Raw genomic sequence first — 57,671 nt, forward strand, 5'->3', positions numbered from 1 at the left:
TGATGGAGTATAAGGAATGCTTTGAGATCATGGGGAAAGGCCGCAACAGCTGTTCCAAAACAGACATGGAAGCAACCTTCATGCGGATGAAAGAAGAGTGCGACAAGAAGCGGCTTCTTCTTGAAATATTTCAGTATAGATTAATAACTCTAGTATCCCAGTGATAGGGATATTCCCATCCGAAACTGCGCCACAGGTAACTGTGGGGTGGGTTGCATGAGGAAAAGCCTAATCCCAAACTTAGCATCCATAGAACGGGAGGGCGAGGGAAAGATTTGCATGGTATGTAATTAAATATCGTGACATTCAGCATTGGATGGATGTGAATGCCAATGTAATGCAGATAGGAAAACATTACTTCTTCTTAATGTCAGTTGTCACCCATATATCTGCCGGTATAGTGAACATACCTAAACAAATCGAATCTGAAAGAAGCTGAACTTGGTAAGCCCTGCAGCGTCCAATCCTATAAAGGTTGGTAGACTGACCGCAAGGAAGGCACAATTCCCTGCAGGGTATAGGAGCGTTGGAAAAAGCAAAGGCCATCAAGGTGCAAACCGGCAGGAATAAGAAATAACTGGATGGATACACGATAAAGTGACTCGAAAGAGAGCTGACTTCCAACTGGTATACAACACGAAAGAAAGCGGAAAGCAACCTGTTAAAAGGAGGATGACAGATGAGAAATACTTTATTACAAATAAAGTCCACAACGTCCTTCCCTACGAACTGGAAAGAACTACAATGGAAACAAATCCGTAAGTATGTAAACAGGCTGCAACAACGAATCTATCGTGCCGAAAGCTTGGGGAACAAACGAAAAACAAGACAGTTACAGCGGCTGCTAATGCGAAGCAAGGCGGTATTGCTGCTTTCTATCAGAAGAATTACTCAGGAAAACAAAGGGAGAAAGACGGCTGGAGTAGATGGCATAACGATACAGACAGATATCGAACGTATGAATCTCTACCGAAAAATGTGCAATCGTACTATAGCATATCACAACCCCAAACCCTCTTACCGTACTTATATAAAAAAGAAAAACGGGAAATTACGTCCGTTAAGCATCCCAGTAATCATAGATCGAATCTGGCAGAATGTAATGAAAATGGCACTGGAGCCACAATGGGAATACCGTTTTGAACCAACCTCTTATGGATTCCGACCAGAAAGAGGCTGCCATGATGCGATTGAGCGAATCTATAAATACCTGGTGTTCGGAAAAAGGCGATGGGTATTTGAGGGAGACTTTAAAGGCTGTTTCGACAATCTCAACCATAGTCATATATTAGAACAAATCAAAGGAATTCCAAACAGAAAAGTCATTGAGAAATGGCTGAGAGCAGGATATGTAGACGATGGTTTATTTTATAGTACAAAATCCGGAAGTGGTCAAGGTTCAGTAATATCACCATTATTAGCGAACGTAGCTCTGCACGGAATGGAAAAGGCTCTTGGAATCAAGTATTACGTAAACAAACGCAGTGATGGGTATACATGGGCAGTTAATCCAACAGCCTATGCAATGACACGATATGCGGATGACTTTGTAGTTATGTGTAATACAAAACAGCAGGCCGAAAGCGTATATAATAAACTGAAACCATATCTCGCTCAAAGAGGGCTTGAATTAGAGGAAACAAAACAAAAACAAAAATAGTAGAGGTGACAAAGGGGTTTGATTTTCTGGGTTTTAATATTCGGCGATATAAAACTGCGAAGGGCGAACAGTTATTTATAAAACCTTCCAAGGACAGTATCAAGAAAAGCAAACGTAAAATCTCTGATATTACTTATCAGGTACGAGGACACAAGGTGGATGTGCTTATTCAAAAACTGAATCCAGTCATTCTGGGAATAGCAAACTACTGGAGACCAGAGGTGTCAACTAAGGCATTCGCAGATATGGATAAACACATAGTTAATGTGACGTATCGCTTCTTGAGAAGAACCCACAGAAAGAAAAATAATAAATGGATTAGGGAAAGATATTTTCGAGAAGATTATAGAGGAATAAGTGCCAATCGATGGATTCTCTCATCTCCAAATCAACACAATCTGCAACTTATGAAGATGACCTGGGTGCACATCAAGAGACATGTCCTGATTAAACATGATGCAAGTCCATTCAACGCCGAACTAGCAAAATATTTTAAGGATAGAAAGAGAAAGTCAAGGAACCAAGAGAACGGAAAAAAAGTATGCTTGAGCTGTATGTCATGAAAGTGACACGTACAGTTCTTAGGCGGGAAAGAGGGAGTAATCTCTCCGACCTAGCCGACTCATATGCTGAACGGGCAGTTAAAACCAGCATACAATGTCCGGATTGCGGTGGAGAATTACTTTATCGTCCACGGATATGTAAGCAATGACCGGACAGACTATCATACGCTGATTCCTGTTTTAGAAAAGCACAGGAAAACGTTTGGAAATACGTTGGAGGCAGTGACTGCTGACAGCGGCTGCTGCAGTGAAAAGAACCTTCTGTATCTGAAAGAGAACGGGATCCGGAGTTATATCAAGCTTCAGGAATATGAGAAGCTACAAATACAATGCAGAAAAGAACCCGGACCGCAATAAAGTCATGAAGATCAATGAAAGATGGGAAGAACTGCGGGAAGAGTCCCATACAAAATATGACATTTTGATACTCAAGGAATACCACCTTTTAAGGAATACCAATTTTGGTATTACATTTAAATGTTACACAAAAAATATAAAGCCTCAGAAACAACGTAAATACGGTGCTTCCAAGACTTTACACTTTCCAAAAAACAGTGCCGGCAGTGGGACTTGAACCCACACGATGTCGCCATCAACGGATTTTGAGTCCGCCTCGTCTGCCATTCCGACATGCCGGCCTATCTTTGCAACGTTGATTATTTTATCACAATAAAGAGAGTTTTGCAAGTATTTTTTGCGTTGAAAAAGCAGATGATTTATTGTATGATGTAAGAAGATTTGATTACAATGACAGTTAGGAGGTGCGGCTGTGACCTGCAGGGAAGCGGAACGTCTGGTTATGCCTTATATTAACGGCAGCATTACAGATGAGGAGTTGGAAGAATTTTTAAACCATATTGAGCACTGTGAGAACTGCCGCGAGGAACTGGAGATTTATTTTACGGTGGATGTGGGTATCCGCCAGCTGGATGAGGGAACCGGCAGCTATAATATCCAAGGGGCGCTGGAGACAGCACTGGAGCTTTCACGTCAAAGAATCCACACATTAAAGCTTCTTCAGACAGCCAGGTATGCGGTGAACACCCTTTGTTTCTGGGCGCTGCTCATGGCACTGATACTGCAGTTTCGGTTATGGGGACAGAGCGGATTCCTGGGCCTGTAGAACCGGATATTGTTGAATCCGGGCCTGTAGAACCGGGTATTGCGGAATCTGAGCCTGTAGAAACAAAGACACTGACCGGCAACGGTATTTCAGATAAAGAAAGGACTATCTTAATATGGACAAACTAGTTTTAATCGATGGACACAGTATACTAAACCGGGCATTTTACGGGGTACCGGACCTGACGAATTCTGAGGGTCTTCATACCAACGCAGTGTACGGTTTTTTAAATATCATGTTTAAGATCCTGGAGGAAGAAAAAGCGGATCATCTTGCGGTGGCCTTTGATTTAAAGGAGCCCACCTTCCGCCATGAGATGTATGATGATTACAAGGGCACAAGAAAACCCATGCCCGAGGAGCTCCACCAGCAGGTACAGGTCATGAAGGATGTGCTTACGGCCATGGGAGTGCCGATCATGACCTTGCCTGGTTTTGAGGCGGATGATATCCTGGGAACGGTTGCAAAGAAAAGCCAGGCACGGGGAATCAATGTGTCCGTGGTATCCGGTGACAGGGACTTGTTACAGCTGGCGGACGAGCATATTAAGATCCGCATTCCCAAGACCAGCAGGGCAGGCACCGAGATCAAGGATTATTATCCGGAAGACGTAAAGAGGGAATACCAGGTCACCCCTGTGGAGTTTATTGATGTAAAGGCTTTGATGGGGGATGCCTCTGATAATATACCCGGTGTCCCATCCATCGGTGAAAAGACGGCCACCAGCCTGATCGCTGCTTACGGAAGTATTGAGAATTGTTATTCCCATCTGGATGAGATCAAACCGCCCAGGGCACAGAAAGCGCTGGGGGAGCACTACGATATGGCCCAGATGAGTAAGAAACTGGCCACCATTTGCCTTGACTGTCCGGTGGAGTTCCGGTACGAGGATGCAAAGATCGGAAACCTGTATACCCCGGAGGCATACCAGTATATGAAGCGGCTGGAGTTCAAGTCCCTGCTCACGCGGTTTGACGCATCGGCTGTGGAGGATTCCTCTGAATCCAGCCTGGAGGAACATTTTTTCCTGATCAAGGATGAGAAGGAGGCGGAAAAGGTATTTGCCAGGGCTGATAAATGCCAGGTGGCAGGTCTGCAGCTCATAACCGGCAGGAACACCGCGGCAGCGGAGGCGGCAGAGCAGATGGCCTTTAGTTTTGATGAGAACGGCGAGGTGAAGGCGGGAAAGAAAGCGAAATCCGGGCTTAATCCGGTAACCGGCCTGGCTCTGTGTTTTGGGGAAGATGAGATCTACTGCATGGCTGCAGGTGAAAAACTGTCAGGAGACTTCCTGGTCAGCCGGGCGCGGGTGCTGTGCACTAAAAGAGCAGGCAAAGCAGCAGATAAAAGAGCGGACAAAGCAGAGGACAAAGCAGAGGGCACATGGGTCCTGAACCTGAAGGAAATGCTTCCCTATCTGGAGATAGAGGACACGGAACCTGTTTATGACAGCGGAGTGGCAGGTTATCTGCTGAATCCGCTAAAGGACACCTATGCCTATGATGACCTGGCCAGAGATTATCTGGGGCTTACCGTGCCCTCCAGGGCGGATCTGCTGGCCAAGGCGGATCTAGGCGATGCGCTTTGGGATGAGGATGCCAAGGCGGTAACCTGTGCCTGCTACATGGGATATGTGGCATGGAAGGCGGCCGGTCCCTTAAAGCAGCAGCTGGAAGCAACGGGCATGTATGATCTTTTTAAGGATATTGAGATGCCCTTGATCTACAGTCTTTACCACATGGAAAAGGAAGGGGTTAAGGTAGAACGGGAGAACCTTACGGAATATGGGAACCGCCTGAAGGTGCAGATCGATGAACTGGAGCAGGAGATCTACAAGGATACGGGCAAGGAGTTTAATATCAATTCACCAAAACAGCTGGGCGAGATCCTGTTTGGGGATATGCAGCTTCCCGGCGGAAAAAAGACCAAGACAGGCTATTCCACGGCGGCGGATGTGCTGGATAAGCTGGCCCCGGATTATCCCGTGGTGCAGAAGATATTGGATTACCGCCAGCTTACAAAGCTGAATTCCACCTATGCCCAAGGGCTGGCTGCCTATATAGGTGAGGATGGCAGAATCCATGGGAAATTTAACCAGACCATCACGGCCACGGGAAGGATCAGCAGCACGGAGCCTAACCTCCAGAATATCCCTATCCGTATGGCCCTGGGACGTGAGATACGCAAGGTATTTGTTCCCAAGGAAGGATATGTGTTCGTGGATGCGGATTATTCCCAGATCGAGCTGCGTATCCTGGCCCACATGTCCGGGGATGAACGTCTCATCGAGGCATACCGTTCCGCACAGGATATCCATGCCATCACGGCCTCCGAGGTGTTCCATGTGCCCCTGGCAGAGGTGACGCCGCTGCAGAGGCGCAATGCCAAGGCGGTTAATTTCGGTATTGTTTATGGCATCAGTGCATTTGGGCTCAGTGAGGACCTGAGCATTTCCAGGAAGGAAGCGGTGGAGTATATTGACAAGTATTTTGAGACCTATCCGGGAGTAAAGGTGTTTTTGGATAACCTTGTAAACCAGGGAAAGGAACAGGGATATGTGACCACACTCTATGGAAGAATACGCCCTATTCCCGAGCTTAAGTCCGCCAACTTCATGCAGCGCCAGTTCGGTGAGCGCGTGGCCATGAATTCCCCCATCCAGGGATCGGCGGCGGACATTATGAAAATTGCCATGATCGCAGTGGACCGGGAACTCCGTTCCAGAAACTTAAAGTCCAGGATCGTGCTCCAGATCCATGATGAACTGCTGATCGAGACTGCTAGGGATGAGGTGGAGATTGTCAGGGAACTGCTGGTGGATAAGATGAAACACGCCGCCAGTCTGAAGGTTTCACTGGAAGTGGAAGCGGAAGTGGGGGATTCCTGGTTTGATGCAAAATAGTGAGAAGAATGCGGAGGGCAGGGTGACGGATCAATGTAGGGCAGGCAAATTCATGCTGGGCATAACCGGCGGGGTGGGTTCAGGCAAGAGCAGGATCCTTGCCATCCTAAAAGAAGATTACGGATTCCATGTGATCCAGGCGGATCAGGTGGCCAAAGACCTGATGCAGCCTGGAATGGAGAGTTACCTGGCAGTGGTGGGGTATCTGGGACCTTCTGTGCTTTTGGAGGACAAAAGCCTGGACCGGGCCGCCATGGCGGAGATCATTTTCCATGATCCGGAGAAACGAAGGGGTGTGGACGAACGGACACACCCTCTGGTGTGGAAGGCAGCCATGGAGGAAGCCATGGCTGCAAAGGAGGAACGGGTGGTCATAGAGGCCGCCATTCCCTCAAAAGAATTTCGTGACAAGTGCAGTGAAATGTGGTATGTTTATACATCAAGGGAGAACCGTATCAAGCGCCTTGGGGAGAACCGGGGTTATACGGTGGAGAAAACCCTGGCTATTATGGAAAATCAGGTGTCGGAGGAAACATTCCGCGCATTTTCCGATGCTGTCATAGACAATAACGGAACGCTGGAAGAGACCAGAGCACAGATTCAGGCGCTCTTAGAACATATATTTTAGGCAAAGGATTGTAAAAACATGAGAATGGTAAGCATTGCAAGCGGAAGCAGCGGGAACTGCATCTATATAGGTTCCGATGACACACATATCCTGGTGGATGCAGGGATCAGCAATAAGCGGATCCAGCAGGGGCTCAATGAGATTGGCCTTAGCGGGAATGATGTGAATGGAATCCTGATTACCCATGAGCATTCGGACCACATTAAAGGGCTGGGAGTACTATCCAGGAAATACCACGTGCCGGTATACGGTACAAGGGAGACATTGGACGAGATCGCCTCATCCGGAAGTCTGGGAGAGTTTGACAGGGATCTGCTTACTCCCATCTGCCCTGATGTGGATTTTACACTGGGGGACCTGAATGTGAGGCCCTTTAAAATCGACCATGATGCGGCTAATCCCGTTGCATACAGAGTGAACTGCGGTGACAAATCAGTGGCGGTTGCCACGGATATGGGGCATTTTGACCAGTACATAATCGATAACCTCCAGGGACTGGACGCCCTTTTACTGGAATCCAACCATGATGTCCGCATGTTGGAGACAGGCCCCTATCCCTATTACCTGAAACGAAGGATCTTAGGGGACCACGGCCATCTGTCCAACGAAAATGCGGGCAGGCTGTTGAACTGCGTTCTCCACGATAAGCTGAAAAAGGTCTTTTTGGGACATCTGAGCAAGGAGAACAACTATGAGGAACTGGCATATGAGACGGTCCGTCTGGAGATTGACGAGGGAGACTGCCCGTATGGTGCTTCCGATTTTTCCATCTCGGTGGCGGGCAGGGATCATATGAGCGAGATCGTGTACTTGTAAGTAAAAGGGAAGGCGCCTGCCTTCCCTTTTTAATTGCCGGGCCATGGCAGCGAACAAAAAAATCTGAAAACCAGGCAGACAATTTTAAAAACATATGCTACAATGTCAAAAGATAAATATATCCCCTATGGATTACAGGGAAAAAATGGTATGAGGAGAATGAAAATGAACAAAGCAATTATCACTGTAGTAGGAAAAGACACAGTAGGGATCATCGCAAAAGTATGTACCTATCTGGCAGACAATCAGATTAACATTCTTGACATTTCCCAGACCATCGTGCAGGGTTACTTTAACATGATGATGATCGTGGATGTGGGCGCCATGACCAAGTCCTTTGGACTGGTATCAGAGGAGCTGGAACGCGCAGGTGAGGAAATCGGCGTTAAGGTTAAGATCCAGAGGGAAGACATTTTTACAAAGATGCACAGGATCTGATTCAGGTTCAGACGCAAGCCTGCAATCCGGCGCTCACAGGACAGCGCTGAGTCATTCATAAGAAAGGGTCAACAGGACATGATTAATATATATGAAGTAAATGAAACCAACAATATGATCGAGCACGAGAAACTGGACGTGCGTACCATTACTCTGGGCATCAGCCTTCTGGACTGCGTGGACAGCAATCTGGATCGGGTAAATGAGAACATTTACCGCAAGATCACCACCCTGGCAAAGGATCTGGTGGCCACGGGCCGGGATATTGAACGTGATTTTGGTATCCCCATTGTTAATAAACGTATTTCCGTCACTCCGATCTCACTGGTGGGAGGGGCGGCCTGTAAATGCCCGGAGGATTTTGTCACCATTGCAAGAACTCTGGACAAGGCTGCAAAAGAAGTGGGGGTAAACTTTATCGGCGGTTATTCCGCCCTTGTAAGCAAGGGCATGACCACAGCGGAGCGAAACCTGATCCTTTCCATTCCACAGGCGCTTGCCGAGACCGAGCGCATCTGCAGCTCCATCAATGTGGGTTCCACCAAGACAGGGCTTAACATGGATGCAGTGGAGCTTATGGGCAGGATCGTGAAGGAGACGGCAGAGGCCACCAGGGACAATGATTCCCTGGGCTGTGCAAAGCTGGTGGTATTCTGTAATGCGCCGGATGACAACCCCTTTATGGCAGGGGCATTCCATGGCGTCACAGAGGCGGATGCCATCATTAACGTAGGGGTCAGCGGCCCGGGAGTTGTGAAGGTGGCTCTTGAAAAGGCCAGAGGAGAGAATTTCGAGGTCCTGTGCGAGACGATCAAGAAGACTGCATTTAAGATCACGCGTGTGGGACAGCTGGTGGCCCAGGAAGCCTCCAGGCGTATGGGGATCCCATTTGGCATTATTGACCTTTCCCTGGCTCCCACACCATCTGTGGGCGACAGCGTGGCTGAAATCCTGGAGGAGATCGGTCTGGAGCGCGTAGGGGCGCCGGGAACCACGGCAGCCCTTGCCATGCTCAATGACCAGGTAAAAAAGGGCGGCGTAATGGCCTCCTCCTACGTGGGCGGCTTAAGCGGCGCATTCATTCCTGTCAGCGAGGACCAGGGAATGATCGATGCCGTAAGTCTGGGCGCCCTTACCCTTGAAAAATTGGAAGCCATGACCTGCGTATGCTCTGTGGGACTGGATATGATCGCCATACCGGGTGACACTCCATCCACCACCATTGCAGGTATCATAGCGGATGAGGCGGCCATCGGCATGATCAACCAGAAGACCACCGCAGTGCGCCTGATCCCGGTGATCGGCAAGAAGGTGGGAGATACAGCTGAGTTTGGCGGGCTTTTAGGCTATGCGCCGATTATCCCGGTCAACACGTTTTCCTGTGAGAAGTTCGTTACCAGGGGAGGAAGGATTCCGGCCCCCATCCACAGCTTTAAGAACTGATCAGGGGGAATCCATATGAAGCTTTATTTGATCCGGCATGGACGGCAGTGCAGCAAGCTGTGCAATGTGGATGTTGATTTAAGTGAAGAAGGTTACAGGCAGGCGTCTCTCTTAGGAGAGCGCCTGTTTCATGAAAACATACAGGTTGTATATTCCAGCAATCTGCTGCGTGCCGTGGAAACGGCCCAGGCAGCCAACCTGTACTGGAATGTGGAGCATATCATACGTCCGGAACTCAGGGAGATAAGCTTTGGGGACATGGAAGGCATGACGGATGAAGCCATTGCAGTAAAATATCAGGCATTTAAGGAGCGGCAGAACCGTATGGAGGAGGATATTCCTTATCCTGGTGGAGAATGTGCATCTGATGTGGTGCGCAGGGCGGAACCGGTGTTTATGGAAATGGTCCGAAGCGGCTATGAGCGGATCGCGGTGGTGACCCATGGCGGGGTCATCCGGTCCATGACTGCCCATTATTTGGGAATCCCCATGGCCAAGTGGCGGCTTTTGGGATCCAGTCTTGAAAACTGCAGCATTACAGAACTGTGCTGGAACAGGGAAACAGGCCGTTTCCTTATGGAGAGATTCAATGATTACGCACATTTGCAGACGCATCCGGAGCTGTTGAGGAATGCCTGGGTGGATGCAGAGAATTAAAGCGCGGACGCAGACTGTGGGAGCGGCGCGCAAAAAGGAGCCGGTATGAAAAAAGGAATTATATTTGATGTGGACGGAACTTTGTGGGATGCGGCCGTACAGGTGGCGGATTCCTGGAATGAGGTGCTTTCAAAGCATCCTGATCTGGATGTGAAGATCACGGCACAGGACATGTATGACAATATGGGAAAAACCATGGATGAACTGGGAAAGACATTTTTTCCATCCCTCACCCATGAGGCATGCATGAAACTGATGACTGAGTGCATGGAATATGAGAACCATTATCTCTTAAGCCATCCCGGTCCCCTGTATCCCGATGTGAAGGAGACTCTGATCCGGCTTGCCAGGCAATATGAGCTGTTTATTGTCAGCAACTGCCAGCGCGGGTACATTGAAGTACTGCTGAAAAGCTGGGGGCTGGAGGAATATATCAGGGACAGGGAATGCTTTGGAAACACCGGACTTCCCAAGGGCGATAATATCAGGATGGTGGTCAGAAGAAATCATCTGGACCAGTGCTTCTACGTGGGCGATACGGCCATGGACCAGGCAGCGGCGGCAGCGGCAGGAGTCCCTTTTGTCCATGCAGCCTATGGGTATGGAAGAACAGATGGGGCGGCAGCCAGTTTGGAATATATGGCACAGCTGCCGGGAATCGCAAAACAGCTTTTGGGTTAGGGGTCTGCACCGAAAGCAGTGGGAGTCTCAATGGGAGGAAAACATGAATCAGGAAGAGTTAAGGGATGTGGAGCGGGCGCTGAATCTGTTTATGGACGGATCACTGGAACGGATTTTGCTGAGTAATCCCGTGGACAAAGATGTAATGGCAAAATCGCGTCTGCGTCCCCTTTTGTTAAAGGGGGAGCTGGTATTCCAGGCCGAGGAACAGGTGGGAAAGCAGGCATTTCACCGCAATATGAATAAGGAAGAGGCAGTGGATTATGTAAGGGAGTTGCTGGACGGGAGTTTCCGGCAGGCGGAGATCGCCTCAGCCAATGGAAGCGCCCTGATCCTTGTGAGTAAAAAGGGAAAGGTGACCGTGAAGGTGAAGCGGTCTTCAGGCCGGCCCGCGCGGATCCAGGCAGGAACCGCCGCCCTTTCCCACAATCGGAAAAAACAGTATATCCTGGAGGAAGGAAAGCCGGTCCCCTTTTTAGTGGACCTGGGCGTTATGACAAAAGAGGGGAAGATCGTCAGCAACCGTTATGACAAGTACCGTCAGATCAACCGTTTCCTGGAGTTTATAGAAGATATCCTTCCCAATCTGGACCAGGCGGAAGAGACCACGATCATTGATTTCGGGTGCGGGAAATCATATCTCACCTTTGCCATGTATTACTACCTGAAGGTGCTCAAGGAATATCCCGTGCACATCATCGGCCTGGACTTAAAGCAGGACGTGATCGACCACTGCAGCAGTCTTGGCAGGCAGTACGGATATGACAGGCTGGATTTCTTCCACGGAGACATTGCCTCCTACCAGGGCGTGGACCATGCGGATATGGTGGTAACGCTCCACGCGTGTGATACGGCCACGGATTATGCCCTGGAAAAGGCCGTGGACTGGGGGGCGAAGGTGATTCTCTCCGTGCCCTGCTGCCAGCATGAGCTGGCAAAACAGATGGAGAACGACCTGATGAAGCCGGTGCTTCAATACGGCCTGATCAGGGAGCGGATGGCCGCTCTCTACACAGATGCCATTAGGGGACAGGTACTGGAATACAGGGGATATAGAACCCAGATACTGGAATTTATTGACATGGAGCACACGCCTAAGAATATCCTGATTCGTGCCATTCTTCAGGGAAAGAAAAAGGACAATGGAAGCCGGATCAGGAAACTGACAGGATTTATGGGAGTAGAGCCCACAATTGTAAAACTGCTGGCCCCGGAGCTCTTAGACCCTGAACTGCTGCCTCCTAAACCTCTGGTCCCCTGACACCGGAATTGCTGTACCCGGAACGTCCGGCCTCCAAATCTCCTGTACACGGGATCACAGGATGCACACCGGCTGGGTGTACTCATTCCTGGCCCTGTATCCATAGGTATGTGCCAGAATGCTCTGGCGCACATGAGAAGCGTAGATATCCCGGTTCAGCATGGACATGGATGGCCCTGAAAGGATGCGTGATGCATCAGCCGTCTTTGTGACCAGCGGAACGGCGGACTGCTTTTTCAGGACGGAGAGCAGTTCCTTTGATTCCTTTTTAAAACCAAGAATACGGGCGTAGGGTGCATACCCTGCGCTTTTATATTCCTCCATATCACGGTCCGTAATGCCAAGGAGGAGATGGAGAAGGGCGCGGCTGACACGGGTGTAAGTGTACTGCCTGGTTTTCAGCTGCCGGATGCGTCCCTCCCATGACTCCTGTTCCAGAAGGCGTGTGTCCAGGCGGGAGGCCATTTCCCTGGACAGATCCGCGTAAACGGACAGGTCTCGGTTCTCTAGGGATAAGGAGAGCAGGGCATAATCCAGCAGACCGGAGAGGTCCTGGGCTGTGACAGGGGGTTCCTCCCGGTACAGGGGAAGGATCGCGGCAGGCACATGGGAAGTGAGCAGGCGCATTGCTGTGTCCTGCTCTTTTTTTGTCAAAAGGCTGCGCAGGGCGGAGGCGGAAGCCTGTCCGTGTTCCAGCTCCTGGTCGTGATAGCCCTGTCCGCTGCGCTTAACGGTCACTGGTTTCAGGGAACTGCGGCTGCGGATAATGGCTTTGCAGTATTCTATACCCAGCAGATTGTTGGGAGAGCCCAGCAGGCTGTTCAGGCTGTCCCGGCTTAAGGGAATGTCTTTGTGTTCCCCTGCCATTTCCAAAAGGGCGTGGTTTCTGGCCTGGGGCCAGCTGAGGCCGCGGCGCAGGCCCTGGGACAGGGCGGCGGAAAATACCGGACTTTCATCTGCCAGCAGTGCGGCCGCGGTCTGGATATCCTGAATGGAACCGTCCTCGCTGCCAAAACAAATGGTATCCACTGCGCCCAGCGCGGTAAGAAGCGCCACGCCGCAGGCAGCAAAGTCCTCGGCGCTGCTGACAGCAAACACAGAGGGCATTTCCACCACCAGATCGGCGCCGCAGGCCAGGGCCATCCTGGTGCGCAGATATTTGCTGTATACAGCCGGTTCTCCCCGCTGTACAAAATCCCCGCTCATGACCACCACGCAGAAATCCGAGCCTGTCAGTTCTTTGGATTTGTTTATATGAAATTCGTGACCACTGTGAAAGGGATTGTATTCGGCAATGATTCCGGTCAGTTTCATAATTTGTCACCTCATATCATGTATCATTTTGATCATTTTCCTGTTTTTTATCATGTCCATTATATCTGTAATCCACACCCGCGTCCAGTATTCCTTGGTCTGGATTGGAATTAGTTTATATTCAGTTTATAAATCTATAATAAATAGAACACAGATTCTCCACAATCACTTCACAATTCCACCATAAATCCTGAGTATATTTATAACTATCAAAAGGGTAACATCAAAAAAATAAAATAGAGAAATGTATGAAAGGAGACTTTTTTATGTACGAGAACGAAAACAGAAACTTAAATGAAAATACAAACCCCGAAGGAAATATGCCGGAGACAACCGTGAACTGGACCACTCCAAAGCCGGAGGATTCCCGGAACCAGGGAAATAACGGTTATGGCCCGTCATATGGAAACAGCCGCCAGCCGGGATATGATCCCATATATTCCCAGCAGACCGTGAATGGAGGCGGTCATCATGGAAACGGATCAAGCAATCCTCACCGTGGCCCAAAGAAAGGAACTTGGGTGAAACGGGCGGCAGGGATCACAGCTGCAGCCGTCCTGTTCGGTGCGGTATCAGGCGGTGTGATGACAGGTGTCAGCTATCTGGGAGCCAGGATGACCGGCCTTTACGGCACAACCACGGCCCAGGTTCAGACCCAGGCTCAGATCCCGCAGGTGGCGCCCGCGGTTACCACACAAAACAGTGACAATGCGGCAACCGTGGCGGCAGTGACCGATGTGTCAGGGATCGTGGAGAACGTAATGCCCTCCATTGTGGCCATCAATGATACCATGACAGTGCAGCAAAGGGATTTCTTTGGAATGCCACAGACCTATCAGGCACAGAGCAGCGGCTCGGGAATTATTGTCAACCAGACGGATACCGAGCTTCTCATTGCCACCAATAACCATGTGGTGGACGGCGCCCAGGACCTTAAAGTCACATTTGTGGACAACAATGATGTGAGCGCGGCGGTAAAGGGTACGGATTCAGCTTCCGACCTGGCGATCATCGCAGTGCAGTTACAGGATATACCTTCTGATACCATGAGCAAGATAAAGGTTGCATCCCTTGGGGATTCGGACAATATTAAGGTAGGCCAGCAGGTAGTTGCCATAGGAAACGCCCTTGGATACGGCCAGTCCGTTACGGTTGGCTATGTCAGCGCCCTTGACCGGGAGATCACGGACAGCAGCGGGATTACCAGGACATTTATCCAGACCGATGCTGCAATCAACCCAGGCAACAGCGGCGGTGCGCTGATCGACCTTAATGGAAATGTGATCGGGATCAATGCTGCCAAGACGGCTTCCACCGAGGTGGAGGGCATGGGGTTTGCCATTCCGATCTCAAAGGCACAGGAAATTTTAAATAACCTGATGACAAAGAAAACACGTGTTGCAGTTACCGAGAGCGCACAGGGCTACCTGGGAATCCAGGGAACCAATATTGATGCATCGGCAGCCCAGGAATTTGGTATGCCGGTGGGAATCTACGTGTACAAGATCGTGGAAGGCGGAGCGGCAGCATCCTCCGAATTAAAGGAAAAAGATATCATAACCAAGTTTGACGGCCAGTCCGTGACCAATATGGAGGAGCTAAAGCAGATGCTCACCTATTATGAGGGCGGTTCCACCGTTACACTCACCGTCCAGTCCCTGGTGAACGGGGCTTATGTGGAGCATGATGTGCAGGTTACACTGGGCACAAAGCCGGCAGCTGATTCATAAAATACCGCAACGGTTCAGGCCGGTCAGGAAGATAAGCTGCCCTGAACTGTTACAAAATACCAATAAATATTTATACCTATTTTATGGAAAATATGATATACTGAACCTAATAGACATTAAAGGAGGTTCAGCTTATGAAATTAGTTTATGCAATCGTAAGGAACGACAACGAAGATGATGTAGTAAGCCAGTTAACCCAACACCACTACAGCGTAACAAGGTTATCGACCACAGGCGGATTTTTAAAAAAGGGCAATACCACACTTATGATCGGTGCGGAAGACGATAAGGTGCAGGAAGTTATTGATATCATCAAGCAGGAGTGCGGACAGCACCAGAAGCTTACAGTGAACATGCCATACATTTCCGGTACCACCATGGTGAATTACGCCACCATGCCCATGACCGTGGAAGTGGGCGGAGCCACCATCTTTGTGATCAATGTAGACCGTTACGAGAAAATTTAATACACATTGCAGGCAGCAAAGGCGCCTGTGCACGGCTGGGACCAACAGCATCTGCACAGACGCCTTTTAAATATGTAAATGATTGGATATTCTTCAAGAATCTGGATACCCTAAAGTCTATATAGGACAGAATAAGGCCCGGTGCCTTTGCTATTCCGTAAAAACATATATATGCAGAGTACTTAAAAAAATGCAAGAATTTGTTAAATTCAACTTGTTTCCCCCATTCACTGCGTATATAATAAGTCTATATGCATTATTTACAATAAGGAAAGGGGTATACCATGGGATTTATTGATGTTATTAAAGAAAAAGCAAGAGCAGATAAGAAGACCATTGTTCTTCCAGAGTCTATGGACCGCAGGACATGGGTGGCTGCTGAGAAGATTTTAAAAGAGGATTTGGCAAATCTTGTTATTATCGGAACACCGGAGGATATCGGTGAGCACAGCAACGGACTGGACGTGTCCGGCGCAACCATTATCAACCCACAGACATATGAGAAAACTCAGGAGTATATAGATTTATTCGTAGAACTGAGAAAAGCCAAAGGCATGACCGAGGAAAAGGCCAGGGAAACCATTTTGAATGATTATGCATACTACGGCTGCCTGATGATCAAGAAGGGCGATGCGGACGGTATGGTATCCGGCGCCTGCCATTCCACTGCCAACACATTGCGTCCATGCCTGCAGGTGATCAAGACCAAGCCAGGCACAAAGCTGGTATCCGCATTTTTCCTCATGGAAGTTCCGGACTGCCAGTTTGGCGATAATGGAACCTTTGTATTTGCCGACTGCGGCCTGAACCAGAATCCGAATCCGGAAGAACTGGCGGCAATTGCAGTATCCTCTGCTGAGAGCTTTAAGCTGCTCACAGGAAGGGATGCCAAGGTTGCGATGCTTTCCCATTCCTCCAAAGGCAGTGCAAGCCACGCAGATGTGGACAAGGTGGTAGAGGCAACCAGACTGGCTAAGGAGATGGCTCCTGAACTGGAACTGGACGGCGAGCTTCAGCTGGATGCAGCCATTGTTCCTGAGATCGGCGAGTCCAAGGCTCCGGGCAGCAAGGTGGCCGGACATGCGAACGTACTGGTATTCCCGGACCTGGATGCAGGCAATATCGGATACAAGCTGGTGCAGAGACTTGGCAAGGCAGAAGCCTATGGCCCAATGTGCCAGGGTATTGCAAAGCCTGTTAACGATTTATCCAGAGGCTGCTCTGCAGATGACATTGTAGGTGTTGTGGCTATTACCGCTGTACAGTGCCAGAATAATTAATAAGATTAAGGAGAATATTACAATATGAAGATTTTAGTAATCAATTGCGGCAGCTCCTCTTTAAAATATCAGTTAATTGATATGGAGAATGAAAGTGTAGTGGCAAAGGGACTTTGCGAGAGGATCGGAATCGAAGGCTCAAAGCTGACCCATCAGCCTTCCGGCAAGGACAAGTTCGTGATCGAGAAGCCGATGCCAACCCACAAGACGGCCATTGAGATGGTAATGGAAGCACTGCAGGATGCAGACCACGGAGTGATCAAGGATACCAGCGAGATTTCCGCCATCGGACATCGCGTACTGCACGGCGGCACTGTGTACAGCGATTCCATTGTTGTGAACGAGGATGTAAAGAGAGTGATCCGTGAATGCTTTGACCTTGGACCTCTGCATAACCCGGCAAACCTGATGGGAATCGAGGCATGTGAGGCTGCTATGCCAGGAACGCCCAATGTTGCTGTATTTGATACTGCGTTTGGCATGTCCATGCCTGAGAAAGCATATATGTATGCGATCCCTCATGAGTACTTTGAGAAATACGGCATCCGCCGCTACGGCTTCCACGGAACAAGCCACAAGTTCGTATCTGCTGAGGCTATCAAGTTCGGCGGCCTGGATCCCAAGACCGCAAAGGTGATCGTGTGCCACCTGGGGAACGGCTCCAGCGTGTCTGCTTCCATCGGCGGCAAGTGCGTGGATACCAGCATGGGATTAACGCCTCTTGAAGGACTGATCATGGGAACCAGAAGCGGTGACGTGGATCCTGCCGTGCTTCAGTTCATCATGAACAAGGAGGGCCTTGATATCAACGAGATGCTGAATATTCTGAATAAGAAGTCCGGTGTTTACGGTATGACAAACGGTATCTCCAGTGACTTCCGCGATATTGAGAATGCTAAGGCAGAGGGCAACCATCTGGCAGAAGTTGCACTGGATGCGTTCATCTACCGCGTGACCAAGTATGTGGGTGCTTACGCAGCAGCCATGAACGGCGTAGATGCGATCGCGTTTACCGCAGGCGTTGGTGAGAATGACAAGGCCGGAAGAAAGGCTATTTGTGAGAATCTGGCTTACATGGGTGTGAAGATCGATGACGAGCTTAACAATATACGCGGCGAGGAGAGAGTGATCTCTTCTGCTGATTCCAAGGTAAAGGTTATGCTGATCCCAACCAATGAGGAGCTGGCGATCGCAAGAGAGACTCTTGACCTGGTTCAGTAAATTTCCATAAGAAATTGCGTATTTCTGGAAACTTTTTATTGACAAACCCCTTGCACCTATGTATAATAGCATAGGTGCATATCAAGGAGTATATGGTATGCTGATTAATTTATCGGAACTGTTTCCCGTGGAGGGAAAGTCTAAAACTTATACCCAGGAGCTGGATATGACACAGTTTCAGGCGCCGGACGGCACCTATGAGATTGTGGAAAAACAGCCGGTGACCCTGGTGATAACAAACCGGGGCGATAAGATACTTACTGTGACAGGAGAGGCTGACCTAAGCCTTGAGATGCCGTGCGGCAGGTGCTTGGAACCGGTGAAAGTTCCCTTTCATCTGGAGATTGACCAGGAACTGGACATGAACCGGACAGAGGAGGAGCGGGTAGAGGCTTTGGATGAGCAGTTCTATATTAATGGTTATAATCTGGATGTCGACCAGCTGGTTGGTAATGAGTTAACCTTGAACCTGCCTATGAAGGTTCTCTGCAGTGAAGACTGTCAGGGGATTTCTAATAGATATGGTACAAATCCGGGCTCTGGAGAAGGTGACTGTGATGACAGCCCACTGGATCCAAGAATGTCAGTTATCCAGGATATTTTTAAACAGTTGAAGGAGGTGTAAACCATGTCTATCTGTCCAAAGAATAAATCTTCAAAAGCAAGAAGAGACAGCCGCAGGGCAAACTGGAAGATGAGCGCTCCAAATCTGGTAAAGTGCAGCAAGTGTGGCGCTTTGATGATGCCTCACAGAGTTTGCAAGGCTTGTGGTTCTTATAACAAGAGAGAGATTGTAAGCGTTGAGGATTAATTTTTAGCGTCTCTGTGACAAGGAAAATGAAGTTGGATCAAGGCCTCCGGGGTATTGCCCTGGAGGCCTTGCTTGCGTTAAAAAGGTGTTTTCCAAAAAGCAGTTCGGTATTCAGCAGGTGTCAGGCCTGTACTTTGGCGGAATAATTCTGAAAGACGGCTGGAGGTGGAATATCCCACACTTTTAGCTATTTGGCCGATCGTCAGATCACTGGTGGTCAAAAGGCACTCTGCATGGCTCACTCTTCTTTGCTGAATATAACTTGTAACAGAGCAGTGATAAACGCTCTGAAATAGAAGTTTGAATTTGGAAAGACTCATGCAGGCAAAACCGGCCAGCTTCTCCAGGGGTATTTCACCGGCATAATGGTCGTTGATATAAGCTGCGGCCAATTCGATGTGCTTTAAATCCTGCATGCTGATTTCTGCCGGTTTGGAATGTTTTGGATTGTTTTTCAGACGGGAGAGAAGCGTGGAAACCACTTCTGCAACCTTCCCCTCATAAAACAATTTTGCTGCCATTCCCTCACCACGATAATGTTCCACCTGTTTTAGAAGTATGACTAATTCCGGGAAATTCGCCTCCTGATCCAATTGGGAAAAAGCGGTAGAGGGGTTAAAATATTCTTCCGGATAATTTTCCTTCATATAATCCTTATAATAAGCCGGTGCAATACCTATCCCAACACTGCGGATCGGTATTTTTTTGTGTACCCAGATTTTATACGGTTCCTCATTGCCCGCTATGCTTTGGATGCAGCCTGCATGGATCCGTCTGTAGGGGGTAAGCTGTTCACCTGAGATGGAGTCGTAATATATGACACTTAAATATCCTGAAACATTGCTTTCTACCAGTGTATCTTTATGAAAATAAAAATCATGAATCTTGATATCGAATAAATCCTTTTCTCCATAGGCCCAAAAGCAGCCGGCCCCCATTTCAGGTGCCATTTTCCAGCATGTTCCTAATAGGCCGTAGGGGTGTTCTTCACATGAAGTAAATCCATAGAACTCCATGAGACGGGCATTCCAGTATTCCATTGTATGCTGCATTTAAGTCCTCCATTGAAACGATCAGCCATTTCTTTGAAACGATTAGCCATAAAATCGCGCAGATGATTGTATCATTTCAAATAAAGTGCTATCTTGATCATGAGGTTAGCGAATTCTAACCGCATTATATCATTATCACACAAAACCGTCAATAAGTGAAATCTTTAGACGGTGTGTGGAATGCACTACAAAACTCTCAACTATAAGAATGGAGGCGTGCTGATGTCTGAAAAAATGAATACACGGGCTATGCTGCTGAGTGACAGCCCGTGGAAGCTGGTAGCAAAACTTAGTGTTCCCGCAATTGTTGGAATGGTGGTGGTAGGGCTTTATAATTTCATGGATGGTGTTTATGTCGGGCAAATGATAGGAGATCGTGCAATGGCCGCAGTATCGGTGTCTTATCCCTTTACTTTAGCCAATACCGGGATTTCCACCCTGATCGGCGTTGGCTCTGCCTCGGTCCTGTCCAGGGCGATCGGGAAGAAGGACCAGGCTGTAATCGATAAGATCATGGGGAATTTAATTGCTCTAAACCTCATATTTTCACTTATCATTATGGCGGGTGGTATGATTTTTACAAAGCAGATTTTGATGCTTTCCGGTGCAAAAGGTGAAATCCTATCGCTTGCAACACGATACCTGCGTATTATTTTTGCCGGCAGTCTGTTTGTCAACTTTGCACAGTCGGCAAACATGATCATGCGCGGTGAAGGACTGCTTAAACGGGCCATGATGTTCAGCGCCGGTTCCGCGGTCATGAATATTATCCTTGATCCGGTTTTCATTCTCCTTCTTAATCCCTATGGGCGGGGAATTGATGGGGCCGCCTACGCAACAATTCTTTCCCAGGTCGCATATGCAGCTGCCACACTGTGGTACTTTAAAAAGAAAAGCAGGGCAGTGCGGATCCATGCTATACGTATTGAGAAAGATCTATTTCATGAAATTATCGGCGTGGGTGTATCTGCTATGCTCATGCAGGTTATGATGCTCGTACAGCAGACCGTGCTTTATAACCTTGCTGCTCAGCATGGAGGCGATACATGGCAGATTATTCTGGGGGCAACTTATCGTGTGGTTTCCTTTGCCTTCATTCCTTTGTGGGGGCTTTCACAGGGATATCAGCCGGCCGTGGGTACCAACTATGGGGCAAAGCAATATGACCGTGTAAAATACATAACCAAAATTTTTTCCATAGCAGCAACCTTGCTGGCACTCATTTTCTATTTGCCGATTATGACTGCACCCAAAGTGATCCTATCCATGTTTATAACAACTCTTTCTGTGGCAGAACAGGGAGCGGGGGCATTTCGCCTGTTTTTTATATCCTTTATCCTGTTAGGCTTCTGGATTGTGGTCCTGACTCTGATGCAGTCCCTGGGCAGGGCCACGAAGGCAAGTGTATTGGTGATCCTGCGCCAGATTGTCCTCTATATTCCTGCTGCAATTATTATGCCGCATGTGGCTGGACTGGGGGTACATGGTATATTCACAGCACCGGTGATCACGGATATGATTGTATTGATCGTAGCAATCAGGATGGCGGTAAGCGAATTTAAGAGGATGGATGGAAAACCATAGGGGAACAGATATTCGGAAGTCCTGGATTACGGAATTGCGTTTTACAAAAAGCAAGTGCAGGGTCAAAGCTCATAGCAGCACTCCGGGACAGTCCGATACTGGTCAGCCGTAGGATCAGCTGACTTATTACGCCCACGGTAACCATCATGTATATGCCCACGCCCAGACTGACAAACCAGAATTTTCTGGTGCGCAGAAAACAGCGGTAGGTCTGTGTCCCCTGCTCCGGCGGTTCACTTTCTGCCGCCAGGGCTGCCTCCTCATCCGTCAGATTATCCGGATTCTCCCCAGCCTCCTGGGGAGTGTCAGGTATAAGCATTGCTCCGATGTATAGCAGGATCATCATACAGCCAATGATTGTGATTGCCCATTCGATTCCTCCGCACACCAGGGTCAGCATGGTGATTACAATTACAATGGAAGCCGAGGCCGGATTATTTCCCATCGCCGCCCAGCCTACAACAAGCTCCTGGGATTTCTTTTTGAGCAGAGCTACAAACTGATCGGCAATGCTCTCCTGAACACAGATGACAGGCAAAGCCATGCAGTGCATACCCCCACAGCCAAAGGAGGAGTTGATGACCGCATTGACACTGTTCTCCAAATCAGCGTCTTCCAGAACCAGGGCATGGTTCTTTGCCCCACACTGGGCCTGGACACGCTTGCCGTTAGCAGCCGCCTTGGAATAGATCTCCTTGCCAACGCCGGTGGTGCCGACAAAGGTTACGGCCTTGACCCTGGGGTCGGTGAGAAGAATATCCGCTTCGTGGTGGCTGCATGTGACCAGATTCACAACGCCCTTGGGAAATCCTGCTTCAGTGTAGAATAACTCCAGGATCCGGATGGCGGTTAAGGGGGTGGGAGAAGCCTCTTGCGCCGAGGTGATCGCTATTTCTACTTCCTCCTGGGTGCAGCGCGGCACTTCGGCGATCACTTCGCCGGTGTTGGAATCGGTTACAGACATATAAATATCGGTTTTGGACTCGCGTCATTCACCATATACGCAATACTTTTTTTTTCAATAGACATTGTGATTTCCTCCTGGAATTGTTAGTTTATTTCACGCGGTATACCTGAGCGTAGTCGCAGGGGTCATTGTAGAAGGTGTGCTGTGCTCCCAGATACCGCTTGATCTTCAAATCGGCCAGATACTGTGCAATGGGCTAGTAGGTAGGCATATCGTCTGGATCAGGACGGATAAACCTGATACTGCCGGAGCAAAACGTGGTTTCCGGTTCGCGGATGGGGAAGGGATAATCCGCTGGTCTTTCCCATGCTTTGGGGTTGAATGTGACATAACTGGCATCGGCTCCGCCGCCGCTGCCAACGGCCCGGATCCCGATGACAGAGGAGAGATTGATGATTTTGCCGTGAATGTCATGTACCTTCATGTACCGGCCAAAATGCTTGCAGGTAAGCATGACTGATTTTACATTGGCATCAAACATGGCATCCCACGTATCTGCCGGGAACTCGGTTCCGGGAAATTTCTTGTTGAACCCCTGGGAGTTAACAAGAATATCAACCGTTCCCATTTTTTCCAGGGCATCTGACAGGAGAACTGTCACATCCTCCTCTTTGGAAGCATCCCCTGCATGGTATAGGATATCCGCGCCGCAGCCTGCCTTAATTTCATCCTGGGCACGCTTGAGGGAATCTTCCCTGCGGCTGGATATCATCACCTGGGCACCGGCTTCGGGAAATTGATGTTAGAAAGGGGCCGATTTCTTATCACATTTAATAATTCTCAAACAATTCTCAATCATTCCAATAACAATCATGGGATACAATGCAATCATCCAGTGAGAAATCACTAAAAAATGTACGCTGGCGTACACAAAACAAAAATGGAGGATCATTTCATGGAAAAGAAAAACTTTGTATCACTGATCATGGGAACTGTTGGAGGGATTTTATTCGGGATCGGCATGTGCATGTGCCTGTTACCTGAGTGGAACGCATTTAGGCAGGGGATTCTGGTATCGGCCGTTGGCGCGGTTGTGCTGCTGGCAATGCTGTCCGTGCGCCGCAAAATGGAGGGAAAACCTGCGATACAGCTGAATGCCAAAGCGGTGGGATCTGTGGTACTCGGCATTGCAGGCGCCCTGGTGCTTGGCAGCGGTATGTGCTTGACAATGGTATGGAACATGCTGGTACCTGGTATTGTCATAGGAATTGTGGGTATTGTTTTGCTGCTGTGTTTAATCCCAATCTGTAAAGGTTTGAAATAATACGCTAAAGTCAAAAACGGAAGCAAAAAACATCTGGCAGAGGAGAGGAAGACTCATTAGAAAGAGGTACATGTCAGGCCAAGAATGAATTTTAACAATTCTCAAACAAAAGGTATGGTATACTCTATATAAAAGTAATATTGTCATACGGAATGGAAGGAGATGTTACTATGGTCCATATCTTAATCGTGGAGGATGATTCTGAACTGAATCGGTTTGTATGTTCTTATTTGAATAACAGCGGTTTTATAACTAAGGGATGTTTAAATGCCCGGGATGCGTATGATGAAATGTATAACACGTTATATGACCTGATCATATCGGATATTATGATGCCGGAAATTGACGGGTTTGAATTTGCCAGAACCGTCCGGCAGGTAAATAAGACAATCCCCATCCTGTTTATGTCTGCAAAGGATGACTTGAATTCCAAGCAAAAAGGATTTCAGTTTGGGATTGACGATTATATGGTAAAACCCATCGAGGTGGAGGAACTGCTTTTGCGTGTGCGTGCCCTGCTCCGCCGGGCCAATATAGAGGTGGAGAGAAAGATAACCATCGGCAACCTGACATTGGATGCGGATGCGGTGACCGCTGTTGTAGATGGAACAGAGCTTCCGGTTACAACCAGAGAGTTTAATATTCTGTATAAACTGCTGTCTTATCCCAATAAGACATTTTCCAGAGGGCAGCTGATGGATGAATTCTGGGGATTGGAGAGCGATATCGGGCTGCGGGCAGTTGATGTATATATCACGGGAATCCGAAAGAAATTTTCCGCATGTGATGGCTTTTCACTGAAAACAGTCCGCGGACTTGGATATAAGGCGGTGCTGCAATGAAAGACAAGCCTGCCGAGCTAAGCTATAAAAGAAGCCTGTTTTCCATCAAGTCATATTTTTTTTATTTTCTGATCATTACATTTGCCATCACCTGCTGTCTGCTGCTATTTTTGAGCCATCTTGAACCGGACTATGGAAGTGTCCGTGAAAGCGCTAAACTGACAGCCATGAATGTTGTGCTGATCAGCCTGATCTTAACGGTTTTAGATGGGATCTACCGTAAGATAACGCTGGAGTATCCGATGAAACGGATTTTAAAAGCCTCCCAGAAATTGATAGGAGGCGATTACTCTGTCCGGATCCCTCTTGCCCATGATTTTGACAATACCAATGAACTTGATGTGTTAATTGAAAATTTTAACCGGATAGCAGAGGAACTGTCCGGGGTGGAAACGTTGCGCACCGACTTTGTTTCCAATGTATCCCATGAAATAAAAACTCCGCTGTCAGTCATTCAAAACTATGCTTCTTTATTGCAAAATGCAGAGCTTTCGGAAGAAAAAAAGAAAGAGTATGCAGGGGCGATAGTGGATGCATGCCGCAGACTGACAGGGCTCATCACCAATATCTTAAAGCTGAACAAGCTGGAAAACCAGCAGATTTTTCCGGAAACAAAGGAGTTTGATTTAGATACCCAGCTGTCTGAGTGTATCATACGTCTTGATAATGTGCTGGAACGGAAAGATCTGGAGGTAGAGGCGGATATAGAGGAACGGGTAAAAGTAAAGTCTGATGAGGAATTGCTTGACCTGGTCTGGAATAATCTTTTGTCCAATGCCATAAAATTCACACCGCCGGGAGGAAAAATCACAGTCAGTTTAAAATCAGATAACACAATGGCAGTGATAAAAATATCAGATACAGGCTGCGGAATCAGCAATGAGGTGGGAAAACGCATGTTTGAAAAGTTTTATCAGGGGGACAGCTCCCATGCCACCCAGGGAAACGGCCTGGGGCTTGCTCTGGTAAAACGGGTGGTGGATATTGTCGGAGGCGATATATCCATAGAGAGTAAACTGGGAGAGGGGAGCACATTCACCGTGCGGCTGAAAAAGATCCCGTCCGGAGGGCGGGGGAATCAGTCATCGCCGGAAAAATGAACATAGGGTTGGAGGTTTATTTTTATGGAAGAGAATGAGAAAAAATTCATATATACTTACTCCGCGGGAGAACAGGAGGAGATCAAACAGATTCGTCAGAAATATCTTCGTCCGGAAGAAAATAAGATGGAGCAGCTGAGAAAACTGGACGAAAGCGCAACAAAAAAGGGTATGGCAGTTTCACTGGTTTTGGGAATCGCCAGCACACTTTTTCTTGGCATTGGCATGTGCTGCACAATGGTATGGGCGGATACTATGTTTATTCCCGGCATTGGGATTGGCCTTCTGGGCATTGCCGGAATCGGGGCCTCATTTCCCCTGTACCGGTGTATTACAAAAAGACAGAGGGAGAAGCTGGCGCCTAAGATCATGGAGCTTACAAATGAGCTGATGAAATAAAAATACCAGCATAATAAATCAAAAAATAAAAAAGGTTCGGACATGAAGAAAATAGATTTATCGCAAGGTAATATCAGAAAGCTGGTGGTACGGACCGCGGTTCCCATGGTTGTCGCACAGTTTGTCAGTATGCTTTACAATATTGTTGACCGTATTTTTGTGGGAAGGATACCGGGGATCGGAGCAGTAGCCCTGGGCGGTATTGCCCTTGTTTGGATCCACCGAAGCAAATCTTCCCTATGCAGTCCAATATGTGAGAATCATCAGCATGGGCATTCCCTTCTCCATGCTGATAACGGGAATGAATGTTTTTATTAATACCCAGGGGAAAACATTCATTGGTATGATTTCCGTGATCATCGGTGCCGTGATCAACATTGTATTAGACGCGGTGTTTATTCTGGTCATGGACATGGGAGTGGCAGGAGCTGCATGGGCCACAGTGATCGGTCAGGCGGTATCGGCAGCCTGGGTGGTTGGATATCTGATATCCTCCCGCTCGGTAATCCGCCTGAGAAGGTGCAATCTGATACCTGATCGACAGACTCTTGGCAGCATTGTGGCATTGGGGATCTCTAACTTTATCACAACCGGGGCGGAAAGTCTTGTCAATATTATTTTAAACCATTCTTTGAGAAAATATGGCGCAGCCGCGCTGTCCGGCTTTGCCATTGACGGGGCCACGCTTGCAATCTCCGTGGGAACGATCGTTACCGCGACTTCCTCCTTTATACGGCAGCCGGTCAATGGTTTCTGCCAGGGCCTGCAGCCGGTTATAAGCTATAATTACGGCGCGGGGAGACAAGACCGGGTCCGCCAGGCCATTACCTGTTCCATTGTTATAACAACCGTTTACGCTGCGGTCCTGTGGCTGCTTCTGATGGCTGTTCCCGGAAGCTTTTCCAAAATGTTTACGGAGAGCGGTGAGGTGATCGCGGTTTCCAAAAACCTGATCCGAATTTATGTCTTTGGCATGCTGTTCTCCGGTGTGCAGTCCACGCTGATCCAGTCCTTTATTGCCAGAGGGATGAAAAAACAATCCCTGCTTGTATCTGCGTTCAGTAAATGCTTGTATGTGCCCGTTCTCTTGATCCTTCCGGCATTGGTAAAACCGGCTTACAGTGTGCTGGCGATCTATGGGGCTCAGGCGATCACAGATGTAATCGGCGTTCTGTTTATTGCAATACTTGCAATGCTATCAGATGGTAAGGCGCCTTCCGCCATATCCCAGGCTGCACCTGCGAACATAATCAGGGACATGTATATGTTGGAGTTTTTAGATCTGCCAGAGCCTTATAGGGAATATGATTTGAAAAAGGCCATTTTGAAGAACATGAAAAAGTTTTTACTGGAATTTGGCAGGGATTTTATTTTTATGGGAGAAGAATATCATCTTCAAGTAGGAAAGAACGACTATTATACGGATTTAATCTTTTTTCATAGGGAACTACAATGCCTTGTTGCAATTGAGTTGAAAATTGATGATTTCAAACCGGAATACCTGGGAAAAATGCAGTTCTATCTGGAAGCGTTAGACCAGGATGTAAAGAAGCCCCATGAAAATCCCAGCGTTGGCATTATTCTTTGCAAGAGCAAGGACGAGGACGTTGTTGAATATGCCCTGAGCCGGAACATGAGTCCAACCATGATTTCCGAATATCGGACGAAACAAGTATCAATTTTCAATATATGCTTGACAAATCACTTATGTTATGCAACAGTAGTTATACAACATAAGTGACGCGAAAGCTGGAAGGAGAAACTAATATGCCACCAAAAGCAAAAATCACAAAAGAAAAGATATTGAATACTGTTTTAGAAATCACAAAAGAAACCGGCTTTGAAACGGTAAACGCAAGAAGTATTGCCAATAAATTGCAATGTTCTACTCGACCAATTTTCACTTGCTATGAAAATATGGATGAACTAAAAAAGGATTTTCTTAATTTTGCGTATAAATACTATGAACAGTTTGTTACATCTTATCGTGACTCGGAAAAAATCAATTCTTCTTTAGTTTACCCACTATCATACATTGAATTTGCTCAAGATGAAACCTATTTATTTAAGTTTTTGTTCATAGATGATATGGACTTAAATATGTCAAAAACAACAGATTTTTATAAAGAAGAAGATAATGAAAAAAGAGCTAATGACTTTTCTGAATCTATCGGAATCAGATTAGAAAAAGCAAAAACAATTTTTTTGGATTTATTTTTATACTCTCATGGTATTGCTGTTCTTACGGCAACAAAGAAAATGAAGCTGGATAAAGATAGCGCTCAAAAAATGGTGATAAACGTATTATCCATTTTGATAAAGCAAGAAAAACCTGATTGGCATTTAGAAATATAATTTTACTAGATTAAACGCAAAGGAGGTTCGTTAGGTGCAATCAAATCAATACTTAATTGACTTTTATAGCAATTATGATGAGGAAAAACGGTTGCTATTAAAGCATGGCTCTGTTGAATTTCTTACCACTATGCGTTACATTGAAAAATATGTAACACCTGGCAATCATATACTTGAAATCGGAGCTGGAACAGGAAGGTATTCACATGCATTGGCTCGCCAAGGCCATGCTATTGATGCAGTAGAATTAGTAGAGCATAATATAGAAATCTTCCGTAAAAATACACAACCAGGTGAAAACATAACTATTACACAAGGTAATGCCATTAATTTATCTGCTTTTTCTGATAACACATATGATATTACCCTGATTTTGGGACCACTTTATCATTTATACAATGTCACAGATAAACGGCAGGCTTTAAGGGAAGCGATTCGCGTAACAAAACCGGGAGGAATTGTTTTTGCTGCTTATGTTATATCAGATGGCTGCCTCCTTGATGAAGGATTTATGCATGGCAATATCAATGTTGCTGAATATATAAAAAATGGTCTGCTCGATTCAAAAACATTTGCTGCAAAATCTGAGCCAAAAGATTTATTTGAACTTGTTCGTAAAGAAGATATTGATCACATAATGTCTGTATTCTCTGTAAATCGTTTACATTATGTAGCAGCGGATGGTACCGCATTACTTATGCGTGACGCCATAGATAAAATGAATCAAGATACTTTTGAATTATATTTAAAGTATCATTTCGCTACTTGTGAGCGAATGGATTTAATAGGTATAACAAGCCATGCGATTGATATATTTAGAAAACCTACATAAATAACTCAAACCAACATTATATAGCTATGAAATAAATTACATAGATTTATAAAATTCCTACCGCTATAACGGTGAAAGAAAAAAACGTCCTTGCGGAGGTATTTCGTGTTGCTTCTTAAAAAAGAGGCGGCGGTTTTGAAGAAATTCAGACCGCCGTTTTCTTTTTGAAAAAAAGAATATAGAGGGTGTATTAAATCGTCAATGATGCCGCCGACTTCGCTGGGACAAACGGCTGTTATCTTTATCAGGGCCGGGCTGTGAAGGAGGATAAGGACAGGAGCCTGAAAGACCAGATACTTGTTATCGCTCCCCATGAAGGGCTTGTTTCTTCCGACACATGGCTGAAATGCCGGAAAAAGCTGATGGCGAATATCACCTTCCAGAACGGAAGGAAGGCCCGGAATACATGGCTGGCCGGAAAGGTCAAATGCGGGAAATGCGGTTATGCTTTAAAAGTCACCCGCAGCCCTTCCGGTTATGAATACCTCCGGTGCAATAAACGCTCTGACCACAAGGGCTGCCCGGGGTGCGGCACTCTCCGCAAGGCAGAATTTGAGCAATTCATTTTCACGGCTATGGGAGAAAAATTCCGGGAGTTCAAACACCTCCGGGGCGGCAGCGAAAAGGCCAACCCGAAACTGACCGCCTATCAGGTGGAGCTTGCATAGGTAGAGGCGGAAATTGAAAAACTTCTTGATACGCTGACCGGGGCAAATGCAACCCTGCTTGCCTACGCCAGTGTCTTTTGGTGATGGAGAGCCGGATCCCAGGCTGATGAATGGGATTTCCGGCGCCGCAGTCTGTGGGACCGTATCGCTGATTGGAATTTATATGATATATTCTTCCGGCAGACAAAAAAGAAACGAATGATTAATATCTCTCAAACAGGATCATGACAAAACGGGAATAATGGTATGATAACTTCCTCTATGGCAGTACTCTTGGAGTCTCCTCGCAAATCTGAGCACCAGGAGATTCCGAGAGAATACTGAAAATTCAGAGGAGGAATGTTTATATGGGGAAGCAGATGGCGGAGAGGGAATGTGTCTGAGAGGGGCGTGAATGAGAGGAAATCACATGCTCTATCCGATCCACCGCCCCAAAGTTTCCATAAGCAGTTCCACATCAATGGGTTTTGCAATGTGGTCATTCATTCCCGCACTGTGGGCTTTTCCTATATCGGATGCAAATGCATTGGCTGTCAGGGCCAGGATCGGTATGGTATGGGCGTCCTCATGTTCCAGGGCGCGGATCGCTTTTGTTGCATTGTAACCATCCATGACGGGCATTTGGATATCCATCAGAATGCAGGCATATTCTCCGGGAGCAGAGGTTTTAAACCGGTCCACTGCCATGAGACCATTATCCGCTGTGTCGATCAAAAGGCCATGGGCCTTAAGCAGTTCCATTGCAATCTCGCGGTTGAGTTCATTATCCTCTGCCAGCAGAAGCTTTTTACCGTTTAAGGCAGCATTTGGCCGTGTGTGCATGGCGCTCCGGGATTCAGAACGGTCGTTTCTGCGGAATTTTTGGAAAGCATATACTATTTTTGATTTAAATAAAGGTTTTGTGATAAAGGCATCTGCGCCTGCCAGCCGGAACTTATCCTCAATCTCAGAAAAGTCGTAGGCGGAAATAATGATAATGGGCATATCCGGGCCAACCCTTGTGCGGATCAGCTTCAGGGTTTCCAGACCGTCAATATCGGGCATGATCCAATCCAGGATCACTGCAAAAAAGTCATCCGACTGTTCATGGGCCTTAACAACACGGTCCACGGCTTCCCTGCCGGACAGAACCCAGCTGCACTGCATTCCCAGTTCATTCAGGATTTCTGAAACACTTTCACATATGGCCTGGTCGTCATCCGCCACCAAAACAGGCAGTCCGGCCAGTTCCCCGTCATCTGTTTCCGGCTCACTGCACAGATCAAAGGTAACGGCAACCACAAACTGGCTGCCTTTTCCCGGAGTGCTTTTCACCTCGATGGTGCCGTTCATCATGCGTACGATATTCTGTGTGATCGCCATTCCAAGGCCAGTGCCCTGGATATTGTTGATCCTGGCGTCATCTGCCCGGGAGAATGGTTCAAAGACATGGGAGATGAAGTCCTCATGCATTCCGATCCCTGAGTCGGTGACCACGAAAGAATACTGTCCCTTGCCCTTTGCAAAAGACGGGGTTTCCTGGATCCGCAGCCCGATGTTCCCGCCTTCAGGCGTATATTTGACGGCGTTGGAGAGTAGATTTACAAGCACCTGCTGCAGGCGTCCCTTGTCTGTCACCACATGTTCATGGCGGACCCGATTGGCATTTACCTGCAGTGTCTGATATTTTTCCGCTACCAGAGGGCGGAATACATCCATCACATCTTCGATCAGCTTGGGAAGGGAGACTTCCTCATATATCAGATCGATCTTCCCGCTTTCAATCTTGGACATATCCAGAACCTCATTGATCAGATTCAGCAGATGGCGGCTGGAGGTGTTGATCTTTGCAAGGCAGTCCTGTATTTTATCTGGTGAGTTCAGATTTGACTGTGCAATGACCGACATGCCTATGATGGCATTCATAGGTGTACGGATATCATGGGACATGGAGGAGAGGAAGTTGGTTTTTGCATCACTGGCAATCCGGGCTGTCTTACAGGCATCCTCCAGCACCTGCCTCTGTCTCGCCTGCTCCATGCGCTCCTTGGTTACGTCAAGGCCCACGCTGTAATAGGAGGGGATGCCGTCCCAGCTGTCCTGGGCACTGACAAAGCTGAAGGACAGTGCCAGTATTTTGAGAGCGCCATGATAAGTGACAATACGCCCTTCGGCCGCTGTGGGTTTTCCGGTCACCCTTGACTGATCCATAATATCAGTTATATGGACAATATCATCCGGGTGCACATAGGTACACTGGGAATGCAGCACCTGCTCAAATTCATTCCCTGTATAGCCGATCAGGTCCAGGAAGCCGCCGCCATACCAGAGGATTGTCCTCATATCTCTGGCATCCACCCGCGCAAATCCGCCATGGACACTGTTGATCAGCGCATCCCGCTCCTGGTCCTTTTTAGCCAGTTTATACTCCGCGCTGAACATATCATGGGAGAGTTCCAGCCGTGCCCGGTGCCCCTTCCAGCCGATCTCCAGATTCTTGATCATAAATGTCCGGCCCAGAGTGGGATTATAGAACTCCCACTTATAAAAATTATCTTTGTTCAGTTTGCAGTTGGTGCAGAAAGGGCAGGGGGAGGTACGTCCCTGGATCACTTCATAACACTTACGGCCAACTGTTTTCGCTGCCGGCATGCCAAGAACCTCGCAGGAAGTATGATTCAGATAAAGAAGCTCATATGTATCCATATCACTGACATAGGCATTTCCTTCGTATGTATCCAGCACCGATTGGAAGCAATGGTGCTGCTGTTGGCATAGCCGGGCCTGTTCTTCTTTTTCAAAGGCCAGCGCGTTTACATCGGCTAATTCCAATTGGAGCACCGGGCTCCTTGCTGCCGGATCCGCGGTTATGGTCCCCAGAAGGCGTACCCAGGAAAAACCATCTGCCTTCCGGGGCAGCCGGATGGTCATATCAAGATTAGGATCACCTGTGGAGGCTGCCTGAGCCGCCTCATGGCGTATTGCTGTGAAATCATCGGGAAACGGACGGTAGTACTCCTCCAGACTTGAGAAGAGATGATAAAATCCTTCCATTGTATATCCTGTAAGGCGGAAAAAGCCGGAGTTCCCCCATAAAATTGTTAAGGAGTCATCCAACAAACAGCAGATAACACCGACCTTTAATAAATCGATTCCTGCAGGACATGTTCTTCCTGACAACTGCGGCGGATCAGAATCCCTTCGTTTGTATCTTTTTTTGATATCCATTGTTTGGCCACCCGTCCTAAAAACTGCAATTCTATGTTCACATACCTAATTATTGCCATAAGTATAACAAAAGAAATAAAAAATAGCAAGGGGTGTCTTGGGGTCCAGGATGCTGCAGATTCTTGCTGTTTTTATTATGGTTGTTGGGGTGCAGTGAGTTATCTGTCATCATTTGGAACTTTAGATTGGCCTGGTTTGGTATTTTAATCACTTCTTCCTTTCCTAAGATTTGAAAGAGTTCTTTGCTTTGCGTACAAGCCTTTGTGCACAAGCCTTTTGTTCCAGGGTCAGGTAACTTTACCTAAAGGTCAGGGATCAGAAGTCTTTCTGCTTCTCCGATTCCCAGCCGGACCAGTTTAGTGATTGCAAGACGGAACTCATGGATCATGAGTGCTTCCAGATCACCGGAAAAACGGATGGGATCCCTGTCTTTCAGGGACTGGAGTAAGGTCTTATAATATGAGAGACAGAAATCGGTCTGTCCCTCATCTTCTTTCCACATACTGCGCAGGCCATATCCCCAGAAGAGCTGCTTTAAAAGCTCGCTGTAAACAGTACGGACCGCCCGGTAAGGGGCAAACTGCCTTAACAGGTCAAGGGCGTCATAAGCAATAAGATGATACATCTGACGCGCTTCCATTGTAGTCAGGAATTCTATGCTTTTCTGCATTTGTTCTGCATCTAAGGATGATATTGTAAGTTCTGAAACCTCTTTACAGGACAGTGTTAAGATCTGCAGGCTCTGCGCCATATCCAAGAGACGTTTGCGGACCACCGGGTTATCAAAGTCGCAGTTACCCGCCGTCTCATGAAAAGGAAGGACCTTGGTTCCGATTCGTTTCATGGACTTGACCGCGCCAACGCCGTTGAGCAGGGAGAGGGTGCGGCGTACTGTGCTCACAGACACATTCCTCTCTTTGGACAGTCTGTTAAGGGAGGGCAGCAGCGTATCCACCGGATAACGGCCAAGGCTGATGTCGATCAGCAGGTCCATGGCAAGGGAATAGCAGATCTGTGACGCCTTTTTATAGGAATTCCAAGTAAAGGAAATCTCATCCTGCGGCGGCAGTGTGATCCGTTCCTTATAAAATTCACATAAGGACACAGACAGGAAATCCTGGGCCTGACAGATCAATTCCCTGAGAGGATCCCAGTCCTGGTTAAGACAAAAGTCCAGGGACCGGGGAGCAAATTCGTTGACGGCATAATCACACCATGGATTGTCCGGCACACATAAAAAAGGAGCTTCAAAAAACATATAGACCTGCCAGAGGAGCCGGGTAAGTAGGTCGTTGCCCAGGGAATCGTATGCCTGCATCATATGGTTAAATGCTATAAAAGGCTGCAGGCCATGATGCCTCTTTCGTTCCATCATATTGGTGTAAATCTCCCCTGGGGCATTTTTCAGGCCGATCCACTGGGCGTTGGTAAAGAGCGGACGCAAAGATCTGCTCAGATCGACCAATGCGCTCTTTCTAGGGGAAAAGAAAAGCTGGACATGCTGTTCTATTTCCTGTTCCCCGTAATCCCTAATGACGGTTGACCCCACATTCTGGGACAGGGTAACATATCCCTCCTGTTCCAACTGGAGATAAGCGCTGCGTATGGTATCCAGTGATACAAGGAAGTTTTCAGTGTTGTTTTCCATTGTGGGGAGAACATCGCCAAAGCGATAGGCGCCAAATTGTATATGTGTCTTCAGAACATCATATACAATTTGGCACCGTTCCATATCATTTTTCACGTATTCACCTCGTTTTAACTATTTAATATACCATAGCAAGTATAACATGATTGCGGTTACTTGTAAAACATTGCTATTCCCAATAAAATTTGGTATACTGGAAGCATTATTATGTATGTGAACATAGGGGAATAAAATCTGCAGTGATTCAGCCCGGACGGCGTGAGAGGAGTATTCCGGCAATGACAAAGGATACAGGGATTTCCATGGACCAGCTAGAGTCCATATTGGATCATTCACCAACAGCCATTATTATCAGTTCTCTGGACAACCGGGAGCTTCTTTATGCAAATAAAGCTGCGCGTTCCAGAATATCAAAAAAGGGAAAGGACAGGCCTTTGACCTGTTATCAGGCGTTTGGATATGACAGTCCCGCTCATATGGATGACAGGAAGATGCTGGAGGACTGCCTGCAAAAGATTACTGTATCCAGCAGGCATTTACTAAGCCTGGTAAATGATGTGCTGGATATGAGCCGGATCGAGCAGTCCAGGATATCACTGAACCATATGAAGCTTCTGCTTCCCGATATCGTGGACCAGCTGACTGCGATCCTGATCCCCCAGGCCAGGGAGCAGGGCGTGCGGCTGTCTGTTTGCCTGGAGCAGGTTTCCCATACCGCTTTTTACGGTGACTCACTGAGGATCAATCAGATTCTGATCAATCTGTTGAGCAACGCGATTAAGTTTACCCCTGCTGGCGGCAGGGTGGATTTTTTTGTGGAAGAGTTTGCGCCTGATCATGCACCGGCGGATGCAGGGCGGATGCAGAGGCGGAAGAACCTGCAACGGATCATACGCAGGCGGATATACGGTACCGGTTTACCGTGCAGGACACGGGAATTGGAATGAGCGGAGAATTCCTGAAGCATATTTTTGAACCATTTACCCGGGAACAGGCAGCGGCACAGATCGAAGGCACCGGTTTGGGGTTAAGCATTGCAAAGAGACTGGTTGATATAATGGGAGGCGAAATCTCAGTGGAGAGCAGGATCGGACAGGGCAGCAGATTTACCGTGGAACTGGAGTTTGAAAAGGCAGAACCTTCTTTAAACGTGAACGCGGACAAGGGAGAGACCTCTGATTCCAAGATGACGGACCTATTGACCGGACGCCGCTTTCTGGTGGCCGAGGATAATGAGATCAATGCTGAAATCCTCCGCGAACTCCTTTATATGGAAGGGGCCTCCTGTGTACGCAGGGAAGACGGAGTCCGGACGGTGGAAGCCTTCCGATCAGCAGAACCAGGGACCTATGATGCCATACTGATGGATATCCAGATGCCTGGAATGAACGGATATGAAGCAACCCGCGCAATCCGCAGCCTGGACCGTAGGGATGCAAAGGAGGTACCGATCATAGCTATGACAGCCAATGCCTTTGCGGAAGATGTCCAGGCGGCATTGGAGGCAGGGATGAATGCCCATGTGGCAAAATCCATTGACATGGATCTGCTGCGGGCCGCCTTAGGTAAGGTGTTCTGACACAGGGCAAATACACACCACCAATGGGCATTATTAATAAAAGTGTATTGATGCATTAAATCTGGATCCGGATATAAAGATAGTGATCGATCAACTGCTGGCAGAGAGGGATGGGATGAATATGGAGAAAACATCCCTTGCATATTGGGCGGGGATGATGGATGCCATTATTATTTTACGGAATATGGATATCATTACCCTGGCGTAACTTGTTGTTTATATAAAATAGTGGTAAACTACTAATAGTGAATAAGGACAGGACCTCCAGGGTTTTTACCCCAGAAGTCCTGTCCATAAAAAAGGATGACCGGAATGGATACGATCATTGTTCGTGGAAATAAGCCACTGATACTCATAGCCGTTCTGATGTTTGCGGCTGCCTTTATCTTTTTACCTATTATTATCTATTCTGACCTAAATGGAAATGAGACAGTTTTGTTTGGCTATATAATGGCCGCGGGTTTCTTTGCCGGCGGTTTGCTTTTACTGCTGTATTATAAGCTGCGCCGGTTTACTATAGACAAAAAAGAGTGCTGTTACCGAACTATGTTTGGCAGAACGCGCCGGTTTGAACTGCGGGATATCAAACTGGTTAAGGTCACGGTCAAATCTGACACAGTGATACGTCTGTATAATATGGACGGTCAGTGCCTGGCACGTCTGGAGGGCAGCATGAGGGGAAGCGCTGAACTGCTGAAATTCTTTGAGATGAGAGGAATCCCCATTACACTGCAGGATGTATCCATCCGTGAGGGAAAGGTGACTGTAAAACAGGACCAGGGCGAAGTGACTGAAAGGATTTGGGCAAAACACCCGCGTTTTTATCAATCACCGTTATGGATCAGGCGTGTAAGGCTGATGTTGAAACTGATGAATATCGCCGGAGTTGTGCTTGCGGTGGCGGCATGGCAGTTATTTGATATAAGACAGGAAGGTCTGGTATACATATTCTGTCCCCTTGCCTTTTATATTACATATCTTTTATTTTACCGGATCATTGTATTTGAGGTTCCGAAGACGGCCACAAAACATTGGAAGGAGACACATATCAATTTCCCCTTTGCAGCCTTGACCTGCGTCACGCTTTTTGCAATCTATGACGCACGCGGCATTAACCTGCGGGGAGGAAGGGCGTATTTATTCATACCGGCGGCAGCCCTGATCCTTATGATCCCGGTTTTATTGATCGCCCGCCCTGCCCGTTCGCGCAAAACAGTGTTGGGGATATGCCTCCTTTTGCTAATGTACGGCTATATCAGTATGCCCTATGTCAACTGGGTCTTTTGTACCGGACAGCCGGAATATGAACCAGGAGTCGTGGTGGATAAGGCGCATTGACAGGCCGCATTGACAGGACTGTCAGACATAAAACGGTCTATGCAAAAGGCCGGGATATACAGGCGGATTTATGATCCCCTTGTGTATCCCGGCCTTTGTTTGTCCATGGAGCGGGCAGCTCAAACGCTTTTACCAGTGCCGCGGGACCTTTGGACCAGTCTTACAGTGAACCGGCCGTGAGTTGATTTAGAATAAAGTCCAGATCCTTTGCAGACTGTTCCATCAGGTCATAGGTGTAGTCATGGAGACACCAGTCCAGAATGGTTCCGCGGCCGATCCGAAGCAAAAAATCCGTGATCTCTTCAGAATCCATGGAAATGCTGCCGCAGCCGGAGCCCGTGGCCTGGGCGGGCGGGGTGATAAGTCCCTCATCCACAGCCTGCCTCACAAATCCCAGGACCGCCTGATAGTAGGAACGGCTTTTTTTGGTAATATAATTGTCCCTGATGGAAAGCTGGGAGATATAAAGCTCTTTGGCAAATTGCGCCCCGTTGTCAAATATGTACTGATTCAGGCTCAGCACAATGTGGCGGATGGCCTTGACCGGGTCCTTTTCATGGTATGAGTTTAAAAATTCGCTCAGGCCCTCATCATAGGATGCAAAGCCCTGGGCGATCAGATCCTCCTTGGACGAGTAATGGTGGTAAAATGCTCCGGTGGAAACGCCGTATTGCGCCGTCCGCCCAGGAGAACCGGTTTGATCCGTCTCTTATCCATCGTGAGATGACCAGGGAGGAAATCCGGCAGTATACAAACGATTTTATAAAAGGCGCTGTCATCGCCAAGCGGGCAGGATTTGACGGCGTGGAGATCCATGCGGTCCACGAGGGATACCTGTTGGACCAGTTCGCCATCGCTCTCTATAACCATCGGGAGGATGAGTACGGCGGAAGCCTGGAGAACCGTCTGCGCTTTGCCACGGATATTGTCCGCGGGATCAAGCATGCCTGCGGTCAGGATTTCCCCGTGTCCCTGCGTTTCAGTTTAAAGAGCTGCATGAAGGGGCTGCGTCAGGGAGCCCTTCCGGGTGAAGCCTATGATGAGGCCGGGCGGGATATAGATGAGGGGATCCAGGCGGCAAAGCTCCTGGTATCCGCCGGTTACGATGCTCTGAATGTAGATGCCGGAACTTATGATTCCTGGTACTGGAACCATCCGCCCATGTATTTTGAGGAGGAAGGAATGTACCGGCCATTTGGTGAGATCCTGAAAAAAGAGGTGGATGTACCCATCATCCTGGCGGGCCGGATGGAGAACCCGGATATTGCCGTGGAGGCATTGGGAAAATCCTGCGATATCGTGGAATACGGCCGCCAGCTTCTGGCCGACCCGGATTACCCGGAGAAGCTGCGCAGAGGCCGTCTGGACGAGGTACGGCCCTGCCTGGGATGCCATGAAGGATGTCTGGGAAGAATTTCCAAGGCTCCTATGTCCTGCGCGGTGAATCCCGCCTGCGGGCGTGAGATGATTTATGGGATCACCCCCGGGGCCAGAAAGAAAACCGTCCTGATCGTGGGCGGAGGCGTGGCTGGCTGTGAGTGCGCCCGGGTAGCCGCCGCAAGAGGGCACAAAGTGATCCTGTGTGAAAAGTCCGGCTGTCTGGGCGGCAACCTGATCCCCGGCGGCATGCCGGAATTTAAGCGCTATGACCATCAGCTGGTGCGCTGGTATGAACGGCAGCTGGAGCTGGCCGGCGCAGAGGTGCGTCTGGGACAGGAGATGAATGCCGGGGAAGTGGAGCGGTTTCCGGCAGATGTGGTGGTCATCGCAACCGGGTCCGTTCCCATACGGCTTTGCCGGGAAGAACTGTCCGCGGCCGTGACGGCGGATGAGGTGCTGATGGGCCGTGTGGTCCCGGGAGAACATGTGGTCATGATCGGCGGCGGCCTGGTAGGATGCGAGACAGGACTGTGGCTTGCAAAGCAGGGGAAAAAGGTGACCGTGGTGGAGATGCTTCCGGAGATTCTGGGCGGACCCAAGGCCCTGCCGTTTATGAACTATTCCATGCTCCTGGATCTTCTGAAGTATCATGGGGTAAAGATTTTAAAGAACGCCCGGGTTACCTCCATCCATGACCGTATTGCGTCAGTAGAGCAGGAGGGTGGAATAACACAGCTGGAAGCAGACACAGTGATCTCAGCCGTGGGATACCGGTCCGAGAACCGGCTGTATGAGGCAGTGAAGAACATGGACCGGGAACTTTACAATGTGGGGGATTCCAGCCGGGTTCACAATATCATGTACGCCATATGGGATGCATATGAAGTGGCAAGGAATATATAAAAGGGGAAAACAGGAATGAAAAAACAGTATGAGCATTTGATCATAAAAGGTATACGCTGGGTGGATTCCCTGCCGGATCATGAAGGTTCTGTGGGAGGGAAAGGATTTCCCATTCTGATGAACGGGGAACTGGTGCCGGAGGCCAATGCCTGGGTGTGCCCAACCGTATTCCAGATCACCGGGCGCCAGTCGGAGATCGTGGCTTCGGGCACAGGCGCAAAGGCCAACCCGCATATCCATGAAGGGGATGAGATGTATCTGATCCTGGGAGAAAAGGGGGCTGTGGAATTCTGCATTACGCTGGGGGACGACACCTATTACCTGGAATCACCCAGTGCGGTCTATATCCCGGCGGGGCTTCCACATTCCATCCGTCCCACACGTTTTACCGAGGGGACCTACGGGGGATCCTGTCAGATCTACCTTTCCAGGGATTACGTGACAAAGCCGGTACCCGAGCATCCGATGCGGATTGAGAATACGGAACATCTGATCGTAGGCGACATCCAGTGGGTGAAGAGTCTTCCGGACCACGAAGGTTCCGTGGGGGACAAAGGCTTTCCAATCCTGATGAACGGAGATCTGGTGCCGGAGGCCAATGCCTGGGTATGCCCAACCCTGTTTCTGGCAACCGAGCGCCAGGTGAAGATCGTGGAAGCCGGTACAGGGCCGAAGGCCAATCCGCATACCCACGAAGGGGATGAGATGTATCTGATCCTGGGGGATGAGGATGTTGTGGAATTCCAGATCACACTGGGAAATGATACCTATGATCTCACATCCCCCTGTGCAGTGTACATCCCGGCCGGTCTGCCCCATTCCATACGCGCCACAAAGTTCACCCAGGGGCGGTACGGAGGTTCCTGCCAGATCTATCTGGATAAAAATTATGTGACCAGACCGGTTTAAAAGTAAGGGATTCCAGAAACTGATAATTGAACGGAAGAGAGAGGGTCTGCTGTACCAGATTGGTGCGGCGGATCCTTTTTTGGGGATAGAGGGGGAGGCAAGATGGTGTCTAAGCGACCAGACAGGATTGTGAACAGAAGAATGAAGTAATGAGATGAAATGAGCTGATTGACATTTCCATGCGCTAATATTAGAATGAGAAAAGCTGGTTATGCGTCTATACGCATTAGGCAAATAGGGCATACACGACAAATTGAATTTATTGAAGGGATAATAATGAGAATCGAAACAGAGCGGCTTAATATTATTGCACTTACCCCAGAGCAGCTTGAGCTATGGACGCATAGCATTGGAGAACTTGAAAAGGAATTGCTATGCTCATACAAGGCGGAGCCAATGGAGGGCTTATTTCGTGAGATTGTATGCGGACAAGCAGAAAAAGCTAAAAAGGATCCGGACAATTACCTATGGCACACTTTTTGGTTTATTACTAAAAAGACGGATCATTGTGTAGTTGGATCGGTTGATTTTAAGGACGTTCCTAACAGTGACGGAGAAGTTGAAATAGGCTATGGCTTAGGGCGTGAATTTGAGCATAACGGTTATATGACAGAAACGGTTCAGGCGTTTTGTAATTGGGCTTTGCAGCAGGACAAAGTCAAGCACATTATTGCTGAAACAGATGTTGACGGCGCTTTATCGCAAAGAATTCTAACAAGATGCGGTTTCAAAGAATATGCCAGAAATGATACTGTATGGTGGCGGTTATAAATCCCGGTTTGCAGGCTTTGGAAAGGGTTATTAACATGCTCTGCAATCTGAGAAATAACTTGAGCGGGCCATCTGACCATGGTATAATAAAAGCATTAGCTAAAGCTAACTGAAATGGTTTTATGCTTATGGAAAGGGTGGTCATATCTTGCCGACAACACAATATAAACTTTTTCAAGACCGATCCATTTACCGGGATATCTGTGCTCCTATGACACAGCAGTTTTGCGGGGGAATGAAGGATCAGATTATTTCACTGTCTCCGGATATGGGGGCAGGTTACTTTCGTTACATTTCCCCGTGTAAAAATGTAGAAATGTATGTGAGTGATGTAACCTTCCGCAAGAGGACTGTTTTAAAGGAACAGACAAACAGGGAGTCTTTTTCCATCTCTTTTTGTATTTCTGATATTCTGGAATGGGGAAAGCCGGGCACACAGGGATCTGCCTTATTGGAAAGAGGTGATTGCTGTGTATATGAGAATGGCAGATATGAGGTGGAGAATTATTATGAAGCAGGACTGCGGTATATTGGAATTGGTCTGAACCTGCACCCGGACCGATTCGGAGTGGTGACGGATCATTTGCTGGAAAAGAAGGCGGCCGTATCTCCTGAAATGCCTGCACATAAACTTCCCAAATACAAAATGACCAAAACAGTGGAGGCACTCCTGCACCAGATCCTTTGCTGCAATTATATTGACAGGCTGAGATTCCTGTATCTGGAAGGAAAAATACTGGAACTCGTTGCTGCATTTGCCAATGAAGTAATCCTGGAGCAGGATTTACTTACGGTCCAAAAACAAATGTCCATATCAGACCTCGCCGCCCTGGCCAGAATCAGGAAAATAATTGATGAAACATATGCGGAGCCGATGACTATTGCAGAACTTGCAAAGATGAGTTTTATGAGCGAGTCAAAGCTGCGGAAATGTTTTCAACAGCAATATGGCATGACCATTTATCAGTATGTGTTAGAGTGCAGAATGGAGAAAGCACGGGAACTGCTTGCCGATGGGAATGATCAGGTAAAGGAGGTCGCCAGCCTGGTTGGATACAGTAATATCAGCCATTTCAGCGAAGCGTTCCAAAAGAAATTCGGCCGAACCCCCAGCATGTACATGAAATCATTCAAACATTAATTGAATGATATTTGGCGTTTTGGGGTATAAAAAAAACAGATACGGGGGGATTTTCATCTTTTTATTTTTGTATAATAGTTAGTGCATACTAACCAAATATAATAGAAAAGAGGAAATGATCTTGACGGAAAAAAAGCAAAACTGGCTGTCAGGCATATTTGGATTTATCGGAGAATATAAGGGGGCTATGATCGGTTCTGTCACTCTTGCGGTCCTGAGCGTGGCATGCGGCCTGATCCCCTATTTTGCCGTGTCCCGTATCATCATCCTGTTCTTGCAAAACGAGGCTGAGATGGGGCGTATTGCAGGGATGGCGGCAATCGCATTAGGGGGATATGCCCTGCACAGGCTGCTGTTCAGTACAGCTACGGTGTTATCCCATCAAACTGCGTTTGCGGTTTTAAAGAACATCCGAAGTGCCATTGCCGAAAAGCTGATTTGTATGCCCATGGGTACGGTCATGGGCAGATCCTCCGGACAGTACAAGGACATCCTGGTGGACGAAGTGGAACGGGTGGAGTTTCCCATTGCCCATATGCTGCCGGAATTTACATCCAACCTGCTGATCCCCGTTGCTGTATTGATCTATATGCTGACACTGGACCCGCGTCTGGCTCTTTGTTCCGTTACAACTGTGGTGCTGGGTCTGCTGTGCTTTAAACGGATGATGAGCAATTACGAAGTCCGCTTTTCCAAGTACATGGAGGCTTGCGAGACGCTTAATTCCACTGTCATTGAATATGTGAACGGCATTGAGGTGATCAAAGCGTTCGGCCAATCCACTTCCTCTTACGAGAAATATGCCGATGCGGTGAACGGTTACAGGGACTATACACTGGAATGGTATAAGCGCTCCTGGATGTTCAGTTCCGCGGCCTATTCCATCATGCCTTCCGTTCTGCTGACTGTCCTGCCCGCAGGTGCCGTATTCTACAGAAATGGGACGCTGGAACTGCCTGTGTATATCGTTTGTATAATTCTGTCCCTGGGGCTTGTGCCGCCGCTGATCAAAGTGGTGGAGTTTCTGGACAACTTTGCGGTCATGGAGCAGACGGAAGCAATGGTACAGGGGCTTTTGTCCGCGGAGGAACTGTCCCGGCCTAAGAGGGCGGGACAGCCGGATGGATATTCCTTTGAATTTAAAAATGTGGGATTTGCCTACGATAAAGCACAGGTATTGCAGGATGTATCCTTCACTGCAAAGGAGGGGCAGATGACGGCGCTGGCAGGGCCTTCCGGCTCAGGCAAATCCACCATTGCCAAACTCATGGTACGCTTTTGGGATTCCGGCTCAGGCGAGATCCTGCTGGGAGGAACGAACATCCGGGATATCCCCCAGGATATTCTGATGGATCATATCAGTTACGTATCCCAGGATAACTATCTGTTCAACATTTCCATTTTGGAAAATATCCGCATCGGCAGGCCGGGAGCCACCGTTCAGGAAGTAAAAGAGGCTGCAAAAAAAGCCTGCTGTCATGAATTTATCGAAAAACTGGAGCACGGCTATGATACCCTGGCCGGAGATGCAGGCGGCCAGCTTTCAGGAGGGGAACGTCAGCGGATCGCCATTGCAAGGGCAATCTTAAAAAATGCACCTGTAGTTATACTGGATGAGGCCACGGCTTTCACGGACCCGGAGAATGAAGATAAGATCCAATCCTCTATCTCGTCATTGACCCGGGGAAAGACTTTGATCGTTATTGCCCACCGCCTGTCTACCATCGTAAACGCAGACCAGATCCTTGTGGTGGACAGCGGCCGGATCGAGGCGTCTGGAACCCATAAAAAATTGATGGAAGAATGCCCGCTGTATCAGCGCTTGTGGAGGTCACACATGGATTCTATGCGCTGGGGTATGGGCAGCAGGAAGGAGGAGTATGATCCGGATCATAAAGCGTCTTTTAAAACTGGCAGGTAGGGATGCCTTTAAGATCAAGCTGGGATTCCTGTTTGGATTTCTGGAATCGATATTCAGCGCCCTTCCTCTCATTGCAGTATTTTTGGTCCTCCAGGAGACCGACCGGGCGGGACAGGGCAGTGATATGATACAACTGTCGGTCATAGGGCAATGTCTGTTCCTTCTCATCACAGGTGTGGCCGGGCGGACGGAGTTCCGCTATCTCTTGTCCCGGTACCAAAGCGGTACCGGTTATGAGATTTTCGCCAAACAGCGTCTTCTCATCGGGGATATGCTGAAGCGGGTGCCTATGGGGTATTTTAATGATAATCATTTAGGGGAGATCACCTCTGCTGTCACAACGGATATGACCTTTGTGGAAATGTACTCCATGCATCTGCTGGATAAGGTGGTAAACGGATATATCGCTGTTGTGCTGTATAGTCTGGTCATGCTGCGCTTTGACTGGCGCATTGGGCTGATTTTCATCCTGGCCATTCTTATTTCAGCCTTCCTGTACCGGTATTTGCAGAAACGGGGGAAGGAGCTGGCCCCAAAACGCCAGGCTGCCCAGGCCGGACTGGTATCGGCCGTGCTGGAGTACATACAGGGGATGGCGGTGGTCAAAGCCTTTCACATGACCCGGACCAGTTCCAAGCGGGTACATGAAGCCTTTGAGGAAAGCCGTCTGGCAAATTTCAAAATGGAAAAGACACTGATCCCCATAGTGGCTGCCTATGATTTTATGTTTAAGATTGCAAGCTGTATGATCCTGGTGGCCGCTTCGTATTTCGCCCTTGGCGGCAGTATGACCTATCCCGTCATGTTCCTGCTTTTGATCGCCTCTTTTACAATTTTCTCTTCCATCGAAAATATGGGAAGCGTGACGGTCCAGGTCCGCATGATGGATGCGTCTCTGGACCGTATCGAGGCCATCAAGGATGTGGCTGTCATTGATGAGGATGGAAGAGATGTGGATCTGGATCGTTATGACATTGAACTGAACCACGCCTCATTTTCCTATGGACAGCGGGAGGTGATCCATGACGTCAGCTTTACGATCCCCCAAGGGACCATGACCGCCATTGTAGGGCCTTCCGGTAGCGGGAAGACAACCCTGTGCAATCTAATTGCCCGTTTTTGGGATGTGCAGAAGGGTGAGGTGCTGGTAGGCGGTGTCAATGTGAAGGAAATGACCTGTGACAGCCTGCTTTGCAACATCAGCATGGTCTTTCAGAAGGTTTATCTCTTTAACGATACCATCTATAATAATATCCGGTTTGGCAGGCAGGACGCTTCCTGTGAACAGGTGGAGGAAGCGGCAAAGCGTGCCTGCTGCCATGGCTTTATCACAAAGCTTCCACAGGGCTATGACACCGTGATCGGAGAGGGAGGTTCCAGCCTTTCAGGAGGAGAAAAGCAGCGTATTTCAATTGCCCGCGCTATTCTAAAGGATGCGCCAATTGTGATTCTGGATGAAGCCACAGCCAGCATTGACCCGGAGAATGAGCGGGATATCCAGCTGGCCATCGAGGAGCTGACCCAGGGGAAAACCAGGATCGTGATCGCCCACCGTCTTGCAACAATCCGGAATGCCGGCCAGATCCTGGTTGTTGACGGCGGAAGGATCGTTCAGCAGGGCTCCCATGACGAGTTAATAACAAAGCCAGGAATCTATCGGCATTTTTGGACCATCCGGCAGAAGTCGTCCGGGTGGACATTATAACAGGGGATCTTCAGGAGGATTTTACTATGAAACAGGATCAGAAAGAAGCGCTTCATATTCCTGCTGGGGCATGGGGCGGTAGAACACATAACCCTGGATGTAATCGCAGCCGATCCCTTTTAAAAATTCAACCTGTTCCATGGATTCGATCCCTTCGGCAACGGTCCGGATATTAAATTTTTTCACCAGTGATACAATGCTTTCAACCAGCGCAAGATCACGGCTTTGATCCGGACCTTCCTCAAAAAAGAAACTATCGATCTTCAGCACATCGATGGGCAGGTTTTTCAAAAGTCCCAGGGAGGAATAACCCTTTCCAAAGTCATCAATGGAGCAGGAGAAGCCGGCGTCCTTGAGACGCTTGACGGTTTGCAGGAGCAGGGCGGAGTTGTCAAAGACCATGGATTCCGTGAATTCAATTTCCAGAAGCTGGGGCGGGATGGAATACTTGTCACGGATGCTTATGTATTTATCAACAAAATGCTGGTCATAAAATTGAAGACGTGACACGTTCACGGATACAGGAAGTGCCTGTATTCCTGAATCCAGCAGGCTTCGGAGCCATCGGCATACATTCTCGTACACATACTGGTCCAGTCTGTCGATCATATATTTTCTCTCAAACACAGGAATAAAACGGTCCGGTGCAATGATGATTCCGGACTGGGACTGCCAGCGGACCAGAGCCTCGGAGCAGCCGATCTTACCGGTTGCAAGGTCCACCTTTGGCTGGTAGTAGACAGTAAATTCCCGGTTTTCAATGGCGGTCAGCATCCTGTTTTCAATATCCTTTTCTTCCCAAAGATGGCTGCGAATGCTTTCATCATAATAAGCGTAATTCTGATTGGCGCCGGTTTTGACTGTTTTTCTTGCAAAGTTGGCCCGGTCTAACAGCCCATCGATATTCAGCGTCTCAACAACATCTTCCACACAGCATATGCCGCAGCTGGTGGGCAGCAGCTGGCCGTCATGAAGCGTGCTCATGTATTGAAGGATCTCCAAATCTGCCTCTGACTGGCGCTTTCCAATCTCACTTTTATCTTTATAATGGAGAAGGAGCACAAAGTTGTCCGCCGATACGCGGCCGCATAATTCATGTTCACGCAGTCCTTTTTGCAGGATTGCTCCGTACTCGGACAGCAGGAGATCTCCGTAATCATATCCAAACACATCATTAATATATTTGAAGTCTGAAAAATCCGTATAGACAATGGCAAACTTGTCCGGCAGACTGTCCAGGAGCAGCTGCGCCTTTTCCTTGAAGGCGTTCATCAAATAGACACCGGTAAGGGCATCCCGCTGGGTCAGATCACTGAGTTTTTTGTTCTGGACCTCAAGTCTCAGCAGATTCTTGGAGTTTGCCCAAAAGATAAAGATCCAGGTAAGGGACATGATCCCGATCATTACAAGACATACGCTTAACAGGAACCGCATTTGCCGTGCCGAATACGCATCCGCGGAAAAGACCGTGCGGTTGGCCTGCTCAAAAAAATCCTCGCTTAGAGCAAGGAGCTTTGTGCTGTCGCCGGACCCGCTGCGGTAGGCGGCGATCTCGGCCTTGATCTGAGTCCACATCAGCTCCAGCTTTGCCAGATCCATCTGATAGGCAGGATCACCGGGGGCCGGAAGGCCGTATACTGCCTCCCCGCCCTGCAGTTCCGAAAGGATGCCGTCCAGATATTCGATCATCTCATCACTGGGCTGATCGGAGATCTCCAGTTTGATGAGCCGCTGGCTGGCACCGCGGACAATACCCACATAATTAATAAGCCGTCCGTTGGTCTGGGATTGGAGCAGAGTGTGGATCGTAACCCCGCTGAAGAGAAAGAGTAATAAGAATAAAGAGATAAGCCCGCCTTTGAAAAATCGCTTCATAAAAATTGCCTTCTGCAGCCAAAGCTGTCTTTCTGATTTGATATGTTCATTTCATGATCAGGTCTTGTTTTTCAGGCATGTTCATTATTAATAAGTATAACATACTGTTCACAGGGGGTCCAGCATCTCTTTTGCAAGAGGGTGAGATTAGCAGGCCGGTTCGTTTAGCGGCAGCGGTATTATTTAGAAAATACTTAAAAACTTGTAAGAAAATGGCAATCAAATATTTCGATTTTGTGATGCAACTTTGATACATTTCCATGCTATCATGATACAGAACGTACATACAATAAAAGATACATGCAACAAACATACATGGCGTGAAGGACGCCGAAGGGGAGGAAGGAAGATGGAACACAGGATCACAAGATGGCGGACCACGCTGTTCAGTATTGCATTATGCAGTATGCTGGCCGGCTGCGGACATGAGGAAGGGATACAGCAGCCGGAGAATACGGATACAAGTGCAGAACAACAGCAGGAGATTAATATAAATACACAGCAGGAGGACCGGCAGCAGGACCCATGGCAGCAGGACCAGCCGGAAGGCAGTCCGTTAAATGGAGGGACAGCGGCTGGTGGAACAGATAGCGGTGACGGCAGGCCGATTCCGGACCAGACGTTTGAACTGGACCTGGCTCCTCTCGGCCGGGTGACTTTTGTTTCCTATGGGCCGGATGTGGACCGGGATCCCCAGTCGGACGTTGTGTTTCAAATACAAAAGGACGGCCGTGTCACCCAGACCCTGGAGGGCATGTATGGGGATAATATCCGTGCAGAGGAGTCCTTCAACCGTGTGGAGGCCGTCTCATTTCCCGATTACAACAATGACGGTTATGATGATATAATTACCATATGCAGCTATACACCCGCGTCCGGGGCGGAGATGGGAACCGGGTATTCAGAGGCAAGGATCTACAGCGGAAATGCACAGGGCTCATTTACCCTGCAGAGAGGGGTGACGGATGCTGCCAATTCTGCTGTTGCAGAGAAAACGGTCAGATCCATCCTGGGGTTCATGGGAGTGGGCCGCGGTAATGCACAGACAGATGCACAGCCGAACGCCCAGGCAGATGCACAGCCAGACACCCAGTCAGATACCCGGGCAACGTCCGGTTGGAAGCAGGCGTATATTGACCATCTGCAGCAGCTGGATGATAACGGGTGGGATGGTTACAGTCTGATCTATATAGATGATGACACGATACCGGAGCTGGTGAAAGTGGGGTGCTGTGAAGCCATGGGCTGCAGCATTGTCAGCTATGGGGATGATGGTATAAATGAAACATCTCTGAACAGGCTGTATTTTTCTTATATTGAAAGAGGCGGACTTTTGTGTAATTCAGAGGGAAACATGGATTACTATTATGACCTGGTCTACCGTATGGAGAAGGGCCGCCTGACCCAGATCGCCTCCGGTTACCGCGGTGCCCTGGATACGCCAAGGGAGTTTGATGCAAATGGGAATCTGGTGTATGTGTATGAATGGGAGGGAGTACGGATGGGGGAAAAGGAGTATGAACAGGCCCTGGATCAGGTTTATGACGGGGACAAGGCCAGACGGGGATATGAAAGGGATATGCTGATGACCAGGGAAGAGGCGATACGGTCCATAGAAACACATGCGCAGTAAGGATGGATGAGACTGTCTTTGACCGTATGATGTTCAGGGCCGGATCAGCCGCCTATTCCAACACCTCAAATCCAGTATATACCATTCTTGCTTCATTGGTATCAACATCGGTCAACTTTTTGTAGAACCGGTATTTCCCAGGGGGCAGAGGTCCGTAGTGATATCCAAGGGGTTCCTCTGATCTGGCCCATTATATGGGGTATTCAAAAGCCAGTATCAGCTATGCGGTCAGGATACTGGCCCAAAAGGGCTGTATAGAGCTGGACGGTGATCATATTGAACTGACCGAGGAAGGAAAAAAACTCTCGGAGGATGTGCTGGAAAAGAATCAGTTCTTTACAGACATGCTGATCCGATGCGGGGTAGCATAAGAAGGAGGCCGGCCGGCAGAAGGATTGCCCGGACAGCCCCTTTTTTGTAAAGAAATGTTTGCATGGAAGTAATTCTTATGGTAAAATTCGTATAACACACTTATGGACAGAGTCGGAGTATTATCTCTTACATACAGTGAGAATCGCCGAAGGGAGGGAGTCGATGTCGTCTGAGGTTTATTTTGGATGGGGATTGCTGCCTCCTATTTGTATGTTTTTTATCTATGGCCGTACCTCCCTTTATGCAATGACGGCTCTGGGATATCCTCAGGAATCCACGGCCGGTAATTGGCTGAAGGCGGCCCTTCCCGGTGCGCTTTTGTATACCTTTTGGTGTGTTTTTAATCTCAATCTTCTGATGCTTTACATCATCGCGTATTTCTGTCATGTCCTGCGGTGGCTTCACACCCAGGATAGCCGTGAAAAGGAACTTTTCTCCGTCAACCTGCTTCATATCATGACCATATCCATTCATATGACTGTTATTGCATTCTGCGCCCTGGCCGGGGGAGTGTCCATGAGCGCCCTGCTGGCCCAGCCCTTCTGGCGGCTTTTCATCACATACACAGTGATCGCTGTCCGCATTGGGGCTGATCTGTTAATCCCATGGCAGAAAGAGGCCCTGCAGGTGATCCGCTCACAGTCGGAAAGTGCGGAAAAAGGCCCGTTTATGCTGTTTCTCTGGTTCTGCAGCATTTTTTTGGTCCTGGACAGTCTTTTATGTACGAGCACAGAGGAGTGGGTCATGCTCCCGGTCCTTCTCATAACCGGCATTGCATTAAAACAATTTTTTATCCTGCGGTGCCTGCTGCATCTTTATTCCATCATGAAAGTCAGGCATCTGGAAGAGCAGTATCTGACCCTGGAACAGGAGCTGGCGCGTCAGACCCGGCAGGCGGCTGATCTTCAGAACAGACGTGATACGGATATCCTGACCGGCGTATTCTCCCGTCAATATCTCATGGAACAGCTGGAACAACTGCTTCAAGCGGAAGCTGCCTTTTCACTTGTGTTTCTGGATCTGGACCGGCTGAAACAACTAAATGATAAAAAGGGACACAAGGCCGGAGATGAGTATCTTATACAGTTTGCCCGCTCTTTTCGGGCGCAGCTGCGTGAGAATGACGTGTTTGCCAGGGTGGGCGGGGATGAATTTGTTGCCCTGCTGCCCGGGTGCTCCGAGGAAGATGCCCGGGACAAGCTGTATCAGATCCGGAGCCTGTTATCCGGAAGGGAGTGCTGCGGCCATAACCTGTCATTCAGTTTTGGGGTGGCGGGTACATCCGGCAGAGCCGGTGAGGATATGTCCCAACTGCTTCGCCGTGCGGATCTGGCCATGTACCATGACAAAGAGCAGCGAAGAGGATAGGAGGTAGGATGTTGGCAGATGATTATATAATACTGATTCCGGTCTTATCGGCCCTGGCCTATTTCTATTTTAACTGGCGGTATTTTGTTTTTTTGCAGCGTCAGAAGGAGATGCCGCATATCCGTAAGGGTTTTGTATTAATATGTTACATGATCAACTATCTGTTTTTTGTGTTCTGCAGTGCGATGGAATATGTTTTGATCGTAAATTGGTCCGTATTTGCCATGATCCTGTTTTTTGAAACAGAATGGTACACACATAAGGACAGGCGGTGTTCTCTGTTTGGCACCCTGACCGGAATCATAATTGGTTTGGCCATCAATATCTTGTTCCGGTCTGTTATTTCTATTATCATGAACCAGCCGCTGCGGGATTTTGACAACCATATTTACCACGAAGGCAACCTGAAGGGCATCCCCATTATTGTTGGCTTCGTGTTTGCCGGTATAGTGTTTCAGGTTCTCAGCATGCCGGTATTTATAAAAAGGCTTAAGCTGATCCTACGCTATCCCCAGCATCATTCATTTATGCTGGAGTTGATGACAGGGCTTTTCTTTTACCTGTTTCTGAACCTGATCCTTTACTCGGCGCCGTCCAATGACTGGGTACTGAAGGGCTTCAGCATAAAGTCCTGCCTGTTTAGTATGGTGGGGTACTGTGTAGCGGTCTGGTACACGTGGAGGATCTGCTTACTGTCCGACTATCAGGAGAAAAGCTGGGATGTGAAGCAGAAGCTGGAGGCATGGGAGAAAATAGAACCGCAGCTGCGCCATCAGGCATTCCATGACCCGCTGACAGGTTTGTATAACCGGCAGCAGGCGGATGAGACCATATCATCCATGATGGATCAGGGGTTGGGATTTGTCCTCTGTTTTGCGGATCTGGATGGTTTGAAGCGGATGAACGATACATACAGCCATGAGGAAGGGGACCGCTATATCCGGGCTGTGACTCAGCAGCTTCGCCATGCCTGCCGGAAGGAGCAGGATCTGCTGTTCCGTTATGGCGGTGATGAGTTTATGGTACTTTATACAGGAATTTCGGCGGAAGAAGCAGCGGACCGGATGGAGGGTGTCAACATCAGGCTTGGGGAGATGGCGGCGGCAGGAGAGTTCGGATGCCCGGTCTCCATCAGCTATGGGGTGGAGGACAGCAGGCAGTTTGCAGCAGCGGAAGAAATGGTCGCAGCAGCGGACAGGAAAATGTACCGGCAGAAGAGGTTAAAACAGGGCAGATCCGGTGAACAGATCAGATAGACGGACAAGGAGGCAAAGAAACAATGGGGCTGTTGTTAATGGGACATGATCCCAAATTCCAGCGATTGACCAATGAAATATTTACCCGTCAGCTCAGGGCGGATACCCGCCTTCAGGAGGAACTGGACGGGCGGGCAAGACAGAAAATGTACCAGGATGTGCAGTACAATGTGGATTTCCTTTATACTGCCCTGGAACTGGAAGACGAAGGGATATTTGAGCGGTATGCCAGATGGCTCTTCCAGCTGCTCATCCCCCTTATGTCTTATTGTACCAGGGAACGGGTCAGGGATATCATGGTGGACCATTATGAGCTGATCCGAAGCTGCATGGAGCCGGTTACAGATGATAAACAGACAAAGCTTCACAGGCTTCTTGACTGTGCGGTCCGCGCTACCGTGGAGGAATGTGCCTGCGGCAGCCAACAGCAGGAGGTATCCGAATCATATGAACAGGAGATTGCCCGGTATTTAGACTGTATGCTGCAGGCGGACACCAAAGGGGCTATGGCCCTTATTACGGAATATGCAAAAACCGGCATTCCCCTCAGCGATATCTGCGTGGATATCGTGGCGGAGGCAATGCGAAGGGTAGGGGACCTGTGGCACAGCCACCAGATCTCTGTGGATATGGAACACTACTGTACCTCCATCACCCAAATGTCCCTTTCCCAGCTTTATCCCCTGATCTTTAATCAGCAGCGGAAGGGAAAAAAGGTGCTGGTGGCATGTGTGGGCAGCGAACTCCACGAAATAGGCGCCCGCATGGTGGCTGACATGTTTGAATACAGCGGATGGGACAGCATTTATCTGGGAGCCGCGGTCCCTGTTGAGGCGGTTGAGAACGCGGTAAGGGAACATGCCCCGGCACTGGTGGCATTATCCGTGACCATGCCCCAGCATCTGCCGCTGTGCAGGGACGCTGTGCAGCGGCTGCGGACCACATGTCCCCAGGTTAGGATAGCGGTAGGGGGACATGCCTTTGAAGAGACGGAGATATGGAAGAACTGGGATGTGGATATTTACACAAAGGATGCAAAAGAACTTGTGGCATGGGCGGATAATAAAATATGATCGTATATATTGCGTTATGTGACAAATGCGGAATTGTAAAACGTGTGATCCGCAGTGTCCCCATTGGCATTATAAATGAGGGAAAGGATGTAAGGCATCTGTTTGAAGATGGAGAAAAACTGGACGCCCTGCTTTGCGGGCAGTCAGGCTGTGAGGATTCCCTGCGCCTTCCTATAAAGGCAGAGGGGAACCCTCTGGTTTATGTTACGGTCAGAAGCATTGATTCCCAATTGCTTTTTTTGGCCTATGATGTGGATGGCTCCCATCTGTCCCGTTTTGTGGAACTGGTCCTGTCAGCTTTGGAAACTGTCCGGGAAACCACTGGACAGGAGGACTATGGAGCGGGTTACTACGAGATCCAGAAGCTGAACAGCCAGCTGATCAATTACCAGAGGACACAGGCTAAAACCAATGCCCAGCTTCAGAGACTGCTGGATGAGACATGGAAGGCAAAGGGCATGATCGAGATGCTGGAGCGGGACACACTCACCGGCTTATATACGGAAAAAGCTTTTTGTGACCGGGCGGCCGCCGCACTCCATGCTCATCCGCAGCAGGAGTATGATATCATTGCAGTGGATATTGAACAGTTTAAAATCGTCAATGATGTCTTTGGCACGGTGGCGGGGGATCAGCTTCTTATGGACCTGTCCGCGACCCTTACAGGCGTTCAGACAGATGAAATGAAACTTATGACAAGGGCCAGGGCGGACACCTTCTTTATGATGCTTGTAAGGGAGGAGGACTATGGGAGTCTGGACAGGAGTATCTGCTCCTTTTTGGAAAATTACCCCCTGCCCATGCGTCTGCAGATCAAGATTGGGATTTACCGTATTGAAGAAAGGGAACTTGCCATTGAACGGATGTGCGACCGCGCACTCTTAGCTGCCGCCAGCATCAAGGGGAATTATGACCGCAGGATGATACAGTTTAATGATGAAATGCATGGGAAGATGATAATGGAGCAGAAGATCGTCAATGCCATGGTGGAGTCCCTTGAAAAGGAGGAGTTCATGGTCTGCCTGCAGCCAAAGGTGGAGATCGATACAGGAAAGATCATTGGGGCTGAGGCATTGGTCCGCTGGAACCATCCCAAACTGGGTATCATTCCCCCGGACGATTTTATTCCTGCGTTTGAACGGAACGGTTTCATCTATACCATGGACCTGTATGTATGGGAAAAGGCATGCTGCATGATGCATGGGTGGAGGATGGAGGGCCTTACTGAGATACCGGTTTCCGTAAATGTGTCCAGGACAGATCTGTATCACGAGGATCTTCCGGACCGGCTGGCCCAGTTGACTAAAAAATATGGCTTATCCCCCGGAGAGCTGCACCTGGAGATCACAGAATCCGTCTATGTGAGGGACGCGGCACAGATGCTTATGGCGATCAAGAGGCTGAAAAAGGCAGGCTTCGTGATTGAGATGGATGACTTTGGAAGCGGCTATTCTTCCCTTAACATCCTTTATGAACTGCCCATTGATGTGATGAAGATGGATATGAGGTTTTTAGGCAGGGCTGACCATGAAGCGCGCAGGCAGACCGTCATGGGTCTGGTGATCAATCTGGCAAAGGAGCTGAACCTGCAGATCATCGCTGAGGGGGTTGAAACAGAGGAACAGGCCATGCTGCTTAAAAGCCTGGGGTGCGGGCTGGCCCAGGGATATCTGTATGGCCGTCCGGTTCCTGAACCGGAGTTTATCAAGTGTCTGCCCGCAAAGGAGACAAACAAGGAAACATGACGGGATATGTTCAGATGCCGTATCGGAAGGGAGTGGATCATGATGTCGAGGAAAAAGATTATGGTGGTGGAGGATAATAGGATGAACCGTATGATGCTGTGTGGTATTTTGACCTCCGCATCTATTTATGAGGTTCTGGAAGCCCAGGACGGACAGGCTGCCCTTAACATCCTAAAGCAATACGGTGAAGAAATTTCCCTGATCCTGCTGGACATCAACATGCCCGTCATGGATGGCTATACCTTTCTTTCCATTGTCAAGGCGGATCCCCTGTATGCCTCGGTTCCGGTGATCGTCACGACCCAAAGCGACAGCGAGTCCGATGAGGTCACTGCTTTATCCTACGGGGCAACGGATTTTGTTGTGAAGCCCTATAAACCGGAAGTGATCCTGCATCGGATGGCCAACATCATCAATCTGCGGGAGACGGCCTCCATTGTCAATCTCTTGCAGTATGACCGGCTGACCGGACTGTACACCAAGGAGTTTTTTTATCAGCGGGTCAAGACATTTCTCAATCAACAGCCGGATCAGGAGTATGACATCATCTGTTCCGATATTGAAAATTTTAAATTGGTCAATGATATCTTCGGTGTTCCCGCCGGCGACCAGATTCTCCGCGGGATAGCGGATATGTACGTAAGCATGGTGGGAGAAAGAGGAATCTGCGGACGGCTGAATTCAGACAAGTTTGTCTGCCTGCTGGAACACCAGACCCAATACAGTCAGGAGTGGTTCCGGGAGGTTTCGGACCGGGTCAATGAGCTGAGCAGCAGCAGGAACGTTGTGATGAAATGGGGGATCTATTCCGGTGTGGACCATGGTCTTTCCATAGAGCAGATGTGTGATTGGGCGCTGTTGGCCGCCCAAAGCATCAAGGGGCAGTATGGAAGATATTTTGCTTATTATGATGAGCAGCTGCGCAGCAGGCTTTTGCTGGAGCAGGCGATCACGGACAGCATGGAGACTGCCCTGGCAAAAGGGCAGTTTAAGGTTTATCTGCAGCCCAAGTACAGGATCAGGGACACTGCCCTGGCAGGAGCGGAGGCATTGATACGGTGGAATCATCCGAAACTGGGAATCATGTCCCCGGGCCAGTTCATCCCCTTGTTTGAGCAGAACGGCTTTATCACAAAGCTGGACCAGTTTGTATGGGACAAAGCCTGCGCCATGCTGCGGGATTGGGATCAAAAGGGCTATCCCCAGCTGTCTATTTCAGTGAATGTATCCCGTGCGGATATCTATAATGCGGAACTGGCGGATGTGCTGACCAATTTGGTGGGCAAATACGGTCTGGCTTCCTCAAGGCTCCATCTGGAGATCACGGAAAGCGCTTATACGGAAAACCCAAAGCAGATCATCGATACGGTTACCCATCTCAGGGAACTGGGCTTTGTGATCGAGATGGATGATTTTGGCAGCGGGTATTCTTCCCTTAATATGATCAACCAAATGCCCTTGGATGTGCTGAAGCTGGATATGAAGTTCATTCAAAATGAGACGGCTAAGCCGGTCCACCAGGGGATCCTCCGGTTTATTATGGGATTGGCCGGTTCCATGGATCTAAGCGTGGTGGCCGAAGGGGTGGAGACCAGGGAACAGCTGGAGCGGCTCAGCCAGTTCGGCTGTGACTATGGGCAGGGATATTACTTTGCAAAGCCCATGCCATATGAGGAATTTGAAATACTTTTGCGTCAGTTCGCCATGAAATCCCAGAACTCTTCCAAAAGGAAAATGGATTTGCAGGGGGACCATATATATGCCGATGGACAGCGGCAGCAGAGGATGG

Annotated in this window: 49 protein-coding genes, 1 tRNA gene and 3 pseudogenes (1 of these 53 running past the window's edge); 44 read left to right on the forward strand and 9 right to left on the reverse strand. The window is 48.6% G+C overall.

What is annotated here, in order from left to right; genetic code table 11:
* The first annotated feature begins 679 nt into the window (after positions 1–679).
* The 3 genes and pseudogenes from HMPREF9469_RS28535 to HMPREF9469_RS28540 form a co-directional block, all read left to right on the forward strand.
* A complete protein-coding gene (locus tag HMPREF9469_RS28535; protein ID WP_007870767.1) occupies positions 680–1,660 on the forward strand; it encodes a reverse transcriptase N-terminal domain-containing protein in 981 nt (326 codons plus the stop codon).
* 5 nt (positions 1,661–1,665) lie between these two features.
* Positions 1,666–2,223 (forward strand): group II intron maturase-specific domain-containing protein, encoded by a 558-nt coding sequence (locus HMPREF9469_RS30910; protein WP_050814500.1) that lies wholly within the window; start codon positions 1,666–1,668, stop codon positions 2,221–2,223.
* A 60-nt stretch (positions 2,224–2,283) separates the two neighbouring features.
* Positions 2,284–2,629 (forward strand): annotated as a pseudogene (locus HMPREF9469_RS28540) (IS5/IS1182 family transposase); the annotation flags it as partial.
* A 149-nt stretch (positions 2,630–2,778) separates the two neighbouring features.
* Here HMPREF9469_RS28540 and HMPREF9469_RS28545 read toward each other — a convergent pair.
* Positions 2,779–2,861: transfer RNA gene (locus HMPREF9469_RS28545), tRNA-Leu, on the reverse strand.
* A gap of 131 nt (positions 2,862–2,992) precedes the next feature.
* Between HMPREF9469_RS28545 and HMPREF9469_RS28550 the strand changes: the two genes are divergently transcribed.
* From HMPREF9469_RS28550 to HMPREF9469_RS28590, 9 genes are all read left to right on the forward strand, one after another.
* Entirely contained in the window at positions 2,993–3,346 is a 354-nt protein-coding gene (locus tag HMPREF9469_RS28550; protein ID WP_007870773.1) for an anti-sigma factor family protein, read from the forward strand.
* A 115-nt stretch (positions 3,347–3,461) separates the two neighbouring features.
* The gene (polA, locus tag HMPREF9469_RS28555) at positions 3,462–6,248 is read left to right on the forward strand and encodes a DNA polymerase I (RefSeq protein WP_007870774.1); all 2,787 of its coding nucleotides are present in this window, start codon (positions 3,462–3,464) and stop codon (positions 6,246–6,248) included.
* Positions 6,238–6,876, forward strand: a complete 639-nt coding sequence (gene coaE / locus HMPREF9469_RS28560) for a dephospho-CoA kinase (RefSeq protein WP_007870775.1) — start codon at positions 6,238–6,240, stop codon at positions 6,874–6,876. The genes polA and coaE overlap by 11 nt, the downstream gene beginning before the upstream one ends.
* A gap of 18 nt (positions 6,877–6,894) precedes the next feature.
* A complete protein-coding gene (locus tag HMPREF9469_RS28565; protein ID WP_007870776.1) occupies positions 6,895–7,692 on the forward strand; it encodes an MBL fold metallo-hydrolase in 798 nt (265 codons plus the stop codon).
* 165 nt (positions 7,693–7,857) lie between these two features.
* Positions 7,858–8,130: an ACT domain-containing protein gene (locus HMPREF9469_RS28570; RefSeq protein ID WP_007870777.1), complete on the forward strand. Its 273-nt coding sequence runs from the start codon at positions 7,858–7,860 to the stop codon at positions 8,128–8,130.
* Between the two features lie 78 nt (positions 8,131–8,208).
* On the forward strand, positions 8,209–9,573 hold the full coding sequence (locus tag HMPREF9469_RS28575; RefSeq protein ID WP_007870780.1) for a PFL family protein: 1,365 nt from the start codon (positions 8,209–8,211) through the stop codon (positions 9,571–9,573).
* A 15-nt stretch (positions 9,574–9,588) separates the two neighbouring features.
* Positions 9,589–10,230, forward strand: coding sequence for a histidine phosphatase family protein (locus HMPREF9469_RS28580; protein ID WP_007870782.1), 642 nt, complete (start codon positions 9,589–9,591; stop codon positions 10,228–10,230).
* Positions 10,231–10,275: 45 nt separating this feature from the next.
* Positions 10,276–10,911 (forward strand): HAD family hydrolase, encoded by a 636-nt coding sequence (locus tag HMPREF9469_RS28585; RefSeq protein ID WP_007870785.1) that lies wholly within the window; start codon positions 10,276–10,278, stop codon positions 10,909–10,911.
* 43 nt (positions 10,912–10,954) lie between these two features.
* Positions 10,955–12,172 carry a class I SAM-dependent methyltransferase gene (locus tag HMPREF9469_RS28590; protein ID WP_007870787.1) on the forward strand — a complete coding sequence of 406 codons (1,218 nt, stop codon included), beginning with the start codon at positions 10,955–10,957 and terminating at the stop codon, positions 12,170–12,172.
* A 54-nt stretch (positions 12,173–12,226) separates the two neighbouring features.
* Here HMPREF9469_RS28590 and HMPREF9469_RS28595 read toward each other — a convergent pair whose 3' ends face one another.
* Positions 12,227–13,486 (reverse strand): nucleotidyltransferase, encoded by a 1,260-nt coding sequence (locus HMPREF9469_RS28595; protein ID WP_007870789.1) that lies wholly within the window; start codon positions 13,484–13,486, stop codon positions 12,227–12,229.
* Positions 13,487–13,752: 266 nt separating this feature from the next.
* Here HMPREF9469_RS28595 and HMPREF9469_RS28600 point away from each other — a divergent pair, with 266 nt between their 5' ends.
* From HMPREF9469_RS28600 to rpmF, 6 genes are all read left to right on the forward strand, one after another.
* Positions 13,753–15,216, forward strand: coding sequence for a S1C family serine protease (locus tag HMPREF9469_RS28600; RefSeq protein WP_007870792.1), 1,464 nt, complete (start codon positions 13,753–13,755; stop codon positions 15,214–15,216).
* A gap of 134 nt (positions 15,217–15,350) precedes the next feature.
* Positions 15,351–15,683 (forward strand): cyclic-di-AMP receptor, encoded by a 333-nt coding sequence (locus HMPREF9469_RS28605; protein ID WP_007870796.1) that lies wholly within the window; start codon positions 15,351–15,353, stop codon positions 15,681–15,683.
* A 284-nt stretch (positions 15,684–15,967) separates the two neighbouring features.
* Positions 15,968–16,963, forward strand: a complete 996-nt coding sequence (gene pta / locus HMPREF9469_RS28610) for a phosphate acetyltransferase (RefSeq protein WP_007870799.1) — start codon at positions 15,968–15,970, stop codon at positions 16,961–16,963.
* A 24-nt stretch (positions 16,964–16,987) separates the two neighbouring features.
* Positions 16,988–18,184: an acetate/propionate family kinase gene (locus HMPREF9469_RS28615; protein WP_007870800.1), complete on the forward strand. Its 1,197-nt coding sequence runs from the start codon at positions 16,988–16,990 to the stop codon at positions 18,182–18,184.
* A gap of 97 nt (positions 18,185–18,281) precedes the next feature.
* Complete coding sequence (locus HMPREF9469_RS28620) at positions 18,282–18,809, forward strand: YceD family protein (RefSeq protein ID WP_007870803.1); 528 nt, start codon at positions 18,282–18,284, stop codon at positions 18,807–18,809.
* A 3-nt stretch (positions 18,810–18,812) separates the two neighbouring features.
* Entirely contained in the window at positions 18,813–18,995 is a 183-nt protein-coding gene (rpmF, locus tag HMPREF9469_RS28625) for a 50S ribosomal protein L32 (RefSeq protein WP_002564324.1), read from the forward strand.
* Positions 18,996–19,072: 77 nt separating this feature from the next.
* Here rpmF and HMPREF9469_RS28630 read toward each other — a convergent pair whose 3' ends face one another.
* Positions 19,073–20,011: a helix-turn-helix domain-containing protein gene (locus HMPREF9469_RS28630; protein WP_242827954.1), complete on the reverse strand. Its 939-nt coding sequence runs from the start codon at positions 20,009–20,011 to the stop codon at positions 19,073–19,075.
* 258 nt (positions 20,012–20,269) lie between these two features.
* Here HMPREF9469_RS28630 and HMPREF9469_RS28635 point away from each other — a divergent pair, with 258 nt between their 5' ends.
* Positions 20,270–21,631 carry an MATE family efflux transporter gene (locus HMPREF9469_RS28635; protein ID WP_007870809.1) on the forward strand — a complete coding sequence of 454 codons (1,362 nt, stop codon included), beginning with the start codon at positions 20,270–20,272 and terminating at the stop codon, positions 21,629–21,631.
* Here the strand turns inward: HMPREF9469_RS28635 and HMPREF9469_RS33610 are convergent.
* A complete protein-coding gene (locus HMPREF9469_RS33610; RefSeq protein ID WP_007870813.1) occupies positions 21,606–22,595 on the reverse strand; it encodes an aldehyde dehydrogenase family protein in 990 nt (329 codons plus the stop codon). The genes HMPREF9469_RS28635 and HMPREF9469_RS33610 overlap by 26 nt on opposite strands.
* Before the next feature lie 199 nt (positions 22,596–22,794).
* Positions 22,795–23,325 (reverse strand): annotated as a pseudogene (locus tag HMPREF9469_RS28645) (SDR family NAD(P)-dependent oxidoreductase); the annotation flags it as partial.
* Positions 23,326–23,493: 168 nt separating this feature from the next.
* On the opposite strand from HMPREF9469_RS28645, the gene HMPREF9469_RS28650 reads away from it, so the two are divergent.
* From HMPREF9469_RS28650 to HMPREF9469_RS33215, 9 genes and pseudogenes are all read left to right on the forward strand, one after another.
* Positions 23,494–23,862, forward strand: a complete 369-nt coding sequence (locus HMPREF9469_RS28650) for a hypothetical protein (RefSeq protein WP_007870816.1) — start codon at positions 23,494–23,496, stop codon at positions 23,860–23,862.
* 170 nt (positions 23,863–24,032) lie between these two features.
* Positions 24,033–24,704 (forward strand): response regulator transcription factor, encoded by a 672-nt coding sequence (locus HMPREF9469_RS28655; RefSeq protein ID WP_007870818.1) that lies wholly within the window; start codon positions 24,033–24,035, stop codon positions 24,702–24,704.
* Positions 24,701–25,804 carry a HAMP domain-containing sensor histidine kinase gene (locus HMPREF9469_RS28660; protein ID WP_007870820.1) on the forward strand — a complete coding sequence of 368 codons (1,104 nt, stop codon included), beginning with the start codon at positions 24,701–24,703 and terminating at the stop codon, positions 25,802–25,804. Before HMPREF9469_RS28655 ends, HMPREF9469_RS28660 begins: the two co-directional genes overlap by 4 nt.
* A gap of 24 nt (positions 25,805–25,828) precedes the next feature.
* Positions 25,829–26,203 carry a hypothetical protein gene (locus HMPREF9469_RS28665; RefSeq protein ID WP_007870822.1) on the forward strand — a complete coding sequence of 125 codons (375 nt, stop codon included), beginning with the start codon at positions 25,829–25,831 and terminating at the stop codon, positions 26,201–26,203.
* Between the two features lie 42 nt (positions 26,204–26,245).
* The gene (locus tag HMPREF9469_RS32550; protein ID WP_007870824.1) at positions 26,246–26,521 is read left to right on the forward strand and encodes a hypothetical protein; all 276 of its coding nucleotides are present in this window, start codon (positions 26,246–26,248) and stop codon (positions 26,519–26,521) included.
* Positions 26,457–27,944: a PDDEXK nuclease domain-containing protein gene (locus HMPREF9469_RS31680; protein WP_166461766.1), complete on the forward strand. Its 1,488-nt coding sequence runs from the start codon at positions 26,457–26,459 to the stop codon at positions 27,942–27,944. The genes HMPREF9469_RS32550 and HMPREF9469_RS31680 overlap by 65 nt, the downstream gene beginning before the upstream one ends.
* A 26-nt stretch (positions 27,945–27,970) precedes the next feature.
* The gene (locus HMPREF9469_RS28675; protein WP_007870829.1) at positions 27,971–28,558 is read left to right on the forward strand and encodes a TetR/AcrR family transcriptional regulator; all 588 of its coding nucleotides are present in this window, start codon (positions 27,971–27,973) and stop codon (positions 28,556–28,558) included.
* A 34-nt stretch (positions 28,559–28,592) separates the two neighbouring features.
* Positions 28,593–29,390 carry a class I SAM-dependent methyltransferase gene (locus tag HMPREF9469_RS28680; protein WP_007870831.1) on the forward strand — a complete coding sequence of 266 codons (798 nt, stop codon included), beginning with the start codon at positions 28,593–28,595 and terminating at the stop codon, positions 29,388–29,390.
* 194 nt (positions 29,391–29,584) lie between these two features.
* Positions 29,585–30,133: pseudogene (locus tag HMPREF9469_RS33215) on the forward strand (recombinase zinc beta ribbon domain-containing protein); the annotation flags it as partial.
* A 339-nt stretch (positions 30,134–30,472) separates the two neighbouring features.
* On the opposite strand, the gene HMPREF9469_RS28690 reads toward HMPREF9469_RS33215, so the two are convergent.
* Entirely contained in the window at positions 30,473–33,265 is a 2,793-nt protein-coding gene (locus HMPREF9469_RS28690; protein ID WP_007870835.1) for a response regulator, read from the reverse strand.
* A gap of 301 nt (positions 33,266–33,566) precedes the next feature.
* Positions 33,567–35,009, reverse strand: coding sequence for a GntR family transcriptional regulator (locus HMPREF9469_RS28695; protein ID WP_007870836.1), 1,443 nt, complete (start codon positions 35,007–35,009; stop codon positions 33,567–33,569).
* Between the two features lie 182 nt (positions 35,010–35,191).
* On the opposite strand from HMPREF9469_RS28695, the gene HMPREF9469_RS33220 reads away from it, so the two are divergent.
* From HMPREF9469_RS33220 to HMPREF9469_RS28710, 3 genes are all read left to right on the forward strand, one after another.
* Positions 35,192–35,860: a sensor histidine kinase gene (locus tag HMPREF9469_RS33220; RefSeq protein WP_007870837.1), complete on the forward strand. Its 669-nt coding sequence runs from the start codon at positions 35,192–35,194 to the stop codon at positions 35,858–35,860.
* Complete coding sequence (locus tag HMPREF9469_RS33225) at positions 35,857–36,492, forward strand: ATP-binding response regulator (RefSeq protein WP_007870841.1); 636 nt, start codon at positions 35,857–35,859, stop codon at positions 36,490–36,492. The genes HMPREF9469_RS33220 and HMPREF9469_RS33225 overlap by 4 nt, the downstream gene beginning before the upstream one ends.
* A gap of 312 nt (positions 36,493–36,804) precedes the next feature.
* On the forward strand, positions 36,805–37,830 hold the full coding sequence (locus HMPREF9469_RS28710; RefSeq protein WP_007870844.1) for a hypothetical protein: 1,026 nt from the start codon (positions 36,805–36,807) through the stop codon (positions 37,828–37,830).
* Between the two features lie 160 nt (positions 37,831–37,990).
* On the opposite strand, the gene HMPREF9469_RS28715 is transcribed toward HMPREF9469_RS28710, so the two are convergent.
* Positions 37,991–38,353: a hypothetical protein gene (locus tag HMPREF9469_RS28715; protein WP_007870846.1), complete on the reverse strand. Its 363-nt coding sequence runs from the start codon at positions 38,351–38,353 to the stop codon at positions 37,991–37,993.
* Between the two features lie 125 nt (positions 38,354–38,478).
* On the opposite strand from HMPREF9469_RS28715, the gene HMPREF9469_RS28720 reads away from it, so the two are divergent.
* From HMPREF9469_RS28720 to HMPREF9469_RS28745, 6 genes are all read left to right on the forward strand, one after another.
* A complete protein-coding gene (locus tag HMPREF9469_RS28720; protein ID WP_007870849.1) occupies positions 38,479–40,113 on the forward strand; it encodes an oxidoreductase in 1,635 nt (544 codons plus the stop codon).
* Positions 40,114–40,128: 15 nt separating this feature from the next.
* On the forward strand, positions 40,129–41,022 hold the full coding sequence (locus HMPREF9469_RS28725) for a cupin domain-containing protein (RefSeq protein WP_007870852.1): 894 nt from the start codon (positions 40,129–40,131) through the stop codon (positions 41,020–41,022).
* A gap of 276 nt (positions 41,023–41,298) precedes the next feature.
* Complete coding sequence (locus tag HMPREF9469_RS28730) at positions 41,299–41,793, forward strand: GNAT family N-acetyltransferase (RefSeq protein ID WP_007870855.1); 495 nt, start codon at positions 41,299–41,301, stop codon at positions 41,791–41,793.
* A 211-nt stretch (positions 41,794–42,004) separates the two neighbouring features.
* Positions 42,005–42,934: a helix-turn-helix domain-containing protein gene (locus HMPREF9469_RS28735; RefSeq protein WP_007870859.1), complete on the forward strand. Its 930-nt coding sequence runs from the start codon at positions 42,005–42,007 to the stop codon at positions 42,932–42,934.
* Between the two features lie 115 nt (positions 42,935–43,049).
* Positions 43,050–44,855 (forward strand): ABC transporter ATP-binding protein, encoded by a 1,806-nt coding sequence (locus HMPREF9469_RS28740; protein WP_040417674.1) that lies wholly within the window; start codon positions 43,050–43,052, stop codon positions 44,853–44,855.
* The gene (locus tag HMPREF9469_RS28745) at positions 44,815–46,560 is read left to right on the forward strand and encodes an ABC transporter ATP-binding protein (protein WP_007870863.1); all 1,746 of its coding nucleotides are present in this window, start codon (positions 44,815–44,817) and stop codon (positions 46,558–46,560) included. Before HMPREF9469_RS28740 ends, HMPREF9469_RS28745 begins: the two co-directional genes overlap by 41 nt.
* Before the next feature lie 24 nt (positions 46,561–46,584).
* On the opposite strand, the gene HMPREF9469_RS28750 is transcribed toward HMPREF9469_RS28745, so the two are convergent.
* Complete coding sequence (locus HMPREF9469_RS28750; protein ID WP_007870864.1) at positions 46,585–48,435, reverse strand: putative bifunctional diguanylate cyclase/phosphodiesterase; 1,851 nt, start codon at positions 48,433–48,435, stop codon at positions 46,585–46,587.
* A gap of 349 nt (positions 48,436–48,784) precedes the next feature.
* On the opposite strand from HMPREF9469_RS28750, the gene HMPREF9469_RS28755 reads away from it, so the two are divergent.
* From HMPREF9469_RS28755 to HMPREF9469_RS30920, 7 genes are all read left to right on the forward strand, one after another.
* Complete coding sequence (locus tag HMPREF9469_RS28755) at positions 48,785–50,068, forward strand: hypothetical protein (RefSeq protein ID WP_007870865.1); 1,284 nt, start codon at positions 48,785–48,787, stop codon at positions 50,066–50,068.
* Positions 50,069–50,262: 194 nt separating this feature from the next.
* On the forward strand, positions 50,263–50,439 hold the full coding sequence (locus tag HMPREF9469_RS32230; protein WP_157140358.1) for a helix-turn-helix domain-containing protein: 177 nt from the start codon (positions 50,263–50,265) through the stop codon (positions 50,437–50,439).
* A 163-nt stretch (positions 50,440–50,602) separates the two neighbouring features.
* Positions 50,603–51,808 carry a GGDEF domain-containing protein gene (locus HMPREF9469_RS28765; protein ID WP_007870867.1) on the forward strand — a complete coding sequence of 402 codons (1,206 nt, stop codon included), beginning with the start codon at positions 50,603–50,605 and terminating at the stop codon, positions 51,806–51,808.
* A gap of 8 nt (positions 51,809–51,816) precedes the next feature.
* Entirely contained in the window at positions 51,817–53,064 is a 1,248-nt protein-coding gene (locus HMPREF9469_RS28770; RefSeq protein ID WP_007870870.1) for a GGDEF domain-containing protein, read from the forward strand.
* A 23-nt stretch (positions 53,065–53,087) separates the two neighbouring features.
* Positions 53,088–54,137, forward strand: a complete 1,050-nt coding sequence (locus HMPREF9469_RS28775) for a cobalamin B12-binding domain-containing protein (protein ID WP_007870872.1) — start codon at positions 53,088–53,090, stop codon at positions 54,135–54,137.
* Positions 54,134–55,882, forward strand: coding sequence for a putative bifunctional diguanylate cyclase/phosphodiesterase (locus HMPREF9469_RS28780; protein ID WP_007870873.1), 1,749 nt, complete (start codon positions 54,134–54,136; stop codon positions 55,880–55,882). Before HMPREF9469_RS28775 ends, HMPREF9469_RS28780 begins: the two co-directional genes overlap by 4 nt.
* A gap of 39 nt (positions 55,883–55,921) precedes the next feature.
* Positions 55,922–57,671 carry the beginning of an EAL domain-containing protein gene (locus HMPREF9469_RS30920; RefSeq protein WP_082197822.1) on the forward strand. The gene runs 2,789 nt beyond the window's last position, so only the first 1,750 of its 4,539 coding nucleotides appear in the window; the start codon lies at positions 55,922–55,924; its stop codon lies off the right edge, out of view.

Source organism: [Clostridium] citroniae WAL-17108 (assembly GCF_000233455.1).
Classification (GTDB): Bacteria; Bacillota; Clostridia; order Lachnospirales; family Lachnospiraceae; genus Enterocloster; species Enterocloster citroniae.

Bases quoted from the DNA above. Each gene is read 5' to 3' on its own strand.
- HMPREF9469_RS28535 (WP_007870767.1), top strand. From the start codon at position 680: ATGAGAAATACTTTATTACAAATAAAGTCCACAACGTCCTTCCCTACG.
- polA (WP_007870774.1), top strand. From the start codon at position 3,462: ATGGACAAACTAGTTTTAATCGATGGACACAGTATACTAAACCGGGCA.
- coaE (WP_007870775.1), top strand. From the start codon at position 6,238: ATGCAAAATAGTGAGAAGAATGCGGAGGGCAGGGTGACGGATCAATGT.
- HMPREF9469_RS28565 (WP_007870776.1), top strand. From the start codon at position 6,895: ATGAGAATGGTAAGCATTGCAAGCGGAAGCAGCGGGAACTGCATCTAT.
- HMPREF9469_RS28570 (WP_007870777.1), top strand. From the start codon at position 7,858: ATGAACAAAGCAATTATCACTGTAGTAGGAAAAGACACAGTAGGGATC.
- HMPREF9469_RS28575 (WP_007870780.1), top strand. From the start codon at position 8,209: ATGATTAATATATATGAAGTAAATGAAACCAACAATATGATCGAGCAC.
- HMPREF9469_RS28580 (WP_007870782.1), top strand. From the start codon at position 9,589: ATGAAGCTTTATTTGATCCGGCATGGACGGCAGTGCAGCAAGCTGTGC.
- HMPREF9469_RS28585 (WP_007870785.1), top strand. From the start codon at position 10,276: ATGAAAAAAGGAATTATATTTGATGTGGACGGAACTTTGTGGGATGCG.
- HMPREF9469_RS28590 (WP_007870787.1), top strand. From the start codon at position 10,955: ATGAATCAGGAAGAGTTAAGGGATGTGGAGCGGGCGCTGAATCTGTTT.
- HMPREF9469_RS28595 (WP_007870789.1), bottom strand. From the start codon at position 13,486: ATGAAACTGACCGGAATCATTGCCGAATACAATCCCTTTCACAGTGGT.
- HMPREF9469_RS28600 (WP_007870792.1), top strand. From the start codon at position 13,753: ATGTACGAGAACGAAAACAGAAACTTAAATGAAAATACAAACCCCGAA.
- HMPREF9469_RS28605 (WP_007870796.1), top strand. From the start codon at position 15,351: ATGAAATTAGTTTATGCAATCGTAAGGAACGACAACGAAGATGATGTA.
- pta (WP_007870799.1), top strand. From the start codon at position 15,968: ATGGGATTTATTGATGTTATTAAAGAAAAAGCAAGAGCAGATAAGAAG.
- HMPREF9469_RS28615 (WP_007870800.1), top strand. From the start codon at position 16,988: ATGAAGATTTTAGTAATCAATTGCGGCAGCTCCTCTTTAAAATATCAG.
- HMPREF9469_RS28620 (WP_007870803.1), top strand. From the start codon at position 18,282: ATGCTGATTAATTTATCGGAACTGTTTCCCGTGGAGGGAAAGTCTAAA.
- rpmF (WP_002564324.1), top strand. From the start codon at position 18,813: ATGTCTATCTGTCCAAAGAATAAATCTTCAAAAGCAAGAAGAGACAGC.
- HMPREF9469_RS28630 (WP_242827954.1), bottom strand. From the start codon at position 20,011: ATGGAGTTCTATGGATTTACTTCATGTGAAGAACACCCCTACGGCCTA.
- HMPREF9469_RS28635 (WP_007870809.1), top strand. From the start codon at position 20,270: ATGTCTGAAAAAATGAATACACGGGCTATGCTGCTGAGTGACAGCCCG.
- HMPREF9469_RS33610 (WP_007870813.1), bottom strand. From the start codon at position 22,595: ATGTCTGTAACCGATTCCAACACCGGCGAAGTGATCGCCGAAGTGCCG.
- HMPREF9469_RS28650 (WP_007870816.1), top strand. From the start codon at position 23,494: ATGGAAAAGAAAAACTTTGTATCACTGATCATGGGAACTGTTGGAGGG.
- HMPREF9469_RS28655 (WP_007870818.1), top strand. From the start codon at position 24,033: ATGGTCCATATCTTAATCGTGGAGGATGATTCTGAACTGAATCGGTTT.
- HMPREF9469_RS28660 (WP_007870820.1), top strand. From the start codon at position 24,701: ATGAAAGACAAGCCTGCCGAGCTAAGCTATAAAAGAAGCCTGTTTTCC.
- HMPREF9469_RS28665 (WP_007870822.1), top strand. From the start codon at position 25,829: ATGGAAGAGAATGAGAAAAAATTCATATATACTTACTCCGCGGGAGAA.
- HMPREF9469_RS32550 (WP_007870824.1), top strand. From the start codon at position 26,246: ATGAAGAAAATAGATTTATCGCAAGGTAATATCAGAAAGCTGGTGGTA.
- HMPREF9469_RS28675 (WP_007870829.1), top strand. From the start codon at position 27,971: ATGCCACCAAAAGCAAAAATCACAAAAGAAAAGATATTGAATACTGTT.
- HMPREF9469_RS28690 (WP_007870835.1), bottom strand. From the start codon at position 33,265: ATGGATATCAAAAAAAGATACAAACGAAGGGATTCTGATCCGCCGCAG.
- HMPREF9469_RS33220 (WP_007870837.1), top strand. From the start codon at position 35,192: ATGACAAAGGATACAGGGATTTCCATGGACCAGCTAGAGTCCATATTG.
- HMPREF9469_RS33225 (WP_007870841.1), top strand. From the start codon at position 35,857: ATGAGCGGAGAATTCCTGAAGCATATTTTTGAACCATTTACCCGGGAA.
- HMPREF9469_RS28710 (WP_007870844.1), top strand. From the start codon at position 36,805: ATGGATACGATCATTGTTCGTGGAAATAAGCCACTGATACTCATAGCC.
- HMPREF9469_RS28720 (WP_007870849.1), top strand. From the start codon at position 38,479: ATGCTCCGGTGGAAACGCCGTATTGCGCCGTCCGCCCAGGAGAACCGG.
- HMPREF9469_RS28725 (WP_007870852.1), top strand. From the start codon at position 40,129: ATGAAAAAACAGTATGAGCATTTGATCATAAAAGGTATACGCTGGGTG.
- HMPREF9469_RS28730 (WP_007870855.1), top strand. From the start codon at position 41,299: ATGAGAATCGAAACAGAGCGGCTTAATATTATTGCACTTACCCCAGAG.
- HMPREF9469_RS28735 (WP_007870859.1), top strand. From the start codon at position 42,005: ATGACACAGCAGTTTTGCGGGGGAATGAAGGATCAGATTATTTCACTG.
- HMPREF9469_RS28740 (WP_040417674.1), top strand. From the start codon at position 43,050: ATGATCTTGACGGAAAAAAAGCAAAACTGGCTGTCAGGCATATTTGGA.
- HMPREF9469_RS28745 (WP_007870863.1), top strand. From the start codon at position 44,815: ATGATCCGGATCATAAAGCGTCTTTTAAAACTGGCAGGTAGGGATGCC.
- HMPREF9469_RS28750 (WP_007870864.1), bottom strand. From the start codon at position 48,435: ATGAAGCGATTTTTCAAAGGCGGGCTTATCTCTTTATTCTTATTACTC.
- HMPREF9469_RS28755 (WP_007870865.1), top strand. From the start codon at position 48,785: ATGGAACACAGGATCACAAGATGGCGGACCACGCTGTTCAGTATTGCA.
- HMPREF9469_RS32230 (WP_157140358.1), top strand. From the start codon at position 50,263: ATGGGGTATTCAAAAGCCAGTATCAGCTATGCGGTCAGGATACTGGCC.
- HMPREF9469_RS28765 (WP_007870867.1), top strand. From the start codon at position 50,603: ATGTCGTCTGAGGTTTATTTTGGATGGGGATTGCTGCCTCCTATTTGT.
- HMPREF9469_RS28770 (WP_007870870.1), top strand. From the start codon at position 51,817: ATGTTGGCAGATGATTATATAATACTGATTCCGGTCTTATCGGCCCTG.
- HMPREF9469_RS28775 (WP_007870872.1), top strand. From the start codon at position 53,088: ATGGGGCTGTTGTTAATGGGACATGATCCCAAATTCCAGCGATTGACC.
- HMPREF9469_RS28780 (WP_007870873.1), top strand. From the start codon at position 54,134: ATGATCGTATATATTGCGTTATGTGACAAATGCGGAATTGTAAAACGT.